At 74.4% G+C, this 56,329-nt stretch carries 56 protein-coding genes and 2 tRNA genes (2 of these 58 only partly in view); 24 read left to right on the top strand and 34 right to left on the bottom strand.

Going from position 1 to position 56,329, the window contains the following annotated elements:
* The 4 genes in view from coaD to QWY28_RS07685 are tightly spaced (at most 28 nt apart) and all read right to left on the bottom strand, a layout consistent with a single transcriptional unit that may run on beyond the window.
* Positions 1–297, bottom strand: partial view of a pantetheine-phosphate adenylyltransferase gene (gene coaD, locus QWY28_RS07700; protein WP_300951742.1) — the 5' portion only. 210 nt of this gene lie to the left of the window's left edge; the window shows 297 of its 507 coding nt (coding positions 1–297); it begins with the start codon at positions 295–297; its stop codon lies beyond the left edge, outside the window.
* Positions 298–310: 13 nt separating this feature from the next.
* A complete protein-coding gene (gene rsmD / locus QWY28_RS07695; protein WP_300951741.1) occupies positions 311–901 on the bottom strand; it encodes a 16S rRNA (guanine(966)-N(2))-methyltransferase RsmD in 591 nt (196 codons plus the stop codon).
* Positions 902–908: 7 nt separating this feature from the next.
* Positions 909–3,179, bottom strand: coding sequence for an ATP-dependent DNA helicase RecG (locus tag QWY28_RS07690; protein ID WP_300951740.1), 2,271 nt, complete (start codon positions 3,177–3,179; stop codon positions 909–911).
* 28 nt (positions 3,180–3,207) lie between these two features.
* Positions 3,208–4,869 carry a DAK2 domain-containing protein gene (locus QWY28_RS07685; RefSeq protein WP_300951738.1) on the bottom strand — a complete coding sequence of 554 codons (1,662 nt, stop codon included), beginning with the start codon at positions 4,867–4,869 and terminating at the stop codon, positions 3,208–3,210.
* 160 nt (positions 4,870–5,029) lie between these two features.
* Here QWY28_RS07685 and rpmB point away from each other — a divergent pair, with 160 nt between their 5' ends.
* On the top strand, positions 5,030–5,215 hold the full coding sequence (gene rpmB / locus QWY28_RS07680; protein WP_011756723.1) for a 50S ribosomal protein L28: 186 nt from the start codon (positions 5,030–5,032) through the stop codon (positions 5,213–5,215).
* 103 nt (positions 5,216–5,318) lie between these two features.
* On the opposite strand, the gene QWY28_RS07675 is transcribed toward rpmB, so the two are convergent.
* Positions 5,319–6,293, bottom strand: a complete 975-nt coding sequence (locus tag QWY28_RS07675) for a thiamine-phosphate kinase (protein WP_300951736.1) — start codon at positions 6,291–6,293, stop codon at positions 5,319–5,321.
* Positions 6,294–6,398: 105 nt separating this feature from the next.
* Here QWY28_RS07675 and QWY28_RS07670 point away from each other — a divergent pair, with 105 nt between their 5' ends.
* The gene (locus tag QWY28_RS07670; RefSeq protein ID WP_166190128.1) at positions 6,399–6,635 is read left to right on the top strand and encodes an Lrp/AsnC family transcriptional regulator; all 237 of its coding nucleotides are present in this window, start codon (positions 6,399–6,401) and stop codon (positions 6,633–6,635) included.
* Between the two features lie 111 nt (positions 6,636–6,746).
* Here QWY28_RS07670 and QWY28_RS07665 read toward each other — a convergent pair whose 3' ends face one another.
* On the bottom strand, positions 6,747–7,865 hold the full coding sequence (locus tag QWY28_RS07665; RefSeq protein ID WP_439117245.1) for a D-alanine--D-alanine ligase family protein: 1,119 nt from the start codon (positions 7,863–7,865) through the stop codon (positions 6,747–6,749).
* Between the two features lie 90 nt (positions 7,866–7,955).
* On the opposite strand from QWY28_RS07665, the gene QWY28_RS07660 reads away from it, so the two are divergent.
* A complete protein-coding gene (locus QWY28_RS07660) occupies positions 7,956–9,011 on the top strand; it encodes a trans-sulfuration enzyme family protein (RefSeq protein WP_300952292.1) in 1,056 nt (351 codons plus the stop codon).
* 6 nt (positions 9,012–9,017) lie between these two features.
* Here the strand turns inward: QWY28_RS07660 and QWY28_RS07655 are convergent, their stop codons facing one another.
* Both QWY28_RS07655 and QWY28_RS07650 read right to left on the bottom strand, forming a co-directional pair.
* Positions 9,018–10,034 (bottom strand): NAD(P)H-dependent glycerol-3-phosphate dehydrogenase, encoded by a 1,017-nt coding sequence (locus tag QWY28_RS07655; RefSeq protein WP_300951732.1) that lies wholly within the window; start codon positions 10,032–10,034, stop codon positions 9,018–9,020.
* Positions 10,031–10,801: a lysophospholipid acyltransferase family protein gene (locus QWY28_RS07650; RefSeq protein ID WP_300951730.1), complete on the bottom strand. Its 771-nt coding sequence runs from the start codon at positions 10,799–10,801 to the stop codon at positions 10,031–10,033. The genes QWY28_RS07655 and QWY28_RS07650 overlap by 4 nt, the downstream gene beginning before the upstream one ends.
* Positions 10,802–10,851: 50 nt before the next feature.
* Between QWY28_RS07650 and cofC the strand changes: the two genes are divergently transcribed.
* On the top strand, positions 10,852–11,520 hold the full coding sequence (gene cofC / locus QWY28_RS07645; RefSeq protein WP_300951729.1) for a 2-phospho-L-lactate guanylyltransferase: 669 nt from the start codon (positions 10,852–10,854) through the stop codon (positions 11,518–11,520).
* A 5-nt stretch (positions 11,521–11,525) separates the two neighbouring features.
* Here the strand turns inward: cofC and QWY28_RS07640 are convergent, their stop codons facing one another.
* The 4 genes from QWY28_RS07640 to leuC form a co-directional block, all read right to left on the bottom strand.
* The gene (locus QWY28_RS07640; RefSeq protein WP_300951728.1) at positions 11,526–12,290 is read right to left on the bottom strand and encodes an HU family DNA-binding protein; all 765 of its coding nucleotides are present in this window, start codon (positions 12,288–12,290) and stop codon (positions 11,526–11,528) included.
* A gap of 123 nt (positions 12,291–12,413) precedes the next feature.
* On the bottom strand, positions 12,414–13,235 hold the full coding sequence (locus QWY28_RS07635) for an alpha/beta fold hydrolase (RefSeq protein WP_300951726.1): 822 nt from the start codon (positions 13,233–13,235) through the stop codon (positions 12,414–12,416).
* 87 nt (positions 13,236–13,322) lie between these two features.
* Complete coding sequence (gene leuD, locus QWY28_RS07630) at positions 13,323–13,928, bottom strand: 3-isopropylmalate dehydratase small subunit (RefSeq protein ID WP_300951724.1); 606 nt, start codon at positions 13,926–13,928, stop codon at positions 13,323–13,325.
* A 14-nt stretch (positions 13,929–13,942) separates the two neighbouring features.
* Positions 13,943–15,367 carry a 3-isopropylmalate dehydratase large subunit gene (leuC, locus tag QWY28_RS07625; protein WP_300951722.1) on the bottom strand — a complete coding sequence of 475 codons (1,425 nt, stop codon included), beginning with the start codon at positions 15,365–15,367 and terminating at the stop codon, positions 13,943–13,945.
* A 96-nt stretch (positions 15,368–15,463) separates the two neighbouring features.
* Here leuC and QWY28_RS07620 point away from each other — a divergent pair, with 96 nt between their 5' ends.
* Positions 15,464–16,186, top strand: coding sequence for an IclR family transcriptional regulator (locus QWY28_RS07620; protein WP_154615004.1), 723 nt, complete (start codon positions 15,464–15,466; stop codon positions 16,184–16,186).
* 59 nt (positions 16,187–16,245) lie between these two features.
* Here QWY28_RS07620 and QWY28_RS07615 read toward each other — a convergent pair whose 3' ends face one another.
* A complete protein-coding gene (locus QWY28_RS07615; protein WP_300951719.1) occupies positions 16,246–16,719 on the bottom strand; it encodes a methylated-DNA--[protein]-cysteine S-methyltransferase in 474 nt (157 codons plus the stop codon).
* Positions 16,720–16,721: 2 nt separating this feature from the next.
* Positions 16,722–18,224 (bottom strand): AlkA N-terminal domain-containing protein, encoded by a 1,503-nt coding sequence (locus QWY28_RS07610; RefSeq protein ID WP_336622410.1) that lies wholly within the window; start codon positions 18,222–18,224, stop codon positions 16,722–16,724.
* A gap of 105 nt (positions 18,225–18,329) precedes the next feature.
* On the opposite strand from QWY28_RS07610, the gene QWY28_RS07605 reads away from it, so the two are divergent.
* Positions 18,330–19,406: an LCP family protein gene (locus QWY28_RS07605; RefSeq protein WP_300951717.1), complete on the top strand. Its 1,077-nt coding sequence runs from the start codon at positions 18,330–18,332 to the stop codon at positions 19,404–19,406.
* 27 nt (positions 19,407–19,433) lie between these two features.
* On the opposite strand, the gene QWY28_RS07600 is transcribed toward QWY28_RS07605, so the two are convergent.
* From QWY28_RS07600 to QWY28_RS07575, 6 genes are all read right to left on the bottom strand, one after another.
* Positions 19,434–20,306: a hypothetical protein gene (locus QWY28_RS07600; protein WP_300951716.1), complete on the bottom strand. Its 873-nt coding sequence runs from the start codon at positions 20,304–20,306 to the stop codon at positions 19,434–19,436.
* A gap of 155 nt (positions 20,307–20,461) precedes the next feature.
* Positions 20,462–20,534: transfer RNA gene (locus QWY28_RS07595), tRNA-Glu, on the bottom strand.
* A gap of 116 nt (positions 20,535–20,650) precedes the next feature.
* Positions 20,651–20,722, bottom strand: a tRNA-Gln gene (locus tag QWY28_RS07590).
* Positions 20,723–20,789: 67 nt separating this feature from the next.
* Positions 20,790–21,758, bottom strand: coding sequence for a CPBP family intramembrane glutamic endopeptidase (locus QWY28_RS07585; RefSeq protein ID WP_300951715.1), 969 nt, complete (start codon positions 21,756–21,758; stop codon positions 20,790–20,792).
* A 4-nt stretch (positions 21,759–21,762) separates the two neighbouring features.
* Entirely contained in the window at positions 21,763–23,202 is a 1,440-nt protein-coding gene (gene gltX / locus QWY28_RS07580; RefSeq protein ID WP_300952290.1) for a glutamate--tRNA ligase, read from the bottom strand.
* Between the two features lie 23 nt (positions 23,203–23,225).
* A complete protein-coding gene (locus QWY28_RS07575) occupies positions 23,226–24,035 on the bottom strand; it encodes a fumarylacetoacetate hydrolase family protein (protein ID WP_300951714.1) in 810 nt (269 codons plus the stop codon).
* A gap of 32 nt (positions 24,036–24,067) precedes the next feature.
* On the opposite strand from QWY28_RS07575, the gene QWY28_RS07570 reads away from it, so the two are divergent.
* From QWY28_RS07570 to QWY28_RS07520, 11 genes are all read left to right on the top strand, one after another.
* Complete coding sequence (locus tag QWY28_RS07570; RefSeq protein WP_300951712.1) at positions 24,068–24,331, top strand: hypothetical protein; 264 nt, start codon at positions 24,068–24,070, stop codon at positions 24,329–24,331.
* Entirely contained in the window at positions 24,316–24,957 is a 642-nt protein-coding gene (locus QWY28_RS07565) for a 3-methyladenine DNA glycosylase (RefSeq protein WP_300951710.1), read from the top strand. The genes QWY28_RS07570 and QWY28_RS07565 overlap by 16 nt, the downstream gene beginning before the upstream one ends.
* A gap of 68 nt (positions 24,958–25,025) precedes the next feature.
* A complete protein-coding gene (locus QWY28_RS07560) occupies positions 25,026–25,844 on the top strand; it encodes an alpha/beta fold hydrolase (protein WP_300951708.1) in 819 nt (272 codons plus the stop codon).
* Positions 25,817–27,103: a PP2C family protein-serine/threonine phosphatase gene (locus tag QWY28_RS07555; protein WP_300951707.1), complete on the top strand. Its 1,287-nt coding sequence runs from the start codon at positions 25,817–25,819 to the stop codon at positions 27,101–27,103. Before QWY28_RS07560 ends, QWY28_RS07555 begins: the two co-directional genes overlap by 28 nt.
* Positions 27,104–27,235: 132 nt before the next feature.
* Positions 27,236–28,696, top strand: a complete 1,461-nt coding sequence (locus tag QWY28_RS07550; RefSeq protein ID WP_300951706.1) for a pyridoxal phosphate-dependent decarboxylase family protein — start codon at positions 27,236–27,238, stop codon at positions 28,694–28,696.
* Positions 28,693–29,991, top strand: a complete 1,299-nt coding sequence (locus tag QWY28_RS07545; protein WP_300951705.1) for a lysine N(6)-hydroxylase/L-ornithine N(5)-oxygenase family protein — start codon at positions 28,693–28,695, stop codon at positions 29,989–29,991. Before QWY28_RS07550 ends, QWY28_RS07545 begins: the two co-directional genes overlap by 4 nt.
* Complete coding sequence (locus QWY28_RS07540) at positions 29,988–32,327, top strand: GNAT family N-acetyltransferase (RefSeq protein ID WP_300951704.1); 2,340 nt, start codon at positions 29,988–29,990, stop codon at positions 32,325–32,327. The genes QWY28_RS07545 and QWY28_RS07540 overlap by 4 nt, the downstream gene beginning before the upstream one ends.
* 22 nt (positions 32,328–32,349) lie before the next feature.
* Complete coding sequence (locus QWY28_RS07535) at positions 32,350–32,772, top strand: VOC family protein (RefSeq protein ID WP_300951703.1); 423 nt, start codon at positions 32,350–32,352, stop codon at positions 32,770–32,772.
* Positions 32,773–32,819: 47 nt separating this feature from the next.
* Positions 32,820–33,341: a 2'-5' RNA ligase family protein gene (locus tag QWY28_RS07530; RefSeq protein ID WP_300951701.1), complete on the top strand. Its 522-nt coding sequence runs from the start codon at positions 32,820–32,822 to the stop codon at positions 33,339–33,341.
* 4 nt (positions 33,342–33,345) lie between these two features.
* Positions 33,346–33,924, top strand: a complete 579-nt coding sequence (locus QWY28_RS07525) for a M23 family metallopeptidase (RefSeq protein ID WP_300951700.1) — start codon at positions 33,346–33,348, stop codon at positions 33,922–33,924.
* Complete coding sequence (locus QWY28_RS07520) at positions 33,921–34,529, top strand: pentapeptide repeat-containing protein (protein WP_300951699.1); 609 nt, start codon at positions 33,921–33,923, stop codon at positions 34,527–34,529. The genes QWY28_RS07525 and QWY28_RS07520 overlap by 4 nt, the downstream gene beginning before the upstream one ends.
* 8 nt (positions 34,530–34,537) lie before the next feature.
* Here the strand turns inward: QWY28_RS07520 and QWY28_RS07515 are convergent, their stop codons facing one another.
* Positions 34,538–34,732 carry a hypothetical protein gene (locus tag QWY28_RS07515; RefSeq protein WP_300951698.1) on the bottom strand — a complete coding sequence of 65 codons (195 nt, stop codon included), beginning with the start codon at positions 34,730–34,732 and terminating at the stop codon, positions 34,538–34,540.
* A 9-nt stretch (positions 34,733–34,741) separates the two neighbouring features.
* On the bottom strand, positions 34,742–35,326 hold the full coding sequence (locus QWY28_RS07510) for a TetR family transcriptional regulator (protein ID WP_300951697.1): 585 nt from the start codon (positions 35,324–35,326) through the stop codon (positions 34,742–34,744).
* A 97-nt stretch (positions 35,327–35,423) separates the two neighbouring features.
* On the opposite strand from QWY28_RS07510, the gene QWY28_RS07505 reads away from it, so the two are divergent.
* The 5 genes from QWY28_RS07505 to QWY28_RS07485 all read left to right on the top strand — a co-directional run bounded on the left by QWY28_RS07505 (position 35,424) and on the right by QWY28_RS07485 (position 41,045).
* Positions 35,424–36,068 carry a biotin transporter BioY gene (locus QWY28_RS07505; RefSeq protein ID WP_300951696.1) on the top strand — a complete coding sequence of 215 codons (645 nt, stop codon included), beginning with the start codon at positions 35,424–35,426 and terminating at the stop codon, positions 36,066–36,068.
* A 7-nt stretch (positions 36,069–36,075) separates the two neighbouring features.
* Positions 36,076–36,768 (top strand): energy-coupling factor ABC transporter ATP-binding protein, encoded by a 693-nt coding sequence (locus QWY28_RS07500; RefSeq protein ID WP_300951695.1) that lies wholly within the window; start codon positions 36,076–36,078, stop codon positions 36,766–36,768.
* Positions 36,765–37,376: a CbiQ family ECF transporter T component gene (locus tag QWY28_RS07495; protein ID WP_300951693.1), complete on the top strand. Its 612-nt coding sequence runs from the start codon at positions 36,765–36,767 to the stop codon at positions 37,374–37,376. Before QWY28_RS07500 ends, QWY28_RS07495 begins: the two co-directional genes overlap by 4 nt.
* A 510-nt stretch (positions 37,377–37,886) precedes the next feature.
* Positions 37,887–39,158 (top strand): HNH endonuclease signature motif containing protein, encoded by a 1,272-nt coding sequence (locus QWY28_RS07490; RefSeq protein ID WP_300951692.1) that lies wholly within the window; start codon positions 37,887–37,889, stop codon positions 39,156–39,158.
* A gap of 963 nt (positions 39,159–40,121) precedes the next feature.
* The gene (locus QWY28_RS07485) at positions 40,122–41,045 is read left to right on the top strand and encodes an NADP-dependent oxidoreductase (RefSeq protein ID WP_300951691.1); all 924 of its coding nucleotides are present in this window, start codon (positions 40,122–40,124) and stop codon (positions 41,043–41,045) included.
* Positions 41,046–41,054: 9 nt separating this feature from the next.
* Here QWY28_RS07485 and QWY28_RS07480 read toward each other — a convergent pair whose 3' ends face one another.
* Genes QWY28_RS07480 through QWY28_RS07470 form a run of 3 tightly spaced genes read right to left on the bottom strand, consistent with a single transcriptional unit; the run spans position 41,055 to position 43,584 of the window.
* Positions 41,055–41,600 (bottom strand): GNAT family N-acetyltransferase, encoded by a 546-nt coding sequence (locus tag QWY28_RS07480; RefSeq protein ID WP_300951690.1) that lies wholly within the window; start codon positions 41,598–41,600, stop codon positions 41,055–41,057.
* A 4-nt stretch (positions 41,601–41,604) separates the two neighbouring features.
* A complete protein-coding gene (locus tag QWY28_RS07475) occupies positions 41,605–42,993 on the bottom strand; it encodes an amidase (protein ID WP_300951689.1) in 1,389 nt (462 codons plus the stop codon).
* 39 nt (positions 42,994–43,032) lie between these two features.
* Positions 43,033–43,584, bottom strand: coding sequence for an NAD(P)H-dependent oxidoreductase (locus QWY28_RS07470; protein WP_300951688.1), 552 nt, complete (start codon positions 43,582–43,584; stop codon positions 43,033–43,035).
* A gap of 104 nt (positions 43,585–43,688) precedes the next feature.
* Here QWY28_RS07470 and QWY28_RS07465 point away from each other — a divergent pair, with 104 nt between their 5' ends.
* Positions 43,689–44,300 carry a TetR/AcrR family transcriptional regulator gene (locus QWY28_RS07465; protein ID WP_300951687.1) on the top strand — a complete coding sequence of 204 codons (612 nt, stop codon included), beginning with the start codon at positions 43,689–43,691 and terminating at the stop codon, positions 44,298–44,300.
* On the opposite strand, the gene QWY28_RS07460 is transcribed toward QWY28_RS07465, so the two are convergent.
* Together QWY28_RS07460 and cimA are read right to left on the bottom strand one after the other, a co-directional pair.
* Positions 44,288–44,944 (bottom strand): SDR family oxidoreductase, encoded by a 657-nt coding sequence (locus QWY28_RS07460; RefSeq protein ID WP_300951686.1) that lies wholly within the window; start codon positions 44,942–44,944, stop codon positions 44,288–44,290. The genes QWY28_RS07465 and QWY28_RS07460 overlap by 13 nt on opposite strands.
* The gene (gene cimA / locus QWY28_RS07455) at positions 44,941–46,533 is read right to left on the bottom strand and encodes a citramalate synthase (RefSeq protein WP_300951685.1); all 1,593 of its coding nucleotides are present in this window, start codon (positions 46,531–46,533) and stop codon (positions 44,941–44,943) included. Before cimA ends, QWY28_RS07460 begins: the two co-directional genes overlap by 4 nt.
* A gap of 210 nt (positions 46,534–46,743) precedes the next feature.
* Between cimA and QWY28_RS07450 the strand changes: the two genes are divergently transcribed.
* A complete protein-coding gene (locus QWY28_RS07450; protein ID WP_300951684.1) occupies positions 46,744–48,939 on the top strand; it encodes a GH92 family glycosyl hydrolase in 2,196 nt (731 codons plus the stop codon).
* 118 nt (positions 48,940–49,057) lie between these two features.
* Here the strand turns inward: QWY28_RS07450 and QWY28_RS07445 are convergent, their stop codons facing one another.
* The 7 genes from QWY28_RS07445 to QWY28_RS07415 form a co-directional block, all read right to left on the bottom strand.
* Positions 49,058–50,677, bottom strand: coding sequence for a serine/threonine-protein kinase (locus QWY28_RS07445; RefSeq protein ID WP_300951683.1), 1,620 nt, complete (start codon positions 50,675–50,677; stop codon positions 49,058–49,060).
* Between the two features lie 108 nt (positions 50,678–50,785).
* Entirely contained in the window at positions 50,786–51,808 is a 1,023-nt protein-coding gene (locus tag QWY28_RS07440; RefSeq protein ID WP_300952289.1) for an iron-siderophore ABC transporter substrate-binding protein, read from the bottom strand.
* A gap of 108 nt (positions 51,809–51,916) precedes the next feature.
* Positions 51,917–52,825, bottom strand: coding sequence for an ABC transporter ATP-binding protein (locus QWY28_RS07435; RefSeq protein WP_336622409.1), 909 nt, complete (start codon positions 52,823–52,825; stop codon positions 51,917–51,919).
* 23 nt (positions 52,826–52,848) lie between these two features.
* Positions 52,849–53,937, bottom strand: coding sequence for a FecCD family ABC transporter permease (locus tag QWY28_RS07430; protein ID WP_300951682.1), 1,089 nt, complete (start codon positions 53,935–53,937; stop codon positions 52,849–52,851).
* On the bottom strand, positions 53,934–55,016 hold the full coding sequence (locus QWY28_RS07425; RefSeq protein WP_300951681.1) for a FecCD family ABC transporter permease: 1,083 nt from the start codon (positions 55,014–55,016) through the stop codon (positions 53,934–53,936). The genes QWY28_RS07430 and QWY28_RS07425 overlap by 4 nt, the downstream gene beginning before the upstream one ends.
* Positions 55,017–55,103: 87 nt before the next feature.
* Positions 55,104–56,189, bottom strand: coding sequence for a branched-chain amino acid aminotransferase (locus QWY28_RS07420; RefSeq protein ID WP_300951680.1), 1,086 nt, complete (start codon positions 56,187–56,189; stop codon positions 55,104–55,106).
* A 95-nt stretch (positions 56,190–56,284) separates the two neighbouring features.
* Positions 56,285–56,329, bottom strand: partial view of a 3-isopropylmalate dehydrogenase gene (locus tag QWY28_RS07415; protein ID WP_300951679.1) — the 3' end only. It continues 1,044 nt past the right edge of the window; 45 of the gene's 1,089 nt are visible here — the last part of the coding sequence; its start codon lies beyond the right edge, outside the window; the stop codon is at positions 56,285–56,287.

The raw sequence follows: 56,329 nt of genomic DNA, 5'->3' as shown, positions 1-56,329 counted from the left end.
CAGCTCGTACTCGAAGTCCCCCGCCCCGCGCAGGCCCTTGACGATCGCGACGACGTCGTTGTCCTGGCAGTAGGTCGTGAGCAGCCCGCGGAAGCCGTCGACGCGGACGTTGTCCCACTCCGCGCAGGCCCGCTCCAGCATCGCGAGGCGCTCGTCGGGCTCGAAGAGCCGGTTCTTGGAGGGGTTGGTCCCGACGGCGACGACGACCTCGTCGAAGAGCCCGGCGGCCCGGCGGACGACGTCGAGGTGGCCGCGGGTGACGGGGTCGAAGGACCCCGGGCAGACGGCTCGGCGCACGTGGGGCTCCGCTCTAGTCCTCGGTGGACTGCTCGTCCGTGGCGTGGGCGGCGCGACCGTACCAGAGCACGGTCTCGCCGTAGCGACGCTCCCGGACCGGCTCGATCCCGTCCGGCCAGCTGGGCTCGGGGCTGCGCGCGGAACGCTCCACGACGACCAGCGCGTCGGGCACCAACCACCCGTGGTCGACCAGCGCGGCGAGGTCGCGGGCGAGTGCCTGCTCGTCGAGGGGGTATGGCGGGTCGCTGAAGACGACGTCGTACGGCGCGGCCGGGTGCCGGTGCAGCGTCGACCCGACCGCGCCGGTCACCACGTCGGCGCGGGCGAAGCCGAGCGAGCGGGCGTTGTCCCGCACGAGCGCCGCCGTCCGCCGGTCCTGCTCGACCAGCGTCACCACGCCGGCCCCGCGGGACCACGCCTCGAGCCCGACCGCGCCGGACCCGGCGTACAGGTCGAGGAAGCGCAGGCCCTGCAGCGACCCGCACCACGACTCGACGGCGGAGAACAGGGCCTCGCGGACCCGGTCGCTGGTGGGGCGGGTGGCCGCACCACGCGGGGTGGCGATCCGCCGGCCGCCGGCCGCGCCGCCGATGATCCTGGTCACGGGGTCCTCACGACTTCTCGATGTACCCGCCGGCGGACAGCTCCATCTCCTGCACCGCGGCGGCCAGCGCGGGCGCCGTGGCGAGGTCGGGGTCGCGGTCCAGCAGCGCCTCGGCGGTCCGTCGGGCGGCGACGATGGTCTTCTCGTCGCGCAGCACGCGCAGGTTCTGCAGGCTCGAGCGGAAGCCGGACTGGCTGGCGCCCAGCACGTCGCCCTCGCGCCGCTGCTCCAGGTCCACCCGGCTCAGCTCGAACCCGTCGGTGGTCGAGGCGACCGCGTCGAGCCGCTGGCGCGCGGGCGTGCCCGCCTCGGCGCGCGAGACGAGCAGGCACAGGCCCGGCAGGCCGCCGCGGCCCACGCGGCCGCGGAGCTGGTGCAGCTGGGAGACCCCGAAGCGGTCCGCGTCGAGGAGCACCATCGCGGTCGCGTTCGCGACGTCGACGCCGACCTCGATGACGGTCGTCGAGACGAGGACGTCGACGTCCCCCGCGGCGAAGGCGCGCATGGTGCGCTCCTTGTCCTCCGCGGGCATCCGGCCGTGCAGGGCGCTGACGCGGAGGCCGGCGAGCGGGCCGTCGGCCAGCTCCGCCACGACCTCCTCGACGGCCGCCAGCGGCGGCCCGCTCCGGGCAGCCCTCTTCTCCCCCGTGCCCTCCGGGTCGTCCGGGGGTGCGTCCTCGCCGCCCTGCTCGAGCTCGTCACCCGCGATGCGGGGGCACACGACGTACGCCTGGTGCCCGGCGGCGACCTCCTCGCGCACGCGCTCCCACACGCGCGAGATCCAGCCCGGGTGCTCGGCGACCGGCACCACCGTGGTCTGGATCGGCGCCCGGCCCGCCGGCAGCTCCGAGAGCGTCGAGGTCTCCAGGTCGCCGAAGACGGTCATCGCGACGGTGCGCGGGATGGGCGTCGCGGTCATCACCAGCACGTGCGGCGGCGTGCCGGCCTTGTCGGTGAGCGCGGCGCGCTGCTCGACGCCGAAGCGGTGCTGCTCGTCGACGACGACCAGGCCGAGGTCGGCGAAGCCGACCTTCTCCTCCAGGAGCGCGTGGGTGCCGATGACGATGCCGGCCTCGCCGGAGGCGATCCGCAGCAGCGGGGCGGTGCGCTGGGTCTTGGTCATCGAGCCGGTCAGCAGCTCCACGGCCGTCGCCTCGGGGGCGCCGCCGAGCATGCCGCCGGCGGCGAGGTCGCCGAGCATGGCGGTGATCGAGCGGTGGTGCTGCTGGGCGAGCACCTCGGTGGGGGCCAGCAGTGCGGCCTGGCCGCCGGAGTCGACCACCCGCAGCATCGCGCGCAGCGCGACCAGCGTCTTGCCCGACCCGACCTCGCCCTGCAGGAGCCGGTTCATCGGGTGCGGCTCGGCGAGGTCGCGCTCGATCTCCTCCCCGACCGACCGCTGGCCCGCGGTGAGCTCGAAGGGCAGCCGCGCGTCGAAGGCGGCCAGCAGCGCGCCGTCGCCCCCGGCGCGTGCCTGGGCGCCCACGGCGCGCAGCGCCCGCCGGCGGCGGGCGAGCACCAGCTGGGTGACCAGCGCCTCCTCGAACCGGTAGCGCTTGAGCGCCGCCCCCACCTGGGTCCGGTCGTCGGGTGCGTGCACCCAGTCCAGCGCGCGGCGCGCGGGGAGCAGCCCGTGCTCCTCGCGCACCTCGGCCGGCAGCACCTCCGGCACCTCGTCGACGACGCTGCGGGCGAAGGTGATCGCGCGCTGGAGGTCCCAGGACTCCACGCCGCTGGTGAGCGGGTAGATCGGGTAGAGCGCCCCGAGCGCGTCGAGCTCGGCCTCCGGGTCCTCGGCACCGCCGGGGCCCCCGGGGCCGGGGCCGCCCTCGGGGCCGGGGCCGAAGAGCACCATCTTGGGGTTGGTCAGCTGCCACTCCCCCCGGAAGGCGTTGACGCCACCGACGAACAGCCCGCGGCGACCGACGGCGAGCCGACGCGCGTTGTAGTCCGCGACGTGGCGGCCCTTGGCGAAGAACGACATCCGCAGGCGCGGGCCGTCGGTGGTCAGCACCACGTCGAGGCGGTACGCCGTGCGGCCGGTGCGGCGGTCGGTGTAGGTGCGCACGTCGGAGGACACGACCTGGCCGACGACGGTCACGACCTCGCCGGGCTCCAGGTCGTCGACCTTGGTGAGCTCCTTGGTCTCGACGTACCGCCGCGGGAAGTGGTGCAGCAGGTCCCCGACGGTGCGGATGCCGAGCTTGTCCTCGATCTTGGCGCGCTTGGTCTTCTGGTCGCCGAGCACGGCGGCGACCGGGCTGTCGACGGTGATCACGCGGTGGCTTCTCCCCTCACCCGTGCGCTCACTCCACCGCGACCAGCAGCGGGTAGCGCTCCTGGCCACCGTCGTACACGAGGACGTCGACAGCCGGGTAGCGCTCCTCCACCCAGCCGGCGCAGCGGGTGGCCAGCGCGCCCTCGGGGTCCTCGGCCCCGGCGACGATCGTCACCATCTCGCCGCCACCGCCCAGGAGCCGTTCCAGCACCTGTGTGGCCACGTCGAGCTGGTCGTCGCCGACCACGACGAAGTCTCCGGCGACGACGCCGAGCACGTCGCCGACCTCGCACGGCCCGGCCATCGTCATCGCGCGCCGGGCCGCGACCGTCACCGCACCCTGGCGGGCGTGCCGGGCGGTCGCGGTCATCTCCAGGACGTCCTGGTCGAAGGAGCGGCCGGGCTCGTGGACGGCCAGCGCCGCGAGGCCCGAGACCTGCGCGGGGGTGGGGATGACCGCCACCCGCAGGCCGCCCTGCGCGTCGCTCTCCGCGGTGCTCGCGGCGACCTGCGCGACGCGGACCGAGTCGTGGTCGTTGGGCAGCACGACGACCTCGGAGGCGCCGCAGGACGTGATCGCCTCCAGCAGCTCGCCGGTGCTGGGCCGGCGCCCCGGGCCGCCCCGGACGACGACCGCGCCGGCCTCCTCGAACAGCCGGGCCAGGCCCGGCCCCGCGGCGACCGCGACGACCCGGCGGCCCGTGCGGACCGGCGCGCGGCGGCGCTTCTCCGCGACCTGCTCGGCGAAGTGGGTGACCCGCACCCGGTGCGGCCGGCCCGCGTCGATGCCGGCCTCGATGGCGGCACCGACGTCGTCGACGTGCACGTGGACGTTCCACAGCCCCTCGCCGCCGACGACGACGAGCGAGTCGCCGAGGTCGGCCAGCGCCTTGCGCAGCGGCGGGATCCGGTCGTCGTCGGCGTCGAGGAGGTACATCACCTCGTACGACGGTCCGTCCGGGGACAGGTCGTGCTGGACCGTCACCGGCTGCGGGATCGCGTGGCTGCCGAGGGGCGCCGTGACGGGCACCGGCCGCCGCCCGGTCAGCACGGTCTCGGCCGCGTCGAGCACGACGCTCAGCCCGCGGCCGCCGGCGTCCACGACGCCGGCGTCGCGCAGCACGGCCAGCTGCTCCGGCGTACGTGCCAGGGCGGCGCGGGCGGCCTCGGCCGCGGCGGCGAACACGTCACGGGCCCGCGCGTCGGGCCGGCCCGCGCGCTCGGTGGCCGCCTCCGCGGCGGCGCGCCCGACGGTGAGCATCGTGCCCTCGACCGGGTCCCCCACGGCGGCGTACGCCGCGTCGCTGGCGTGGCGCAGCGCCTCGGCCATGACGACGGCGTTGCGCTCGCCGGACGACGTCGCCGCGAGCCGGCGGGCGATCGCGCCGAGCATCTCGCTGAAGATCACCCCGGAGTTGCCGCGCGCCCCCAGCAGCGCCCCGCGGGCGAGGGCCCCCAGCGCGGTGCCGAGGTCCGCGGTCGGGTCCCCGCCGCCCGTCGCCTCGCGGACCGCGTCGCGCGCGGCGGAGACGGTGAGCCACATGTTGGTGCCCGTGTCGCCGTCGGGCACGGGGTAGACGTTGAGCGCGTCGACCTCCTCGCGCGCCTCGGCCAGCGCCTCCACCGCGATGTCGACGAAGCGCAGCACCACGGCCAGCGAGATCGCGCCGCGACCCGGCACTTCCTCCATCGGCGTCCTCGGCTCGGTCTGGGCGGCCCCCAGGGGGATGATGAGGGGACAGGGTATTGCCTCGGGTCGCGATTTCCCGGTGGCGCCGGGTGTCGGATATCCTCGTCCGGTTGCCCGCTCGGCGGGCCGCTCACACGCAATCGATCATCAGGAGTTCACGGTGGCTGCCGTCTGCGACATCTGCGCCAAGAAGCCTGGCTTCGGCAACAACCGGCCGTGGTCGCGCAAGATCACGAAGCGTCGTTTCGACCCCAACATCCAGCGGGTTCGTGCGACCGTCAACGGTACGCCCAAGCGGCTCAACGTCTGCACCGGCTGCCTCAAGGCCGGCAAGGTCACTCGCTGACGCGAGTCGATCCACGGAGGCCGTCACCCCTCGGGGGTGGCGGCCTCCTTGCATTGCGCGCCGGTGCTACGCCGGGCTCGGTCGCGCCGGGGTCCCGCCAGGGTCAGAAGTGGGTCCAGCCGGTCGGGCCGTCGTACGGCGCCCCGTCGACGGTGACGGCCGGGGCGGCGCCGTCCGCGGGCTCGAGCACCTCCCCGATCACCGCCCACCCGTCGGGCACGGCGGCGGGGTCGAAGGTGGCCAGCAGGGCGTGGTCGTCGCCCCCGGACAGCACGAACGAGAGCGGATCGGCGCCGAGGGCCGCGCCGACCGCGTGCAGCGGCTCGGGCACCTCGAAGGCACCGCGCCGCACGTCGATCGCCACGCCGGAGGCCGCCGCGAGGTGGCCGGCCTCCGCGAGCAGGCCGTCGGAGACGTCGATCATCGAGGTCGCACCGGCCTCGGCGGCGACCAGCCCGGCGGCGTACGGCGGGGCGGGGCGGCGGTAGGCCTCGACGAGCACGCGCGGGGAGCGGAAGCCACGCCCGAGCACCGCCAGTCCGCCGGCGGCCCAGCCCTGGCGGCCGTGGAGGGCCAGCACCTCGCCGGGGCGGGCGCCGGAGCGGAGCACGGGCGAGACGGTGCACGCGCCGAGCACCGTCACGGCGACGACCACCTGGTCGGCCCGGGTGAGGTCGCCGCCGACGACGCTCGCCCCCACCAGGGCGCACTCGTCGGCGAAGCCGCGGGCGAAGTCCAGGGCCCACTGCGCCTCGAGGTCGGCCGGCGCGGCCAGGCCGATGGTCAGCGACGTGGCGCGACCGCCCATGGCGTTGATGTCGGAGAGGTTCTGCGCGGCCGCGCGGTGCCCGACGTCCTCGGCCGAGGACCACTCCCGGCGGAAGTGCCGGCCCTCGACCATGAGGTCGGTGGAGACCACGACGTGACCGGTGCGCACGCGCAGCACGGCGGCGTCGTCCCCCGGCCCGACCAGGACCTGCTCCCCCTGCTCGAAGTGCCGGGTGAGCGCGCCGATGAGCTCGAACTCGCCGACGTCGGCGAGGGTCGCGCCGGCGGGGAACGGAGCAGTCGCAGCCATGCCCCCATCCCACCAGACGCCCGACCACCGCCGGGCTGTCGGGCCGTCGGGCACAGGGGGTAGGTTGACGCCGAACCTCAGTCCAGCAGCAGGGAGAGCACCACGATGGTCGTCCAGGCGTACATCCTGATCCAGACCGACGTCGGCAAGGCCGCCGAGGTCGCCCGGGAGATCGCGCAGGTCAAGGGTGTCACCCTGGCCGAGGACGTCACGGGCCCCTACGACGTCATCGTGCGCGCGGAGGCCCGCAACGTCGACGAGCTCGGCAAGCTCGTGGTCGCGAAGGTGCAGACCCTCGACGGGATCACCCGGACGCTCACGTGTCCGGTCGTCCACATCTGAGGCAGCCGCCGACGGACGCCGAGCGCCCCTCACCCGGTCCGGGTGAGGGGCGCTCTGCTGTCCGGCGCACGCCGGGGTGACCCGCGACCGCGCCGTACGTCGCGTGGTGGCTCAGCGCAGGCCGGTGTCGCGCGCGAGGGCGAGGCGGATCAGCCGGTCGACGAGGGCGGGGTACTCCAGCCCGCTGGCGGCCCACATCCGCGGGAACATCGACAGCGGCGTGAACCCGGGCATCGTGTTGATCTCGTTGACGACCAGCGAGCCGTCGGGGAAGACGAAGAAGTCCACCCGGGCCAGGCCCTCGCAGCCGACCGCCTCGAACGCGCGGGCCGACAGCTCGCGCAGCCGGTCCTCGACGGCGTCGGGCAGCAGCGCAGGGACGTCGAGCTCGGTGGCCTCCTCGGGGAGGTACTTGGCGTCGAAGTCGTAGAACTCGTGGTCGCCGGTGATCCGGATCTCGGCGGGCACGCTGGTCTCGGCGGTGCCGTCGAGGGCCTGGAGCACGCCGCACTCGACCTCGCGAGCGCCGGTCGCGCAGACCTCGACCAGGACCTTCGGGTCGTGGACGAGCGCCTCCTCGATGGCGGCGTCGAGGCCGGCCGGGTCGTGGACCTTCGAGATGCCGATGCTGGAGCCGCCGCGGGCGGGCTTGACGAAGAGCGGGTAGCCCAGCTCGGCGGACCGGTCGCGGCACTCCTGCGGGTCGGCCGACCACTCGCGCGCGGTCACCACCACGCTGGGCATCACGGGCAGGCCGGCGGCGGTGAGGACGACCTTCATGTAGGCCTTGTCCATCGCGACCGCCGAGGCGAGCACGCCGGCGCCGACGTACCGGACGCCCGCCATCTCGAGCATCCCCTGGATCGTGCCGTCCTCGCCCCACGGGCCGTGCAGGAGCGGGAAGACGACGTCGACCTCGCCGAGCGTGCGGGGCGGCGCCGACGGCTCGGTGACGACCAGGTCGGTGCGGGTCGCGTCGGGGGCGAGCATCACGCTGGCGCGCTCCCCGTCGACGCTGGGCAGCCGGTCGGCGCCGTCGCCGGCCCCGATCCGCAGCCGCTCGGTGTCGCCGGACTCCAGCACCCAGCGGCCGTCGCGGGCGATGCCCACCGGGACGACGTCGTACTGCTCACGGTCGATGGCGGCCAGGACGCTGCCGGCGGTCACGCACGAGATGGCGTGCTCGCTGGAGCGGCCGCCGAACACGACGGCGACGCGGGGCTTGCGGATCACCGTCCGACCCTATCGACCTAGGGTTGGACCATGACCGCGGACGCGCCCGACCACCTGACCGACCACCTGGCCGAGCACCTCGCCTCGATGGGTGCCGGCACCCGGGCGGTGCACCTGGGCCGGCCCCCGCACGAGCCCGACCAGCCGCTCAACGAGCCGATCACCCCGGCCTCCACCTTCGTCGCCGGCGGGGACCGGGAGTACGGCCGCTACGGCAACCCGACGTGGGCGGCGTTCGAGACCGCCCTCGGCGGGCTCGAGGGCGGACGGGCGCTGGCGTTCTCCTCCGGCCTCGCCGCCGTCGCCACCGTGCTGGACCTGGTCGGCCACGGCGCGAAGGTCGTCGCGCCGCGCAACTGCTACAACGGCACGGTCCTGCAGCTGGCCGACCTCGAGGCCCGCGGCCGACTGCGCACCGAGCTCGTCGACGTCACCGACACCGAGGCCGTCGTCAAGGCCTGCGAGGACGCCGCCCTCGTGTGGCTGGAGTCCCCCACGAACCCCGCGCTCGAGGTCGCCGACCTCCCCGTGATCATCGCCGCCGCGCACGAGGCCGGGGCGTACGCCGTCGTGGACAACACCTTCGCGACGCCGCTGCTCCAGCGCCCGCTCGAGCACGGCGCCGACCTCGTCGTGCACTCGGTGACCAAGTACCTCGCCGGCCACAGCGACGTCCTCATGGGCGCCGTCGTGACCGCCGACGACGAGCTGCACGGGGTGCTCAAGGGCCGCCGTGACCTGATCGGCGCGGTGCCCGGCACGTTCGAGACCTACCTCGCGCTGCGCGGCCTGCGCACCCTGCACCTGCGCGTCGAGCGCGCCCAGTCCAACGCCGCCGAGCTGGCGCGCCGCCTGGCCGACCACCCCGCGGTGGGCGAGGTCCGCTACCCGGGCTTCGGCGGCATCGTCGCCATCGTCCTCGCCCAGGGCGCGATGGCCGCCGACCTGCTCACCCACAAGACCCGGCTGTGGGTGCACGCCACGTCGCTCGGCGGGGTCGAGTCGACCTTCGAGCGGCGCCGCCGGTGGAAGTCCGAGCCCGCCACGATCCCCGACGCCCTCGTCCGCCTCTCGGTCGGCATCGAGGACGTCGACGACCTGTGGGAGGACCTCCGCGTCGCCCTGGACGACTCCGTCGGCTGAGCCCTCTCAGTCGGTCTCGGCCTTGGTGTCGCGGGCGATGAACGACTCCATCATCTGCTGGGCGGTCATCCGGCCGGCGACGACGGCGTCGACGTGCTCGGCGATGGGCGCGTCCACGCCGGTCCGCTCGGCGAGCGCCAGCAGCGAGGCGCAGGACTTCGCTCCCTCCGCGACCTGCCGGGTGCTCGCGTAGATCTCCTCCGCGCTCATCCCCTGGCCCAGCCGCTCGCCGAACGTGCGGTTGCGCGAGAGCGGCGAGGAGCACGTCGCCACGAGGTCGCCGAGGCCGGCGAGCCCCATGAGCGTGAGCGGGTTGGCGCCCAGCTTCATCGCGAGGCGGGCGGTCTCGGCCAGCCCACGGGTGATGACCGAGGCGGTGGTGTTGTCACCGAACCCGAGGCCGACCGCCATGCCCACCGAGAGCGCGACGACGTTCTTGTAGGCGCCGCCGAGCTCGCACCCGAGCACGTCGACGCTGGTGTAGGGGCGGAACGCCGCGGTGTGGCAGCGCTGCTGCAGCATCCGGGCGACGTCCTCGTCCTCGCAGGCGACCACCGAGGCGGCGGGCTCGCGGCGGGCGATCTCCTTGGCGAGGTTCGGGCCGCTGACGACGGCGATCCGCTCGGGACCCGCGCCCGTCACCTGGCCGATCACCTCGCTCATCCGGTCGAGCGTGCCGAGCTCGACGCCCTTCATCAGCGAGAGGAAGACCGCGCCGGGCTCGACGTACGGCGCCCAGGCCGTGAGGTTCTCGCGCAGCGACTGGCTCGGGGTGGCCAGCACCACGACGTCCGCGCCGTGCAGCGCCTTCTCGACGTCGTGCGTCGCCGAGACCGCCGGCGGGAGCTCGATGCCGGGCAGGTAGTCGGGGTTCTCGCGTCGCTCGTTGATCGCCTCGGCGACCTCCGGCCGGCGCGCCCACAGCACGACGTCGTTGCCGGCGTCGGCGAGCACGATGGAGAACGCCGTGCCCCAGGAGCCGGCGCTGAAGACCGCGACCTTGCCGCGGGAGGGAGTCGTCATGCCGGGTCCTCCCCGATCTCGTGGCGGTGCGGGTTGCCGGTCTGGCGGACCCCGTGCTTGCGCATGTCGTACCTCTCCGGCGGCGCCGTGCCGCCCCGGACGTCCTCGACGAGGACCGTGATCGCGGCCATGATCCGGTCGGTGGCCTCCTGGACGACCTGCGGGCTGCGCGGCTGGCTGAGCAGGTCCGCGAGGTCCACCGGGTCGCCCACCTTCATCCGGATCAGCTTGCGGGGGAACAGGTCGGGCTTGGTGGAGTACGGCGCCAGCAGCTGCTGCGCGCCCCACTGGCCCACGGGGATCACCGGGCAGCCGGTCTCCAGCGCGATGCGCGCCGCCCCCGACTTGCCCGTCATCGGCCACAGGTCGGGGTCACGGGTGATCGTGCCCTCGGGGTAGACGACCACGCACTCCCCCGCCCGCACGGCCGCGACCGCCGCGTCGTAGGCCCCCACCGCGTTGCGGGTCAGCCGTTCGACGGGGATCTGGCCCGCGGCCTTCATGAAGAAGCCGAGCGCCTTGTTCCGGAACAGCCCGGACTTGGCCAGGTAGCGCGGGATCCGGCCGTGGTCGTAGACGATGTGCGCGGCGGTCAGCGGGTCCACGTGGGAGATGTGGTTCATCACCAGGATGCAGCCGCCGCGCTCCGGGATCCGCTCGCCGCCCTCCCACTCGTGGCGAGTGGTGGCGAGGAGCGTGGGCTTCACGATCGCGACCGCGATGTTCCACGCCCAGCCTCGCTTCTGCTGCAGCTTCCGGACCGTCACGACCGGCAGGCTACTCGCCCGCCCGGGCGGCGCCTGAGAGGATCGGAGGGATGTCTGCGCAGCTCCCCGGGGCCGGCTCGCCCGCCCGCTCCTCCGCCCGCTTCGTCGCGGTCCTGCCCGTGAAGCCACCGGCCTTCGGCAAGTCGCGCCTCGGCGACCTCGGCGACGACCAGCGGCGCCGCCTCGCCGCGGCGTTCGCCCTCGACACCGCCGCCGCCTGCCTGGCCGCGCGCTCGGTGGCCGAGGTGCTGGTGGCCACCGACGACGCCGTCTTCTCCGCGCAGCTGACCGCCCTCGGGTGCGCCGCCGTCCCGGACGGCGACACCAACGACCTGAACTCCGCCCTGCGGCAGGCGGTGAGCGAGGCCCGTCGGCGCTGGCCGGACCTCGAGCCGGTGGCGCTGTGCGCGGACCTGCCGGCGCTGCGCCCCGACGACCTCGACACCGCGCTCGCCGCGCTCGTGCCCGGCGGGCCGTCGTTCGTCGCCGACGCCGACGGCGTGGGCACGACCCTCTACACCGCGGCGTACGACGAGTTCGACCCGCACTTCGGGGGCGGCTCGCGCCAGGCGCACCTGTTCTCCGGCGCCCTGGAGCTGCGGGGCGAGCTGGCGACCCTGCGTCGCGACGTCGACGACCTCGACGACCTGCGGGCCGCCGCCGTCCTCGGGCTGGGCCCGAGGACGGCGCCGCTCGTGCGGGAGCTGGGTCTGGCCTGACCGGCTCAGCTGCCGGCGGACTTCTTGGCCGGGGCCTTCTTCGCGGTCGTCTTCTTCGTGGCCGCCTTCTTCGTGGCCGCCTTCTTCGCCGGGGCCTTCTTCGCCGGGGCCTTCTTCGCGGTCGTCGTGCTGCCCGAGGACTTGCTGGCCGAGGACTTGCTGGCCGACGACTTGCTGGCCGACGACTTGGTGGCGGGCGACTTCTTCGCCGCGGCGCCGGTGGTCGCAGCGGAGCCACCGCTGGCGGACTTCTTCGCCGTCGGAGCGGCGGCGCTGGTCTTCGCCGGCGTCTTCCTGGCGGTCTTCTTCGCCGTCGACTTCGCCGTCGACTTCGCAGCAGAGGTGGACGTCGCCGTAGCCTTCTTCCCCGCCGACTTCTTCGCGGGCGCGTCGGCGGACCTGCCACCGACGCCGGGCGCCGCCTTGAGCGCGGCGCCGGCCGCGGCCCGGGCGGCACCGGCGGAGGCGGCGACGGTCAGGGCGGGCAGCTTCTTCGCACCCGACACCACGTCCTTGAGCTGGGCGCCGGCGCTGAACTTCGGCACGGCCGTCTCCTCGGCCTTGATCCGCTCACCGGTGCGCGGGTTGCGGACCCAGCGGGCGTCGCGGATCCGCTTCTCGAAGGAGCCGAAGCCCGTGATGGCGACCTTGTTCCCCTTGGCGACCTCGCGGGTGATCGTGTCGATGACCGACTCGAGCGCGTGCGCCGCTGCCTTCCTGTTCCCGTCGAACCGCTCGGCGAGCGTGTCGATGAGCTCGGACTTGTTCATCTGCTTCCTTCCGACGAACCCCGGACGCCGAGCTCGTGCTCGACCCTCGAGAGGGCACGCTAGGGACAAGTGGCGTGCGCCACAACGGGCCACGCGCGCGCCCGGGGCTCGCGGAGAGGCCGGTCAGGACCCGAGGAAGTCGATCAGCGCGGCGTTGAACTCCCGCTCGTGGCTGACGTTCAGGCCGTGCGGAGCTCCCTCGACGACCACGAGCGTGGAGTCGGCGATGGCCTCGGCCGACCGCTTGCCGGAGACCTCGAACGGCACGACGCCGTCGCCGTCGCCGTGGATGACCAGGGTCGGCACGGCGATCTGCTCGAGGTCGGCGCGGAAGTCGGTGCGGGCGAAGGAGTCGATGCAGGCGACGAGGGCCTCGTCGCGTGCCGGCTCCTGGAGCGCGAGCGCCTGGCGCCGCTCCTCCTCGGTGACCTTCAGCTCGCCGTCGACGGAGAAGAACCCCGTCGTGAAGTCGTCGAGGAACGCCGCGCGGTCCTCCGCGACCTCGCGCTGCATGTCGGAGACCTCGGCGTCGCTCAGCCCGCCGTCGGGGTTGTCCGGCGTCTGGAGGAGGTACGGCGGCACGGCTGCCGCGAGCACCGCCTGGGCGACCCGCTCGTCGCCGTACGTCGCCAGGTAGCGCGCGACCTCGCCGCCGCCCATCGAGAAGCCGACGAGGGCGACGTCGCGCAGGTCGAGCGCGTCCAGCAGGCCGGCGAGGTCGGCGGCGAGGGTGTCGTAGTCGTAGCCGGACTCCGGCTTGTCCGAGGCGCCGAAGCCACGCCGGTCGTACTCCACCACGCGGTAGCCGGCGCTGGTGAGCGCGGAGACCTGGGGCGCCCAGGAGGCGCCGCTGAGGGGCCAGCCGTGGATGAGGACCACGGGACGGCCCTCACCTCCGGTGTCGCGGTGGTGCAGGGTGATGCCGTTGCTGGTGATGTCGGGCACGGGTGCAGGGCCTTCCGTCGGTGGCATGCGGTCCCGAGTGGTTCGGGACCGCACGCCGACCGGATGGCCGGCACGACAGACGGGCCCTCACGCGTGCTGGGTGACCGGCTTCCAGCGCGGGCGCTCTGCCTCGAAGGAGGCGATGTCGGCGTCGTGACCGAGGGTGATCCCGATGTCGTCGAGGCCCTCGAGCAGGCGCCAGCGGGTGTAGTCGTCGATGTCGAAGGAGTCCTCGATCGCGTCGACGCCCTCGCCGGCCCGCACCGTGCGGGTCTCGAGGTCGACGGTGATCTCGGCGCCCGGGTGCTCCTCGAGGTGGTCCCAGAGCCGCTGGACGACCTTCTCGTCGACCTGCGCGGCGAGCAGGCCCGCCTTGCCGGAGTTGCCGCGGAAGATGTCGGCGAAGCGCGGCGAGATGACGGCCTTGAAGCCGTAGTTCTGCAGCGCCCAGACCGCGTGCTCGCGCGAGGAGCCGGTGCCGAAGTCGGGACCGGCGACGAGCACCGAGCCGGCGGCGTACACCGGGTTGTTGAGGACGAACGACGGGTCGTTGCGCCAGGCGGCGAAGAGGCCGTCCTCGAAGCCGGTGCGCGTCACCCGCTTGAGGTAGACGGCCGGGATGATCTGGTCGGTGTCGACGTTGCTGCGGCGCAGCGGGACGCCGACCCCGGTGTGGGTCGTGAACTTCTCCATGGACGTGCTCCGGTTCAGACGGTCGCCGGGGCGGCGACGGGCTCGAGGTCGGCGGGCGAGGAGAGGGTGCCGCGGACGGCCGTGGCTGCGGCCACCGGGATCGAGACCAGGTGGGTGCGGCCACCCTTGCCCTGACGGCCCTCGAAGTTGCGGTTGGACGTCGAGGCGCTGCGCTCGCCGGGCTCGAGCGTGTCGGGGTTCATGCCCAGGCACATCGAGCAGCCCGCGCCGCGCCACTCGGCGCCCGCCTCCTTGAACACCACGTCGAGGCCCTCCTCCTCCGCCTGCAGGCGGACGCGGACCGAGCCGGGCACCACGAGCAGGCGGGTGTCGGCGGCGACGTGGTGGCCCTTGATGATGTCGGCGGCGAGGCGGAGGTCCTCGATGCGGCCGTTGGTGCAGGAGCCGACGAAGACGGTGTCGACCTTGACCTCGCGCATCGGGGTGCCGGCCTCGAGACCCATGTACTCCAGGGCCTTCTCGGCGGCGACCTGGTCGCTGACGTCCTCGAAGTCCTCGGGGGCGGGGACCGACGCGCCCAGCGGCACACCCTGGCCGGGGTTGGTGCCCCAGGTGACGAACGGCGTCATCGTGCTCGCGTCGAGGACGATCTCCTTGTCGAAGACCGCGTCCTCGTCGGTGCGCAGGCTGCGCCAGTGCTCGACGGCGGCGTCCCAGTCGGCGCCGGTCGGCGCCTCGGGGCGGCCCTCGATGTAGTCGAAGGTCTTCTGGTCCGGCGCGATCATGCCGGCCTTCGCGCCCCACTCGATGCTCATGTTGCACACGGTCATCCGGCCCTCGATCGAGAGCTCCTCGATGGCCTGGCCGCGGTACTCCACGATGTAGCCCTGCCCGCCGCCGGTGCCGGTGTGGGCGATGAGGTTGAGGACCATGTCCTTGGCGGTGACGCCCTCGGGCAGGCTGCCCTCGATGGTCACGGCCATGGTCTTCGGCTTGGCCTGCATCAGCGTCTGCGTGGCGAGCACGTGCTCGACCTCGGAGGTGCCGATGCCGAACGCGATCGCGCCGAACGCGCCGTGCGTGCTGGTGTGGCTGTCGCCGCACACGATGGTCATCCCGGGCTGGGTCAGGCCCAGCTGCGGGCCGACCACGTGCACGATGCCCTGGTCGAGGTCGCCGAGCGGGTGCAGCCGTACGCCGAACTCCTCGGCGTTGCGGCGCAGGGTCTCCACCTGGGTCCGCGAGACCGGGTCGACGATCGGCTTGTCCCAGTCCAGCGTGGGGACGTTGTGGTCCTCGGTGGCGAGGGTCAGGTCGGGGCGGCGTACCGCGCGCCCGGCGAGCCGGAGGCCGTCGAAGGCCTGCGGCGAGGTGACCTCGTGGATGAGGTGGAGGTCGATGTAGAGCAGGTCCGGCTCTCCCGGCGTCGAGCGGACGACGTGCTCGTCCCAGACCTTCTCGGACAGCGTCCGACCCATGGTGTCTCTCCCTCGTGACGTGCTCGTGACGTACTTCTCGGTGCCGGACCATCGTAGACCCTTGCATCCCATGATGCGAGACGGCAGTATTGCCATATGGACACCACCAGCGGAGTGGGCGTGCTCGACAAGGCCGCTCTCGTGCTCACCGCCCTCGAGTCGGGCCCTGCCACCCTGGCCGGCCTCGTCGCCGGCACGGGTCTCGCGCGGCCGACCGCGCACCGCCTCGCCGTGGCACTCGAGCACCACCGGCTGGTCGCCCGCGACATGCAGGGCCGCTTCGTCCTCGGCCCGCGCCTCGCCGAGCTGTCCGCCGCCGCCGGCGAGGACCGCCTGCTCGCCACCGCCGGCCCCGTGCTGGCCCGCCTGCGCGACATCACCGGCGAGTCGGCCCAGCTGTGGCGCCGCCAGGGCGAGCACCGCGTCTGCGTCGCCGCCGCCGAGCGCCCCTCGGGCCTGCGCGACACCATCCCGGTCGGCTCCCAGCTGACCATGCGCGCCGGCTCGGCCGCCCAGGTGCTGCTCGCGTGGGAGGACCCCGAGCGGATGCACCGCGGCTTGCAGAACTCGGCCTTCTCCGCCGCCGCGCTCTCCGGCATCCGCCGCCGCGGGTGGGCGCAGTCCGTGGGCGAGCGCGAGCAGGGCGTCGCCTCGGTCTCGGCGCCGGTCCGCTCGCCGGGCGGCAAGGTGATCGCGGCGGTCTCGGTCTCCGGCCCGCTCGAGCGGCTCTCCCGCCAGCCCGGCCGCATGCACGCCCCTGCGGTGCTCGCCGCCGCCGAGCGGCTCTCGGAGTCGTTGCGCCGCGCCGCCGCGGAGTGACCACCCCCGCCTCGTGATGCCCAGCGTGCGCCCTGGCGCACGCTGGGCATCACGAGGCGTCAGAAGAGCGCGGCCGACTCCAGCCCGAGGAGCAGCTGCTTGCGGGGCAGGCCGCCGGCGTACCCGGTGAGCGTGCCGTTCGCGCCGATCACCCGGTGGCAGGGCACGACGATCGGGATCGGGTTGCGGCCGTTGGCCAGCCCGACGGCGCGCGAGGCCGCCGCGGTCATCCCCAGCCGCGCGGCCACCTGGCCGTACGACGCGGTCTCGCCGTAGCCGATCTCCCGCAGCGCCGCCCACACCCGGTGCTGGAAGTCGCTGCCGACCGGGGCGAGCGGCAGGTCGAAGTCCTGCAGCTCCCGGGCGAAGTACGCCGCGAGCTGGCGGGCGGTCTCCACGAGCAGCGGGTGGGCGTCGTCGCGCTCGCCGCGGAGGTGCTTGTCCTCGAACGGCGCGAACTCGATCGCGGTCAGCGCGCCGTCGTGCTCGACGAGGCGCAGCTCGCCGACGGGGCTGTCGATGACGGTCCACATGGTCAGGTCTCCCGGGTGGCGGTGGGCGGCATGAGGGTGTTCCACAGGTGCATGAGCGCGTAGGAGCGCCACGGGCGCCAGCGGTCCGCGCCGGCCACGGCGCGCGCGACCTCCGCGTCGTGGAGGCCGAGCCCGCGCAGGGCGTTGCGGACCCCGATGTCGGTCGGCAGGAACACGTCGGGGTGCGCCAGCGCCCGCATGGCGACGTAGTCGGCCGTCCAGGGGCCGATGCCCGGCAGCGCGAGCAGCCGCCGGCGTACGTCGTCGCGGTCGGCGCCCCGGTCGAGCGCGACGTCGCCCGCGGCCAGCGCCGCGGCGAGCCCGACCAGCGCCCGACCCCGTGCCCGCGGCATCGGCAGCCCGGCGGGGTCGAGCTCGGCCAGGGTGGCCGCGTCGGGGAACAGGTGGGTGAGTCCGGGGACATCGGTGACCACGGGCCGGCCGTGCTCGGCGACGATCCGGCCGGTCACGGTCCGCGCGCCGGTCACGCTGACCTGCTGGCCGACGACCGTGCGGACCGCCGTCTCGTCGCCGTCGACCTGTCCCGGCACCCGCAGCCCCGGGCAGGTGCGGACCAGCGGTCCGACGAGGGGGTCCGGGCGGAGGTGGTCGTCGACGGCGACCGGGTCGCAGTCCGCGTCGAGCAGCCGGCGGGCGCGCTCGACGGCCGCGGCCGTGTCCCGCAGGTCGTGGAGCGCGAACCGGGCGGTCACGAAGGCGGTGCGGTCGGGGTCGGGCTCGTCGGCCAGGTCGAGCCGGACGGTCCCGGGGCCGTGCGGGAGGTCCAGGGTCCGGGCGTACCAGCCGTCCCCGGCGACCTCCACCCCCGGCACGAGGTGGTAGGCGAGAAAGTCCAGCAGCGCGCGACCCGCGAACGGCGTCCGGACCGCCAGGCGCATGGTCACCGTGCCCGCGCCGGCCCGTCCCCCGCGGCCGCCGCGCAGCTGCGTCGGGGAGGCGGCGTACACCTCGCGCACGGTGTCGTTGAACTGCCGCACGCTGGTGAAGCCCGCGGCGAAGGCGACGTCGGCGTACCCGAGGTCGGTGGTCTCGATGAGGACCCGCGCGGTCTGCGCGCGACGGGCCCGGGCCAGCGCGAGCGGGCCGGCGCCGAGCTCGGCGAGCAGCAGGCGCGAGAGGTGCCGCGGGGTGTAGCCGAGCCGTCGGGCGAGCCCGTCCACGCCCTCGCGGTCGACGACGCCGTCGGCGATGAGCCGCATCGCCCGACCGGCGACCGTGGCGGCGACGTCCCAGTCGGGGCTGCCGGGCGTGGCGTCGGGGCGGCAGCGCTTGCACGCGCGGTAGCCCGCGGCCTGTGCGGCCGCCGCGCTGGGGTGGAAGCTCACGTTGCCGTACGCCGGCGTGCGGGCCGGGCAGGAGGGCCGGCAGTAGATGCCGGTGGTCCGCACGGCCGTCCAGAAGACGCCGTCGAAGCGCCGGTCCCGCGACGTGACGGCGCGGTAGCAGGACTCGGGGTCCATCCGCGGGTCGCGTGTCGTGGTCACGGGTCCATCCTCGCGCACCACGACGACACGGTCTGGCGGGAATCGGACACCGCGGCGAGGACGGATCGCCCGCGCGGGAGCGGCCGCTCTGGGACGATGGGCGCCGTGGTCGACCGCGCGCACCGACGTACCGTCTGGCGGGTCGTCCTCGTCACCCAGCTCTGCCTCGCCCTGGTGACCGGCGTCGCGGTGGCGCTGGCCTACCGCCACGTCGACCGGCGCATCGACGAGGGGCCGCCGATCGACTACGCCGGCCGGGCGGAGCGGCCCGAGCCGCAGCTGCCGACGGGAGCGCTCAACATCCTGGTCCTCGGCACCGACGAGCGGGCGTGCGACGGCTGCGGCATCGACCGCGAGTCCGGCGGCGGGGGTTCGGACGTCACCATGCTGCTGCACGTGGCCGACGGCCGCCGGGCGGCGTACGGCATCTCCGTCCCGCGCGACACGCTCGTCGACCGGCCCGACTGCGAGGTCGACGGCGAGGTGGTGCCGGGCGCGCGGGACGCGACGTGGAACGAGGCCCTCGCGGTCGGCGGCGCGTCGTGCGCGGCGGCGCAGCTCGAGGCGGTGACCGGGATCTACGTCGACCACTACGTGGTCGTGGACTTCGGCGGATTCAAGGAGATCGTCGACGCGGTCGGGGGTGTCGAGGTCTGCCTGCCCGCGGAGGTCGACGACCGCCAGCACGGCATCCACCTCGACGCCGGCACCCAGGTCCTCGGCGGCGAGGACTCCCTGGCCTACATGCGGCAGCGCACGTCGACGCCCAACGCCGACCTGGGCCGGGTACGCCGCCAGCAGGCGTTCATCGCCTCGATGATCGCCAAGGTGCTCTCCGCCCGCACGCTCGCGCGGCCGGACCGGCTGGTGTCGTTCGCGAGCGCCGTGGCGGGCTCGATCCAGGCCGACCCCGAGCTGGCCAGCGTCTCGGAGGTCGTCGACCTGGCCGGGTCGCTCCGCCACGCGCGGCTCGGGAAGATCCGCTTCGTCACCGCGCCGGTCGTCGAGCTCCCCGTCGGGGACCCGAACTGGGGCCGGGTGCGCCTGACCGACGAGGCCGGTGCGCTGTGGCGCCGCGTCGCGGACGACCGGCCGCTCGGCGACCTCGGCCGCGGCGCGATCAGCGGCAGCCGGCCCGGCGGCTCGAAGGCCGACGCCGCGGCCAACGGCCTCTGCGCCTGATCCGCCCGGACCGGGTCACGCGGGAGCTCAGCCGAGCAGCCACTCCGCCTCGAGGCTGACACCGGCCGCGGCGGCGGCCAGGGACAGCGCCCCGACCGCCACGCGCCGGCGCACCGGCGACGCGGCCTCCTGCGCGGCGGCGACGAGCCGGACGTAGCGGTAGCCGACCATCCGCTGGAAGTGCCGCAGGCCCGGACCCTGGGTCCCGGGCGGCTCGGGGTCCAGGACGTGCCGCACGCCCGTGGCCACCAGCGCGGCGGCGAGGTGGGCGCTGGCGAGGTAGCGGGCGTCGCTCTCGGCCTCGCCCCACGACAGCGTGCGGAAGTAGCGCAGCGCCGCCCACTCGCCCGCGACGGGGACCACTGCGAGGTGGAGCGCCCGGCCGTCCGCGTCCTCGGTGACGTACCAGTGCCCGAACGCGAGCAGGTCGCTGTTGTCGGGCGCGCTCACGCGGTAGCGCGGGTCGGGGTGCTCGGCCTCCGCGGCGTGGGCGCGGGCCAGCAGCGCCTCCCGCTCGCCCGGGTCGGTGACCGGCCGGCAGGCCAGCCCGCGACGCTCCGCCGCCCGCACCTTGCGCCGCAGCGTGGCCCGGCTCGACCCGACCAGCACGTCGCCGGGACGCCCGGGCAGCTCGAGCACGGCCGCGCCGGTCGTCCGCAGGCTCAGGCCGTGACGGCGACGGTGCAGCACGTCGCGGAGGTACGCCGCGCCGGCGCCGGCGCCGCGGACGTCGGGCGCGGCCACCTCGGGGAGACGGCGTACGTCGGCGGCCGCGCGCGCGACCACGAGCGGGTGGCCGGCGAGGAACGCCGGCGCGCTGCGCGCCTGACCGGTGTACCGGTCCCAGAAGGCCGCCACCCGCGCCTCGTGCGGCGCGGTGCGGCCGGTGCTGCCCCCCAATGGCCTGCCCGTCTGTCGTCGGTCCTGCGGGAGGCAGTGTCCCCCGCGCGACCGGCACCCAAACCGGGTCGTGCGGCCCGTCACGTCGTCGGAGGCTCCCGGGGATGCGGAACGGCCCCGGAGATCGAGATGATCTCCGGGGCCGTCCTCGTGTGTACCCCGTACGGGATTCGAACCCGTGCTTCCGGCGTGAGAGGCCAGCGTCCTGGGCCGCTAGACGAACGGGGCATGCGTGTATCCAGTTGTTTCCGGCCGTCCGTTCCCGAACCGCCTGCGGAACTCTAGCCGGGGCCGTTGTTGCCGCAAAATCGAGGACTTCTTCTGCGAAGGAGACCTGCGACTCGCTGGGATACTAGGACTCGAACCTAGACTAACTGGACCAGAACCAGTCGTGCTGCCAATTACACCATATCCCACTGACTGACAAGACTAATGTCGGCCATCTCGTGCCCTCCGCCGTGGCGGTGGGCACGGTCGAGAACCTTACACGCGAGTGTTTCGGCGCTCCAAAACGGCCCCGTCGGTCGTGCGCCGCACCCCCATCGCCCGCGCCACGAGCAGGGTCAGCCCGAGGAACGCCAGCGACTGGGTCAGGGTGACCGGCAGGCTCCACCACGTCCCGCCCGACGGGTTGAGCGCGGAGGTCATGTCGCCGAAGGCGAGCGCGATGCCGAAGGCCAGCCAGTTGTTGAGGACGTGCATCGCGATGCCCGCCTCCAGGCCGCCGGTGAGGATGACGAGCGTGCCGGCGACCAGCCCGAAGGCGAACCGGTCGAAGAAGATCGGCAGGTCCTGGCCGACCCCGTGGGCGAGCGCGAACAGGAAGGCCGGCACCACGACGGCCACCCACCGCCACGGCACCAGGCCGCCGAAGGCCTGGGTGAGGTAGCCCCGGAAGGCGTACTCCTCCCCTGCCGCCTGCAGCGGCGTGAGCAGGAGCACGACCAGCGCGAAGTCCCGGGTGGTCCGGGTGAAGTCGTTGAGCTCGGTCGACACCTCGGTCCCGGAGCCCTGCGCCGGCAGCAGCGCCGAGACGACGAGTGTCAGGAACAGCGCGACGAAGGCCACACCGAAGCAGGCCGCGAACCAACGCCAGCGCAGCCGCAGCCCCACCGACGACACCCACCCGGGCCGCAGCCGGTGGAGGGCGAAGCCGACGAGCCAGACGGCGGGGATCGCGAGGGCCCAGCCGACGTTGACGAGCGCGAGGAACGACGGCGTGACGGGATCACCCGTGAGCCGGTCGAGCGCCTCGTCCACGCCCACGCCGCGGACGAGGAGGTAGACCGCGATGACGACCGTCGCGACGGTCTGCAGGACGAGCACGAGGAACACCAGCAGGAGCACGCCCACCAGCGGACGCCACCAGCCGGTGCGTCCGAGCCGGTGCAGCCGCTCGTAGGTCAGGCCCTCGCCGGTGGCGGGCGGGGGCTGCTGCACCGGCACGGTCATCGCGTCAGCCCAGCGCGGAGCGGAGACGGGCGAGGCCGCGGTCGCGGCCGAGCAGCTCCATCGACTCGAACAGCGGCGGGGAGACCCGGCGGCCGGTGATCGCCACCCGGACCGGCCCGAAGGCGTTGCGCGGCTTGAGGCCGAGCTCCTCGACGAGCTTGCCCTGCAGGGCCGCCTGGATGGCGTCGGTGGTCCACTCCCCGAGCGGCTCGACGGCGTCGTACGCCGCCTGGACGACCTCGACGCCCTTCTCGTCCAGCAGCTTGGCGGCGTCGGCCTCGTCGCGGGTGAAGTCCTCCTCGGCGACGAAGAGGAAGCCCAGCATGTCGACGGCCTCGGTGAGCTTGTTGATCCGCTCGGCGACCAGGGGCATCGCCCGCGCGAGCAGCTCGCGATCGGCCTCGGAGCCCTCGTCGACCACGCCGGCCCCGACGAGGAACGGCAGGGCGCGCTCGGTGACCTGCTCGACCGAGAGCAGGCGCATCTGGGCGGCGTTGATCGCCTCGGCCTTCTTGAGGTCGAAGCGCGCCGGGTTGGGGTTGACGTCCCTCAGGTCGAAGGCCCCGACCATCTCCTCGAGCGTGAAGACGTCGCGGTCCGGGGCGATCGACCAGCCGAGCAGCGCGAGGTAGTTGAGCAGGCCCTCGGGGAGGAAGCCCTGCTCGCGGTAGAGCGCCATGTGCGCCTGCGGGTCGCGCTTGGAGAGCTTCTTGTTGCCCTCGCCCATGACGTAGGGCAGGTGGCCGAACGCCGGGGTCTCCTTCGCCACGCCGATCGCCTTGAGGCCCTCGAACAGCGCGACCTGGCGCGGCGTGCTCGAGAGGAGGTCCTCACCGCGCAGGACGTGGGTGATCTCCATCGTGGCGTCGTCGACCGGGGCGGTCAGCGTGTAGAGCGGGTCGCCGTTGGCCCGCGCCAGCGCGAAGTCCGGGACGTGCTCGGTCTGGAAGGTGATCTCGCCGCGGACGAGGTCGTCGAAGGTGATCTCGCCGTCGGGCATCCGGAACCGGACGACCGGCGCGCGGCCCTCGGCCTCGAACGCCGCCCGCTGCTCGGCGGACAGCTCGCGGCAGAACCCGTCGTACCCCAGCACCTTGGAGCCGGACGCCTTGCGACGCGCGTCGACCTCCTCGGTCGTGCAGAAGCAGTCGTAGGTGTAGGACGACTCGCGCAGCCGGGCCAGCACGTCGGCGTACACCTCGGTGCGCTCGGACTGGCGGTAGGGGCCGTACGGGCCGCCGACCACGACCCCCTCGTCCCAGGACAGGCCGAGCCACTGCATCAGGTCGATGAGCGACTCGTAGGACTCCTCGGTGTTGCGCTCCTTGTCGGTGTCCTCGATCCGGAAGACGAAGGTGCCGCCGTGCTTGCGCGCGAACGCCCAGTTGTAGAGCGCGGTGCGGGCGAGACCGACGTGCGGGCTGCCGGTCGGGGACGGGGCCATCCGGACGCGGACGGGGGTGTTGCTCAACGCTGGGCCACCTTGTTCGTGAGAGTGCCGAGGCCGGCGATCGAGACCTCGACCTCGTCGCCCACCTCCATCGGACCGACACCCTCGGGGGTGCCGGTGAGGATGACGTCGCCGGGCAGCAGCGTCATCACGCTCGAGACGTAGGACACGAGCGTCGGGATGTCGAAGATCAGGTCGGCCGTGCTGCCGTCCTGCTTCAGGTCGCCGTTGAGGTGGGTCTGCACCCGGACCCCGTCGGCGAAGTGCTGGGGGTCGAGGTCGGTCTCGATCCACGGCCCGAGCGGGCAGAAGGAGTCGAAGCCCTTGGCCCGGGTGAACTGCACGTCGCCCTTCTGCAGGTCGCGCGCGGTCACGTCGTTGGCGATCGTGTAGCCGTGGATGACGTCGGTCGCCTGCTCCGGCGGCACGTCGCGGCAGATCCGGCCGATGACGACCGCGAGCTCGCCCTCGAAGTGCAGGTTCTGCGTCTGCCGCGGGTAGAAGATCGGGTCGCCCGGGCCCACCACGCTGGTGTTGGGCTTGAGGAACATCAGCGGCTCGGTCGGCACGTCGTTGCCCATCTCGGCGGCGTGCGCGGCGTAGTTGCGGCCGATGCCGACCACCTTGCTGCGCGGCAGGACCGGCGCCAGCAGGCGGACGTCGGCGAGCTTGTGCTCGGTGTCGAGCAGCTTGACGCCGACGTACAGCGGGTCGCCGGCGAGCGCCACGACCACGGCGTCCTCGTCGGGCTGCCCGAACTCGTCCAGGTCGCCCGTCACGACGCCGTACTGGGGATCCTCGCCGGTGGTGAATCTCGCGATGCGCACGGCTCGACACTATCGACCTACCATCGACGCCCGTGGAGGTGCTGGGAACCGCTGAGTGGCAGGCGAGAGCCGCGGCACACGCGGCCCGCGTCGACGCGTTCGTCGCGCCCCACCTGGCCCGGCGCGAGTCGCACGTGAAGCACCCGGTCCACGACTTCCTCTTCACCTACTACTCCCAGCGGCCCGCCCAGCTGCGGCGCTGGCACCCCGGCTTCGGCGTCGGGCTCGCCGTCGGCGACGACGCCGCCCCGAGCACGCCGGACTCAGGGGGTACGCGGTCGTGGACGGGGTCGTGACGGTGGACGCGGCGTACGTCGCCACCCAGCGCCCGCTGCTGGAGTCGCTGCGCGCGCTGCTGACCGCCACGCAGGGCCGCCCGGCGAACTTCGGCTGCTTCGGCATGCACGAGTGGGCGATGGTCTACCGGCTCGGCGAGGACGAGACCCGGCACGCCGACTGGCCGCTGCGGCTCGGGCCGGAGGGCACCGACGCGGTGGTCGAGTCGCACCGGGTCGCCTGCTCCCACTTCGACGCCTACCGGTTCTTCACCGAGCCGGCCCGCCCGCTCAACACGTTGCGCCCGACGAGCGCCGACCGGCCGGCGTTCGAGCAGCCGGCGTGCCTCCACGCGGGGATGGACCTCTACAAGCACGCCTTCCGGCTCACGCCGATGGTCGACTCCGACCTGGTCGCGGACTGCTTCGAGCTGGCGCGCGACATCCGCGAGCTGGACATGCGGGCGGCGCCGTACGACCTGCGCGACCTGGGCTTCGAGCCGGTCCACGTCGAGACCCCCGAGGGCAAGCAGGAGTACGTCGCCGCGCAGCGCTCCTTCGCCGAGCGCGGCGCTCCCCTGCGGGCCCGCCTCGTCGCGGCGTGCGAGCGGCTGCTGGCGGTCGCGCCGGCGGACGTCGTGGGCTGAGCGGACGGCCCGGCTCCCACCCTTCGGGCTCTTGGCCGAGGACGGTCTGGACCACTAGCGTCGCCGACATGTCGACCGCGGACCCCCTGGCGCGCCACGCCGTGACCGTCCAGGGCCCCGCCGACGCCCGCCCCCTCGTGTTCGCCCACGGGTTCGGCTGCGACCAGGGCATGTGGCGCCACGTCGCGCCGGCCTTCGCCGACCGCCACCGGGTGGTGACCTTCGACTTCCCGGGCGCCGGCGGCAGTGACCCGGCGGCGTACGACGAGCTGCGCCACAGCCACCTCGACGGCTACGCCACCGACCTGCTCGAGGTCGTCGGGGCGCTGGACCTGCAGGACGCCGTGCTCGTCGGGCACTCCGTGGCCGCCATGATCGGCGCGCTCGCCACGATCGCGGAGCCCGAGCGCTTCGCGGGGCTGGTGATGGTCGGGCCGTCGCCGCGCTACCTCGACGACGACGGCTACACCGGCGGGTTCGGCCGCGAGGACATCGACGACCTGCTCGGCGCGATCGCCGGCAACTACGTCGGCTGGTCGGCGACGATGGCGCCGGCCATCGTCGGCAACCCGCACCGGCCCGAGCTGGGCGACGAGCTGACCGAGGCCTTCTGCCGGATGGACCCCGAGGTGGCGCGCCGCTTCGCGCAGGCGACGTTCCTCTCCGACAACCGCGCCGACCTGCCGCACGTCCCGGTCCCCGCACTGGTCCTGCAGTGCCGCGAGGACATCATCGCTCCCCTCGAGGTCGGGGCGTACGTCGCGGAGCAGGTGCCCGACGCGACGCTGGTCGTCCTCGACGCCACCGGTCACTGCCCGCAGCTGAGCGCGCCCGAGGAGACCGCCGCGGCCATCCGCGCGTGGCTCGACGAGCGGATGGCCGCCTGAGCCCGGCGACCGGCAGGACCGACGCGGCGGCGAGGACGGCCCGGACGGACCCGGCGCCCGGGGCCGGCCCGGGCGACGGTGCCGCGCGGCTCCTCGACCGAGCCCCCTGCGGGCTGCTGACCACGGACCCGGACGGGCTGGTCCGGCGGGCGAACGCGACGTTCCTGCGGTGGATCGGCCACTCACCGGACGAGGTGGTGGGCCGGCGGCTGGTGCAGCTGCTGACGCCCGGCGGGCGGATCTTCCACGAGACCGTCTACGACCCGATGCTGCGGCTGCGCGGCTCGGTGCACGAGCTGGCCGTCGACCTGCGGTGCGCCGACGGCTCCCGCCTGCCGGTGCTGCTCAACGCCACGCTGGTGCCCGTCGACGAGGACGGTGGCGGCGACGGCGGCGGCGATGCTCCGGCGGAGGTCCACGTCGCGCTCTTCGAGGCCACCGGACGCCGCCGCTACGAGCAGGACCTGCTGCGCGCCCGCGACGAGGCGCGCACCGCCGAGGACCGGGCCCGGTCGCTCGCGCGCACGCTGCAGGAGACCCTCGTGCCACCCGTGCCGCCCCAGGTCGCGGGGCTGACCATCGCGGCGGCGTACCGCCCCGCCGGCGACGGCACCGAGGTCGGCGGCGACTTCTACGACATCTTCCCGACCGCCCCGGACGAGCACGTCGTCGTGCTGGGTGACGTCGCCGGCAAGGGCGCCGAGGCCGCGGTGGTCACCTCGCTGGTGCGCAACACCGTCCGCGCCCTCGCGGTGCTGCACCACCGGCCCTCCGAGCTCCTCGCCGAGCTCAACGAGGTGGTCGGCGCCCACGAGACCGAGCGGTTCTGCACGCTGGTGCTGCTGCGCCTGCGCCGCGAGGAGGACGGCTCGTGGCGGGTCACGGCCGGCGCCGGCGGCCACCCGCCGCCGATCCTGCTGCGCCCGGGCGCCGAGCCGGTCGAGCTCGCCGTCGGCGGCCCGCTGGTCGGCATCCTCGGCGACCAGCAGTACGACGAGGCGGAGCTGCGGCTCGCGCCCGGCGAGGCGCTCGTGGTCTACACCGACGGGGTGACCGAGGCCCGCGGCGCCGACGACTACTTCGGCGAGGAGCGGCTGCACGCCGCCCTGCGCGCGTTCGGCCCGGCGGACGTCCACGCGCTGGCGCGCGGCCTCACCGAGCAGGTCGTGGACTTCCAGGGCGGCGACACCCACGACGACGTCGCGATCGTGGCGCTCTCGCCCTCCCCCGGGTCCGTGCCCACCCCGCCCCGACTGTGACGTGGGTCCCACCGGACGGCCGGGGGGTTGCGCACGCCCACTTCGGTGTCACTAAGGTGAGCCTTACCTAACCGACGGCCGTGGCGCGGCCGCCGGGTCCCCCCAGCCTGACCTGACTCGGAAGGAAGGCTCGTGCTCCCAGCCACGCCCGCGCGGCATGCCCGCGACACCCGCCACCTGTTCCACCCCGACCACCTCGAGGACTTCCTCGCGAGCATGCGGCTGGGTCTGGACCACCTCGCCGACGCGCTCACCGCCCAGGCGGGCCCGGCCACCGGGGTGCTGCCCGAGCAGGCCGCGAAGGTCGTCGCCGACGTCGACCTCGACCGCCCGCTCGGCGACACCCGCGCGGCGCTGGCCGAGATGAGCCGGGTCTGGCTCGACGACGCCGTGTGGTTCCACGACCCGGCGTACGTCGCCCACCTCAACTGCCCGGTCGTCGTGCCCGCCCTGCTGGCCGAGCTCTTCGTCTCCTCGGTGAACTCCTCCCTCGACACCTTCGACCAGAGCGTCGGCGGGACGTTCGTCGAGCGGCACCTGATCGACTGGACCGCCGGGCGGATCGGGTTCGGCGCGACCGCGGACGGGGTCTTCACCAGCGGCGGGACGCAGTCGAACCTGCAGGCGCTGCACCTGGCCCGCGACGCCGCGCTCGCCGCCGGACACGCGACCGCCGACCTGCGGGTCCTGGCCTCGGCCGACGGGCACTTCAGCGTCCAGAAGGCCGCCAAGCTGCTCGGCCTGGCCCCCGACGCCGTCGTCACCGTCGCGGTCGACGACGACCACCGGATGGATCCCCTCGCGCTGAGCCGCGCGCTGGCCGGCGTCCGCGACGCCGGCCACGTGCCGATGGCGGTCGTCGCCACCGCCGGCACGACCGACTTCGGCGCGATCGACCCGCTCCCGGCCGTCGCCGCCCTCGCCGAGGCGCACGGCGCGTGGCTGCACGTCGACGCGGCGTACGGCGGCGGCCTGCTCGCCTCCGCCCGGCTCCGCCCGCGCCTCGCCGGCATCGAGCGGGCCGACTCGGTGACCGTGGACTACCACAAGACGTGGTTCCAGCCGGTCTCCTCCAGCGCCCTCGTCGTCCGCGACAGCCGCCACCTCGGCCACGTGACCTGGCACGCGGACTACCTCAACCCGAAGGACGCCGCACACCCGAACCAGGTCGACAAGAGCCTGCAGACCACGCGTCGCTTCGACGCGCTCAAGCTGTGGCTGACCCTGCGGGTGATGGGCCCCGACACCATCGGCGGGTACGTCGAGGACGTCGTCGACCTCGCCACCGCTGTCGGCGAGCGCCTCGCCGACCACCCCGAGCTCGAGCTGGCCGCGACGCCGCAGCTCTCGACCGTGGTCTTCCGCTACCGCCCCGCCGGGCTGGCCGAGGACACCGCCGACCTACTCGCCGGCCGGATCCGCGCCACCCTCTACGAGCGCGGCGCCGCCATGGTGGCCGCCACCAAGGTCGGGGGCCGGTGCTGGCTCAAGCTGACCCTGCTCAACCCGGTGGCCACCCTCGACGACGTCCTCGCGGTCACCGACGCGGTCGCCGCGCTCGGCCGCGAGCTGACCGCGGAGGCGGCGGCGTGAGCGCACCCGACGACCGCCGGGTCCACGACGTCGTCGGCATCGGCCTGGGCCCGTTCAACCTGGGCCTGGCCTGCCTGGCCGACCCCGTCGAGGACCTCGACTGCGTCTTCCTCGAGGCCCGCGACCACCTCGCCTGGCACCCCGGGATGATGCTCGACGACGCCACGCTGCAGGTGCCGTTCCTGGCCGACCTGGTGACGATGGCCGACCCGACCTCGCGCTGGTCCTTCCTGAGCTACCTCAAGGAGACCGGCCACCTCTACGCCTTCTACATCCGCGAGTCCTTCTACCCCCTGCGCCGCGAGTACGACGAGTACTGCCGGTGGGCCGCCGAGCGGCTCGGCTCGGTGCGCTTCGGGCAGGCGGTGACCTCGGTCGAGCACGACGGCGCCACCTACGTGGTGAGCACCGCGCGCGGCGAGGTGTTCCGCGGCCGTGCGGTCGTGCTGGGCACCGGCACGCAGCCGCGGGTGCTGCCGTGCGTCCGCGAGGCGGGCGGGCCGGCGATCCACTCCGCCGACTACCTCGCCCGCAAGGCCGAGCTTCAGGCGCTGCCGCGGATCACGGTCGTCGGCAGCGGCCAGAGCGCCGCGGAGGTCTACCACGACCTGCTCGCCGAGAGCCCCGACCACGACTACGAGCTGGTCTGGCTGACCCGCAGCCCGCGCTTCTTCCCGATGGAGTACACCAAGCTCACCCTCGAGATGACCTCGCCGGAGTACACCTCGTACTTCCAGGACCTGCCCGCCGGGACCCGCGAGCGGCTGCTGCGCGAGCAGCGCTCGCTCTACAAGGGCATCAGCGGTGACCTGGTCGACGCGATCTTCGACCTGCACTACCGGCTGCGCGTGCAGGGCGCCGGCCCGCGCACGACGCTGCTGACCAACACCGCGGTCGTCGACGCGGCCTGGGACGGCGCGGCGTACACCCTCGGCCTGCACCACGACGAGACCGGCGAGGACTTCTCGGTGCGCACCGAGGGGCTGGTGCTCGCCACCGGCTACGCCGCGCAGGTGCCGGACTTCCTCGACCCGGTGCGCGACCGGCTCCGGCTCGACGAGCGCGGGCGGTACGTCGCGTCGGCGACGTACGCCGTGGACCACGGCGGCGCCGAGGTCTTCGTGCAGAACGCCGAGGAGCACACCCACGGCTTCGTGGCGCCCGACCTCGGGATGGGCGCCTACCGGAACTCGGTGATCATCGCGGCGCTCACCGGCCGCGAGGTCTACCCGGTCGAGAAGCGGATCGCCGTGCAGTCCTTCGGCGTCCCCGACCACCTGCGGAGCGTGCCGTGAGCGCCGTGACGCTGGAGCCGCTCGACCTCGACCGCGACCTCGACCTGCTGCACCGCTGGGTCACCCACCCCCGGTCGGCCTTCTGGTTGATGCAGGGCGCGAGCGTCCACGACGTCGCCACGGAGTACGCCGCCATCGCCGACGACCCCCACCACCACGCCTGGCTGGGGCGGGTCGACGGCGAGCCGGCGTTCCTCGCCGAGACCTACGACCCCGTGCGCTCGACGCACTCGCCGGTCCGCGACCTGCCCGACCTGCGGGCGGGCGACCTGGGGATGCACGTGCTCGTCGCGCCGCCCAGCGGCGACCCGGTGCCGGGGTTCACCCGCCGGGTCTTCGGCGCCGTGCTCGACCACTGCTTCGCCGACCCGGGCGTCCGTCGCGTGGTCGTCGAGCCCGACGCCCGCAACGGCGCGATCCGCGCGATGAACACCGCCTTCGGGTTCCGCGAGCTGCGCACCGTCTCCCTGACCACCCCCGTCGCGAAGGAGGCCGTCCTCTCCGTGCTGGACCGCCCGACCCCGCCAGCCCCTGACCTGCCCGCCGACCTGACGGCGGCGCACCTGACCCCCGACCACCTCGCCCGCGCCCAACGGCACCTGGTGACCAAGGCCCTCTCCGAGCTCTCCCACGAGCGGTTGCTGGCGCCGACGCCGGTCGGCGACCTCGCGGACGAGCGGTGGAAGCTGGTCTCCCCCGACGGCCGGACGCGGTACACCTTCCGCGCGCAGATGCTCGCGCTCGAGCACTGGGCGGTCGAGGAGGCGAGCGTCGAGCGGACGCTCGACGGGGAGCCGGCGCCGCTGGACGTGCAGGAGCTGGTCGTCGAGCTGGCGCCGCTGCTCGGCGTCCCCGACGGCCTGCTGCCGACCTACCTGGAGGAGCTGGCCGCCACGCTGGCCTCGGCCGCGTGGAAGCTGGCGCACTCCACCCGGTCGGTCGAGGAGCTGCTCGAGCTGGACGGGACCGAGGGCTACCAGGCGGTCGAGGCCGCGATGACCGAGGGCCACCCGGGCTTCCTCGCCAACAACGGGCGGATCGGCTTCGGGGTCGACGACCACGCGGCGTACTCCCCCGAGGCCGGCGCCCCCGTGCGCCTGGTCTGGGTGGCCGCGCGGCGCGAGCACACGCGGCTCTCGCTGTCGGCCGACCTGACCGAGGAGGCGCTGTGGGCGACCGAGCTCGACGAGGACACCCGGGTCGGGTTCGAGAAGCGGCTGCGCGACCTCGGGCTGGACCCGGCCGACTACCTCTACCTGCCGCTCCACCCCTGGCAGTGGCGGACCAAGGTCGCGGTCACGTTCGCACCCGACGTCGCGCGGCGCGACCTGGTGCCGCTCGGCGAGGGCCCCGACACCTACCGGGCGCAGCAGTCGATCCGGACGTTCTTCAACACCAGCCGGCCCGAGCGGCACTACGTGAAGACCGCGCTCGCGGTGCAGAACATGGGCTTCCTGCGCGGGCTGTCCCCGGCATACATGGGCCCGACGCCGGCGATCAACGACTGGGTCGCCGACCTCGTCGCGGGCGACGAGGAGCTGCGCGCGTGCGGGTTCTCGGTGCTGCGCGAGCGGGCCGCGATCGGCTACACCGGCGACGCCTACCACCGGCTCGCGGACCGGGCCGGCGTGCGGTCGCCGTACCAGAAGATGATCGCCGCGCTGTGGCGCGAGAGCCCGCTCCCCCTGCTGCGCGAGGGCGAGCGGCTGGCGACGATGGCCGCGCTGCTGCACCGCGACGGCGACGGCCGGGCGTTCGTCACCGCCCTGGTCGAGCGATCCGGGCTGGAGCCGCGGGCGTGGGTGCGCCGCTGGCTCGACGCCTACGTCCGGCCGGTCGCGCACTGCCTGCTGGCCCACGAGCTGGCGTTCATGCCGCACGGGGAGAACCTCGTCCTCGTGCTGCGCGACGGCGTCGTGGACCGCGTGCTGATGAAGGACGTCGGCGAGGAGGTCGCGGTCATGGACGACCAGCCGCTGCCGCCCGACGTCGAGCGGATCCGCGCCGACGTGCCCCAGGACGTGCGGGCGCTCGCGCTGCACACCGACGTCTTCGACGGGGTGCTGCGGCACGTCGCGGCGATCCTGCACCTCGACGGCGTGCTCGACGAGGCGGCCTTCTGGGACGAGGTGCGCGCCTGCCTGGTGCGCCACCGCGACGACCACCCCGAGCTGGCGGAGCGGCACGCGGCGTACGACCTGATGCGCGCCGAGTTCCGTCACAGCTGCCTCAACCGGCTCCAGCTGCGCAACACCCTGCAGATGGTCGACCTCTCCGACCAGGCGGAGTCGCTGATGTACGCCGGCACCCTGGCCAACCCGGTGGCGGCGCCGTGACCGCGGGCGGTTGACTGGCGGCATGACCTCGCGGCTGACCGAGACCGTCGTCGACTGCCACGACCCCGTCCGGCTCGCGGACTTCTGGTGCGCGGCGCTGGGGTGGGTCGTGGTCGGCACCGAGGACGACGGCAGCGTCGAGATCGGCCCCGAGCGCGTCCCGGACGTCCAGCGGCTCGCCGACGTGCGCGCCGGGGCGGTCGTGCCGACGTTGCTCCTCCAGCCCGTGCCGGAGGGGAAGACGGCCAAGAACCGGCTGCACCTGGACCTGTCTCCCGTCGACTGCTCCCAGGCCGACGAGGTCGAGCGGCTGCTGGGCCTGGGCGCGACCCGGGCCGACGTCGGGCAGGACCCGTCGGTCTCGTGGGTGGTGCTCGCCGACCCCGAGGGCAACGAGCTGTGCGTGCTGCGCAGCCTGGCCGTCGGTCAGTTCACCCTGCCGTGAGCGGCGATCCGGGGCAGCCGGGTCACCCGGGACACACCGTGCTGCAGGTGCCGGTGCCGCCGGTCGAGCCCGTGGTGCGGGAGCGGCACGCGCACTACGACCCGGCCTGGGTCTCCGCCGACCCCGCCTTCGTGCACGCGCACGTCACCGCGCTCGGGCCCTGGCTGGTCGACCCCTCGGCCGCGGACCTCGCCACCGTGGCGGAGGTCGCGGCGGGGCTCGGGCCGTTCGACTTCGTCCTCGAGCGGGTGGCGACGTTCGGGAGCGGGATCATCCACCTGGTGCCGGAGCCGGACGGGCCGTTCCGCGAGCTGACGTCCCGGTTGGCGGCCGCGTTCCCCCAGTGCCCGCCGTACGCCGGGGAGTTCGAGCCGGTCCCGCACCTGACGCTCGACCTGACCTCGACGGAGGTCTCGGAGGCCTCGACGCGCGAGCTGGTGGCCGGGCTCGTCCCGGCGCGCTGCCGCGCGGAGTGGCTCGACCTGGCGTGGTACCAGGCCGACGGGTGCCGGCTGCTCCACCGCTGGCCCCTGGGCATCCCGGACCGTCGGAGCGCTGTGCTTGGCTGAGGCCATGCGACCGCACCGGCCCCTCCTGGCCCTCGCCCCGCTGCTGCTCGTGCTCGGCCTGCTCACCGCGGCGCCCACCGCGCCCGCCGTCGCGAAGCCCGACCCGGACTGGGTCTTCTACACCGCCGACACCACCCGCTACACCTCGCCGTGGTTCGCCGGGAAGCACCGGATCATGATCCCGTTCGGCTGCACGCGGGCGCCCTACTACTCCCCCGACCCGCGGTGCGAGGACGAGCGCGGCTTCCACCACGGCATCGACGTCGCGATGGGCTGCGGGACCAAGCTGCGCACCCGCTTCTGGGCCCGGGTCGTCAGCAACGACGCCCTCGGCCCGGCCTACGGCTCGAGCCCGGTCGTGCTGCGCAACCGCAAGCGGGGCTGGGACGTCGTCATCGGGCACACCCGCAAGGTGCTGGTCCGCGAGGGCGACACGCTGACGCCCGGGACGTTCTTCGCCCGGGCCTCCGACGACGCCGCGCCCGACGGCTGTCACCTGCACTTCGAGAAGCGCACCGTCGGCGGAGGCCTCTCCACCGCCACCTGGCCGAGGCCCCTCCTGCGGCTGCAGGCCGCGTCGTGAGCGGCGCCGGCCCGGCCGTGGTCGAGGGCGAGCACCTGCGCGACCTCGACCTCTACGGCGAGGACCTCGGGGCCGCGCGGTACGTCGGGTGCACCTTCACCGACGTCGACCTCAGCGAGGCGCGCACCGCCGGCGCGACCTTCGAGCGCTGCACCTTCCACGGTGGGCGGCTCACGTCCTCCACCCACGTCGCGAGCGCCTTCGTCGCCTGCGACTTCCGGCGGGTGTCGTTCTTCGACGCGACCTTCGACGGCTGCAAGCTGACCGGGTCGGTGTTCAGCGAGTGCACGCTGCGACCGCTGCGGGTGATCGGCGGGGTGTGGCGCGGCGTGACGATCCGCGGCACCCGCCTGACGGGGCTCGACCTCAGCGACCTCGACCTCCGCGAGGCCGACCTGTCGCTGTCCGACCTCACCGGGGCGGTGCTGCGCGACGCGCGGCTGACCGACGCGGTCCTCCGCGAGACGGTCCTCGATGGCGCCGACCTGCGCGGGGCCACCCTCGACGGGGTCGACCTCACGACGACCCGCATGCGGCGTACCAGGCTCGACGTCGCGGGCGCGGTGCTCCTCGCCGAGCAGCACGGCGCGCTCGTCGACGGCTGAGCGCCGGCTCAGGAGCCGGGGCGGTCCTCGAGCTCCCGGTCGCGCCGCCGCCGACGGACGACGACCACGGCGACCAGCACGAGCAGGGCGACGACGGCCAGCAACAGCCCGAGGCTGAGCGCGATCTCGACCGGGTCCGGGAGGAGCGGGTCGAGCTCGTGCTCCTCCTCGGCGCGAAGGACGGACCAGGGATCGTTCGGCACGGCTCGACCCTAGCGAGCCCGCTCGGCGCGGCTCGTGCTGGCGGCGCCGGTACGGCTGCGGATGCCGTCGAGCACCAGCCCGACCCCCACCTCGAGGTCGGAGCGCTCCCGCGGGCCGTCCTCGATCGCGCCCGCGCTGCCGGCCTGGAGGTGGGTCTGCTCGTCGACGGTGTGGCCGAACACGAGGTGCAGCAGCGTGCGGGTGGCGGAGCGGACCAGGTCGGGCGGTGCGCCGGATCCTGCGACCGCCTCGGCCAGCGCGTCCTCGGGGGCGGCCGCGCCGAGCCCGAACGCGTGCACCGTCGCCACGACCTCCGCGCCGTCGCGGTAGGCCAGCATCGCGTCGCGCAGCTCGGTGCAGCGGCCCAGGGCGCGCTGCTCCCACGTGCCCTCGGGGGCGGGGCGGGCGCCACGGGCCAGCAGCTCGTCGGCCACGGCGGCCAGGAGCAGCTGCTTGCTCGGGAAGTGGTGGTAGAGCGCGCTCGGCTGCACGCCCAGCTCCTTGGCCAGCCGCCGCATGGTCAGGTCGGCGAGCCCGTAGGTGTCCAGCACCCGCAACGCCTGGTCGACGACGTCCTCGCGGTGGTTGCGCACGTCACGTCTCCCTCTGCATTGACCCGGACCGGACCCCCAGCCTAACCTGAACGCCGTTCACCTGACCAGCGTTCAGGTCTCTGCCGAAGGAACCGCGATGACGATGACCGACCCCAGCACCGGCCCCAGCACCGGCCCCAGCACCGGCCCCAGCACCACCTCGGCCCCCGCCGGTCGCCGGCCCCGCCTCACCACCACCGACCTCGCGCTCGTCGCGGCGTTCGCGGCCCTCATCGCCGCGTGTGCCCTGGTCGGCGGCGTGCCCGTCGGCGGCGCCGGGGTCGAGATCACCCTGCAGACCTTCGGCATCCTCCTCGCCGGCTGCGTGCTCGGCCCCACCCGCGGGCTCCTCGCCGTCCTGCTCTACCTCGGGCTCGGCGCGATCGGGCTGCCGGTGTTCTCCGGCCGCGAGGGCGGTCTCGGGACCTTCACCGGCCCGACCGCGGGCTACCTGTGGTCCTTCCCGCTCATCGCCGGCCTCGCCGGGCTGCTCGTCGCCCAGGTGGCCGGTCGGGCGCGGAAGACCCGGGCGTTCTGGGTCTTCTGCTGCGCCGTGCCGGCCGTCGTGGTCAACCACCTGCTCGGGATCGTCGGGATGAAGTACTGGTACGACGTCCCGTGGTCGGTCGCGTGGGGCTACGACGCGCCGTTCTGGGCCGGCGACGTGCTCAAGGCCGCCCTCGTCGCGCTGGTCGCGGCCGAGGTGCACCGCGCGTTCCCGCAGCTGCTGCACCGACGGTGATCCGCCGGTGACGATCGAGCTCGACGCCGCCTCGGTCGTCGTCCCCACCGCGGACGGAGACCGCGTCGTGCTCGCGCCGACCACACTCAGCCTCGCCGAGCGCCGGGTCGGCGTGGTCGGGGCGAACGGCTCGGGGAAGTCCACGCTCGCACGTCTGCTCAACGGGCTGGTCACGCCCACCGCCGGGCGGGTGCTGGTCGACGGCCTCGACGTGGCGCGCGAGGGCGCCGCCGTACGCCGCCGGGTGGGCTTCTGCTTCACCGACCCCTCCGCGCAGCTGGTGATGCCGACCTGCGTCGAGGACGTCGAGCTGTCCCTGCGGCGGTCCGAGCGCGATCCCGCACGCCGCCGCGCCCGCGCGCTCGAGGTGCTCGCCGAGCACGGCCTCGCCGGCCACGCCGACACCTCGGTGCACGCCCTGTCCGGCGGGCAGAAGCAGCTGCTCGCGCTCGCCGGGGTGCTGGCGACCGAGCCGGAGGTGCTGGTCGCCGACGAGCCGACCACGCTGCTGGACCTCGCGAACTCCCGCCGGGTCGCCGACCTGCTGTTCTCGCTCCCCCAGCGGCTGGTCCTGGTCACCCACGACCTCGACCTCGCGCGCCGCTGCGACCGGGTGCTGGTGGTGCTCGACGGGGCCGTGGCGTACGACGGCGCGGCGGAGGCCGCCGTGGACCACTACGTCGCCGCGGTGACCGCGTGAGCCAGCCGCTCCTCGTCGGCACCTACCAGCCGGGAAGCACGCTCCTGCACCGGCTGCCCGTCGGCCCGAAGGTGCTCGGGCTCGCCGTCCTCAGCCTGGCGGTGGTGCTCGTGCGCTCGATGCCGGCGTCGTTCGGCTACCTCGCCCTCACCCTGCTGGCCGCCGCCGTCGCCCGGGTCCGGCTCGGCGCCGTCCTTCGGGCGCTGCGCAGCCTCGCGGTGCTCGTCGTCCTCGTGTCGGCCGTGCAGTGGTGGGTGAACGGTCTCCCCCGCGCCGTCGAGACCACCGTCGACCTCGTCGTCCTCGCCCTCGCCGCCCTCGTCCTCACCTCCACCACCCCCGTGAACGCCCTCCTCGACGCGATCGTCCGCTGGCTGCGCCCGCTGCGCCGGATCGGCGTCGATCCCGAACGCGTCGCCCTCGTCTTCTCCCTCGCCATCGCCGCCCTCCCCGCCACCCTCGCCCTCGCCCTCGAGACCCGCGACGCAGCCCGCGCCCGCGGCCTGGGCCGCCACCCCCGCGCCTACCTCACCCCCTTCGTCGTCCGCGTCGTCGCCCGCGCCCACGAGACGGGCGACGCCCTCCAAGCCCGCGGCCTCGGCGACTGACCCCCAGCAACCGCTGGTCGAGCAGGAGGCGCGCCAGCGCCGACGATGTCGAGACCCCGCGAGCGCCGCGCTGGTCGAGCAGAAGGCGCGCCAGCGCCGACGACGTCGAGACCCGGTGAGCCGACCTGCGGCCTGCGGGCCGCGGGATGGTCGGGATGGAGGCAGCTACGGGGAAGGTACGCCGCGACGTGCGCTGCTCGTCCGTCTCCCGGCTGGTCGACGAAAGGCCGCCGGGCCCCCGCTGGTCGAGCAGGAGGCGCGCCAGCGCCGACGATGTCGAGACCCAATGAGCCGACCTGCGGCCTGCGGACCGTGGGTGGTTGCGGTGGAGGCAGCTACAGGATGGGTGGGCGGGGGCTGCGGGCTCGTCCGGCTCCCGGCTGGTCGAGGAGGTCGCGCAGCGACCATCTCGAAACCCGCCGGAGAATCACGCGAACTGGTTGTCCGATACGCGGTCTGACCTGGGGAAACAGCGGTCGGACTGTCGGTGGCGGGTGCTTGAGTGGACCCATGGCCAAGGACTCGAGACACCACGCGCACACCGTGTGCCGTGCTGTCGCGAAGTCCCGACGCAAGGTCCGCTCAGCGGCCACCTCGGACCTGTGGCAGATGTCCGACGACGAGGTCGCGACCACCCTCCTCGAAGCCACCCGACTCCGCGCCCAGGCTGAGGCGCTCGAGCTGCGGTTGGCCGCCGAGGCCGACCGCCGTCACGTCGGGGAACGAGTCGGCGCCACCGACACCGCGTCGTGGTGGGGCCACCAGACCCGGCAGAACCGGCCGGTCGCGAAGTCCCGGATGCGGCTCGCGGAGTCACTCGATCGGCACCACCCGACCGCGGCCGCGCTGACCGAGGGCGCGATCTCGGGCGACCACGCCCGCGTCATCACCGACTGCATCGACCGGCTCCCCGACGACCTCGACGACCCCACGATTCCCGCCCGCGCCGAGCAGCACCTCCTCGCCGAAGCCGTCCACCGCGACCCCAAGGCACTCGCGACCCTCGCCAAGCACGTCCTCACCGTCGTCGCACCCGAGATCGGCGAGGCCCGCGACGCCCGCACCCTCGAACGAGAAGAGCGCGAGACGCGTGCCAACGCGTGGTTCACGATGTGCCCCGACGGGAAGGGCAGCTACCGCGGGAAGTTCTCCATCCCCGAGCTGCACGGAGCGATGCTGCACAAGATGCTGCTCGCGTTCGCCGCACCCAAGCACCAAGCCGCCACCAAGGACGCCGCCGACGCAGGAGAAGAGCCCGAGGTCGAACGGCGGCCCTCCCCAGAACGGATGGGCGACGCCCTCTGCGAGCTCCTCGAACGACTCCCTGCCGACAAGCTGCCCCAGCTCGGCGGACTCAACGCCACCGTCGTCGTCACCATCGACCTCGAGTCACTGATGGGCGGCCTCGCGCCCGGCGTGCTCGACGGCGGTGGAGTCATCTCCGCCGCCACCGCCCGCCGGCTGGCGTGCGAAGCCGGACTCGTCCCCGCCGTGCTCGGCTCGAAGTCCGAGCTGCTCGACCTCGGCCGACGGTCCCGACTGTTCTCCGGTGCGCAACGCCGCGGACTGAACATCACCCAGCCGACCTGCACCGCCGACGGGTGCGACTGGCCCGCCCACCTCTGCCACGCCCACCACGACCAGCCCTGGGCACACGGCGGCACGACAGACCTGAGCAACGCCAGGAACCTCTGCCCACGCCACCACGCACGCATCCACGACCCCGCCTACGAGACCACCCACCTGCCCAACGGGAAGGTCGCCTTCCACATGCGGACATAGACCGCTGGCCGGTTTCGAGACCCGCGCCGGCGCGCGCTCCTCAACCAGCCGGGATCCCTTGAACGAGGCGCGCGATCACGGCTTCTCAGCAAGCCCCCTGCACCGCGCCACCCGGCGCCCGGCCGCCTCACCGGTTCCGATACGCGCGCCAGCGCGCTCCTCAACCAGCCGGAAGCCCAGTCATCTCCCGGGCGTCTCTCGACCACTGTGACCACAGCGGTCGACCCCCGCCTGCCCGCAACCCGACCAGCAACCGCGACCAAGCACCTCGACCACAGCGGCGCGCAACCACGCCTTACTCAAATCTCTTCGCACGGCGCCTCCCGACAGCCGGACGACTACCCCAAGGCCCTGCGCACCCTCACCGGGTCTCGACGACGCTCGCCAAAGCTCCCTGCTCGACCAGCAAGCCAGGCCCCGCGCACCTCACCGGGCCTCGACAACGCTCGCCAAAGCTCCCTGCTCGACCAGCAAGCCAGGCCCCTCGCACCTCACCGGGCCTCGACGACGCTCGCCAAAGCTCCCTGCTCGACCAGCAAGCCAGGCCCCGCGCACCTCACCGGGCCTCGACGACGCTCGCCAAGGCTCGCTGCTCGACCAGCGAGTCAGGCCCTGCGCACCTCACCGGGTCTCGACGACGCTCGCCAAAGCTCCCTGCTCGACCAGCGAGTCAGGCCCTGCGCACCTCACCGGGTCTCGACCACGCTCGCCAAAGCTCCCTGCTCGACCAGCGTGTCAGGCCCTGCGCACCTCACCGGGTCTCGACCACGCTCGCCAAGGCTCGCTGCTCGACCAGCGAGTCAGGCCCTGCGCTGCTCGACCGAGTCTCGACGACGCTCGCCAAGGCTCGCTGCTCGAGCAGCGAATCGGGCGCCGGACCGGTCGGGCGCGGCGTGCATGGCTCCCCCCGGCTCGGGGGCACCGAGGGCGGGACGAGGAACCACGAGGACGAAGGAGAGACGAGTGCGCGCAGCGGTGCACGAACGGTTCGGCGGGGCGGACGTGTTGGAGGTCCGCGAGGTGGACGACCCGCCGGTCGGCCCGGACACGGTGCTCGTCCGGGCGCGGGCGACGAGCGTCAACCCGGTCGACTGGAAGATCCGGGAGGGTTACCTCCAGGGCGCCTACCCCCACCACCTGCCGATCATCCCCGGCTGGGACGTCGCCGGCGTGGTGGAGGCGGTCGGTCCGTCGGTGCGGACCGGGCTGCGGCCGGGCGACGAGGTCTACGGCTACGTGCGCCGCGACGACGTCGCCTTCGGGACCGCCGCGGAACTGGTCCCGGCGCCGGAGCGGACCGTCGCCCGCAAGCCCGCGAGCCTGTCGTTCGAGGAGGCGGCGGCGCTCCCGCTCGCCGGCCTGACGGCGTACCAGCTCGTCGTCGAGGCGCTCGACGTCGGCGCGGGCGACCGGGTGCTCGTGCACGCGGCGGCCGGCGGCGTCGGCCACCTCGCGGTCCAGATCGCCAAGGCGCGGGGTGCGACCGTCGTGGGCACCGCCCGCAGCGACAAGCACGACCACCTGCGCGAGCTCCGGGTCGACGAGGTCATCGACTACACGCAGGGCCCGGTCAGCGAGCAGCTCACCGCGAAGGTCGACGCGGTCGTCGACCTCATCGGCGGCGACGCCCTCGAGGACGCACCCGACCAGGTGCACGACGCCGCCCGGATCGCCTCGGTGGTCGACGCCGACACCGTCCTGGGGCTCGGCGGCCGCTACGTGTTCGTCCGGCCCGTGATCGAGCACCTCGACGCGCTCCGCGACCTCGTCGAGGCGGGGAGGCTGCGTGTCGACCTCGCCGCGACGTACCCGCTCGAGCAGATCGCCGACGCCCACCGCGCCAACGAGGAGGGCCGCACCCGCGGCAAGATCGCCGTCACCATCTGAGCGAACCGCTCACCATACGTCGCCGTCGCGCCAGTCGCAGGCGAGCGGCGCGTCGAGGTCGAGGTCGAGGTCGAGGGGGCGGGCGCCGGGCAGGACGTACGTCGAGCCGTCGTCCTCCGGCGTCCGCTCCGGCCCCGACGGCCCGAGCACCGACGTCGGACCGCGCCACGGGACCCACCCGCGGCCGCGGTAGAGCGCGGCGCCGGCGTCGGAGGCCGACAGCGCCAGCACGTCGTACGCCGGCGCGAGCGCCTCCAGCGCGGCCATGACCGCGGTCGCGTGGCCCCGACGCCGGTGGTCGGGGTGGGTGGCGACCGCCTCGACGTACCCGCACCGCCACGACCGCTGCTCCTCCCCCGCGCCGACGAGCAGCCGGCGCTGCACCAGCGAGCCGTGCGCGACCAGGGCGCCCCCGACCCGGACCAGCGCGTGCATCCCGCCGAGCGCGTGCGACCAGTCGGCGTCGGAGAAGTCGTCGAAGGCGAGGTCCATCAACGCGCGGGCATCCGCGAGGTCCGGGCCCCCCAGGTGCGCGGTGTGGACGGGCGTCAGCACCGGCTCACCACCCCGGCGGACGACGGTGCGCCCAGGGCGCCGCCTCCTCAACCTGGGCGGCGACGGCGAGCAGCAGCTCCTCCTCGGCCGGCCGCGCCGCGAGCATCACGCCCACCGGCAGGCCGTCGTCGGTCCAGTGCAGCGGCAGCGAGACGGCCGGCATCCCGGTGACGTTCCACGCCGACGTCCACGGCGTGAACCGCTTCTGCGCCTCGAAGTCCGCCGCCGGGTCCTCGTCGTCCCGGATCGCCCCGACCGGCAGCGGCGGCGCGGCCAGCGTCGGCGTCAGGACCAGGTCGTACGCCGCGAGGTCGGCCAGTGCCTGGGCCGCGAACCGCCGCATCGCGCCGATCGCCAGCCCGAGCTCCGGACCGCTGACCGCGTGGCCGATCCCACCCAGCCAGCGGGTGAGCGGACGCAGGAGGTGCTCGCGCCCCTCGGGCGCGGCCGACATCGCGGTCAGCACCGCCCAGCAGGTCTCGAAGACCGGCACGGCCTCGCGCGGCAGCGGCACGGCGACGTCCTCGACCTCGTGGCCGAGCGACTCCAGCAGCCGCGAGGCGTCCTCCCAGGCTTGCACGACCGCCGGGTCGACCTCGACGTCGGCGATGACGGGCTCGATGAACCGGGCGACCCGCAGCCGCCCCGGCGGCCGGTCGCACGCGGCGAGGAAGGTCCCGCCCGGCTCCGGCGCCCACGACGGGTCGCCCGCCCGGCGGCCGGCGAGCACGTCGAGCAGCGCGGCCGCGTCACGGACGGTGCGGGCGATGGGCCCGGCGGTCGCCAGGCCGACCGGGTCGCCGTACATCGGGAAGCCGGAGATCCGCCCCCGGGACGGCTTGAGGCCGACCAGCCCGCAGCACGACGCGGGGATCCGGATCGAGCCGCCGCCGTCGGAGCCCTGCGCGACCGGCACCAGCCCCGCGGCCACCGCCGCGGCGGCACCGCCGGAGGACCCGCCGGCCATCCGGGTCCGGTCCCACGGGGTCACCGCCGGCGGGAGACCGTCGGGCTCGGTGTAGCAGGGCGAGCCGAACTCGGGCGTGGTCGTCTTCCCGATGCTCACCAGGCCGGCGTCCTCCAGCGACAGCACGACCCCGTCGGAGACCTCCGGAACGAAGTCGTCGAACGCCGCCGAGCCGAAGGTGGTGCGTACGCCGGCGGCGAGGTTGAGGTCCTTGACCGCGGTGGGCACCCCGGCGAGCGGACCGGGCGCCGCGGCGTCCGCGGCCCGCGCCCGGGCCTGCTCGGGGGTGAGCGTGACGAACGCGCCGACCGTGTCGAGACGGTCGGCGCGTTCGAGGTAGTGGTCGACGAGCTCGCGGCTCGAGACCTCCCCACGCCGGACGAGCGCTCCCTGCTCCAGGGCGGTCAGGTCGTGGAGGTCGGCCATGCGCCCGACGCTAGTACGCCGGGCGCACGGCCGAGAGGGTCAGGCGGCGGACGAGGGCGCGGCCTCGTAGGCCACGAGCGCCTCGAGGGCCCCGCGCAGCTTGGCCAGCACCTCGTCGTCGTTGAGGACGTCGACCTCGACGCCCGGCTGCGAGACGGTCAGGTCCTCCAGGACGACCGCGCCGGCGATGTTGGCCGAGCGGGCGGCGTCCGCGTGCGCCCACCGGCCGCCGTACGGCGTCGGGGTCGTGCCGATGACCGCGAACGGCTTGGCGACCAGCGCGCCGGCGCCGTACGGGCGGGAGAGCCAGTCGATGGCGTTGTTGAGCACGGCGGGCATCGTGCCGTTGTACTCCGGCGTCACGACGAGGACGCGGTCCGCCGCGGCGACCTGGTGGCGCACGTGGGTCGCGGCCTCGGGCGGGGTGGAGCCGTCGATCTCCTCGTTGTAGAACGGGAGGTTCTCGAGGCCGTCGACGATGTCGACGACGACGCCCTCCGGCGCCTCGGCGGCGAGCAGCTCGGCGATCTTGCGGTTGAGCGAGTCGGTGCGGAGGCTGCCGACGAGGACGGCGACACGGGTCTGGGACATGGGAGCTCCTGGGTCGGGGACGAACGGTTGCAGCCCCAAACGGACTTTGGTCCGTTTCTATTCCCGGCCTTCGGTGAGCATCTGGTCCCTACAGTGGCCGCGTCATGTCCGAGCCCCGCCTGCTGCCCCTCCTGGGGGACCCGCCGCCCGAGCGGCGCGACGCCGCGCGCAACCGCGAGGCGCTGCTCGTCGCCGCCCAGTCGCTCATCGACGAGTGCGGGGTCGAGCACATGACGATGGAGGCGGTCGCCGCTCGAGCGGGCGTCGGCAAGGGCACGGTCTTCCGTCGCTTCGAGTCCCGCGAGGGACTGATGGCAGCGCTGCTGAACCACTCCGAGTCGGCCTGGCAGGCCGCCGTCATGTCCGGTCCCCCGCCGCTCGGCCCCGGCGCGGAGCCGATGGAGCGGCTGCTGGCGTTCGGCCGGTCACGGCTCGAGTCGACGCTGCGCCACCACGAGCTCGTCCGCGCCGCGGGCCGCGCCGGATCCCGGTCGTACGCCGTGTGGTCCTTCACCGCGATGCACGTGCGGTACCTGCTCGGCGAGCTCGGCGTCGAGGGCGACCTGCCCCTGCTGGCCACCGCCCTGCTCGCGCCGCTGGAGCTGCCGATCCTCGAGCAGCAGCTCTCCGTCGAGAAGTTCCCGCTCGATCGCGTCGTCGACGGGTGGGTCGACCTGGTCCACCGGGTGGTGCGGACCCCCGATCAGCCGGCGTAGGGGACCTCGCTCGCCCACGCGGCCTCGTCCTGGTGCGCCGCCGCCCAGATCGCCTCCGCGACCCGGTCGGGGGTGAACGCCCCCTCGCGGGCGAGGACGCCGCGGACGGTCACCGACACCGCGCGGATGCCGTCGGCGGCCAGCGTGCGGTCGAGGCTGTGCACGAGGTTGCGCACGCCAGCCTTCTGCACCCCCAGCGACGCCGCGGCGGGCGACGGCTCGTCCGCGGCCATGCTGCCGGTGACGGTGACCCGTCCGCCGGCCGACAGGAAGGGGCGCGCGGCCTGGACGGCGGTCAGGAGCGCGCCGACGCCGAGCGCGACGTCCTCGAGCAGCTCGGGCACGGTCAGCGTCAGCGGGTCCGCGGGTCGGTAGGCGCTGGGGTTGAAGTGGAGCACGTCGATCCGGCCGGCACGCCGCCCGCACCGCTCCACTGCCGCGGTCGTGGCGGCGGTGTCGGTGACGTCGACGACCGCGCGCTCCACCGCGGCGCCGAGCGCCTCGAGCTCGCCGGCGAGGCGGTCGAGCTGCTCCTCGTCGGTGCCGAGCAGCCCGACGTCGTAGCCCTCGCGCGCGAAGCGGCGGGCCACCGAGCCGCTCACCCCGGGGCCGGCCCCCACCACGACGATCACCGGGCCGCTCACAGGCCCTGCCTCCGCAGGCCGAAGGTCAGCCCGTCGACGAGCGCGCCCCACGACGCCTCGATGACGTTCGCGCCGACGCCGACCGTGACCCACGACGAGACGCCGTCGGTGGTCTCGATGAGCACCCGCGTGATCGCGTCGGTGCCGTGGCCCTGGTCGAGGATGCGCACCTTGTAGTCGATCAGCTCGAACTTCGCGACCTCCGGGAACGCCTGCCCGATCGCCGCGCGCAGCGCCTGGTCGAGCGCGTTGACCGGGCCGTTGCCCTCGCCGGTGACGACGTAGCGCACGCCCGCCGCGCGGAGCTTGACCGTCGCCTCCGACAGCGCCTCCTCCGCCGGCTTGGAGTCGGTGATGACGCGCCAGGACTCGACCTCGAAGTACGACGGGCGCGCGCCCTCGACCTCCTCGAGCAGGAGCAGCTCGAAGGAGGCGTCGGCCGCCTCGAAGGTGTAGCCGCGGGACTCCAGCACCTTGACCCGGTCGGTGATCCGGGTGACCAGGTCCTTGCCCTCGGGCGTCCCGGCGTCGAGGTCGAAGCCCAGCTCGCGGCCCTTGAGCTCGATCGACGCCCGGCCGGCCATGTCGGAGACGAGCAGCCGCATGTCGTTGCCGACGCCCACCGGGTCCATGTGCTGGTAGAGGTTCGGGTCGACCTTGATCGCGCTGGCGTGCAGGCCGGCCTTGTGCGCGAACGCCGACGTGCCGACGTACGGCTGGCGGGAGGCGGGCGGCACGTTGGTCACCTCGGCGACCGCGTGGGCGATGCGGGTCGCGTCCCGCAGCAGGCCGGCGGGCAGCACCTGGCGGTCCAGCTTGAGCTCGAGGTTGGCGACCACGGTGACGAGGTCGGCGTTGCCGGTCCGCTCGCCGTAGCCGTTGATGCAGCCCTGCACGTGGGTCGCGCCCGCCTCCACCGCGGCGAGGGTGTTGGCGACCGCGCACCCGGTGTCGTTGTGGCAGTGGATGCCCACCCGCACGCCGGTCGTCTCGACGACGTCGTGCACCACGTCGGAGACCCAGCCCGGGAGCATCCCGCCGTTGGTGTCGCACAGCGCGACCACCTCGGCGCCCGCGTCGTACGCCGTCCGCAGCACCTCCAGCGCGTAGTCGCGGTTCGCGCGGTAGCCGTCGAAGAAGTGCTCCGCGTCGAGGAACACCTGCTGGCCCTCCGCCCGCAGGTGGCTGACGGTGTCGCGGACCATCGCGAGGTTCTCCTCCAGCGTGGTCCGCAGCGCCAGCTCGACGTGCCGGTCGTGCGACTTGGCCACGAGCGTCACGACGCCGGCCCCGCTATCGCGCAGCGCGGCCACCATCGGGTCGTCGGCCGCCCGGACCCCGGCGCGCCGGGTCGCGCCGAACGCCGCCAGCCTCGCGTGCCGCAGGTCCAGCTCCTGGGCCGCGCGGCGGAAGAACTCGGTGTCCTTGGGGTTCGCCCCGGGCCAGCCACCCTCGATGTAGCCCACGCCGAGACCGTCGAGCTGCTGGGCGATCGAGAGCTTGTCGGCGACGGAGAGGTTGAGCCCCTCCTGCTGGGCGCCGTCGCGCAGGGTCGTGTCGTAGACGTGGAACGAGCCGTGGAGGTCCATCGGTCTGTCTCTGCTTCCGGTGCGGGGCTGGTGCTGGTGTGCGGGCACAAAAAAACCTCTCGGGGTGCGAGAGGTCGGCGCGTCGAGGGGCTCGACGCGCTAGCGAATGATGATCCGTCCGTGCTGCACGGGGTCATCGTGCCACGGCCGTCCGCTGCGTGGGACGCGGATCTCAGCACGCGGGCCGGCGGCGGACCGTACGCTCGCCCGGTGAGGTGGCGGCGTACGAAGGTCCTGGCCGCGCTGGCCCTCGGCGCGGCCCTCACCGCGCCCGTCGCGCCCGGCTCCGCCGCCGCTCCGGACAGCACCGGTCCCGACCTGATGACCGGGACCGGGGGCGCCCCGCCGTGGTCCAGCGGCGGCACCACACCGGCCGCGGCCCGACCCTTCGGCATGGTCCAGCTCGGGCCCGACACCACCGCCGACCCCATGTCCGCCACCGGCGGCGGGACGCCGTCCGCGACCGCGTCGGGGTACGCCGCCGACGACCCCCACCTCCGCGGCTTCTCCCCCACGCACCTCTCCGGCGCGGGCTGCCGGGCCTTCGGCGACGTTCCCGTGCTGCCGTGGACCGGCCCCCTGCCGGCGCACCCGTCGACCGCGACCGTGCCGCTGGACCGGACCGGCGAGCGCGCCGGTCCGGGGTGGCACCGGACCCGCCTCGGCAACGGCGTCACCGCCACCCTCGCGGCCGACGACCGGTCCGGGCTGGCCGCGTACCGGTTCCCCCGAGGCGCCTCGCCGTGGCTGCTGGTCAAGGCCGACGGCAGCCTCGCCGGCACCCGGTCGACCCGCGTCCGGCTGCCGAGCCGCCGCGACGTGGTGGTGCGGGCGACCAGCGGCGGGTTCTGCGGCTCGTCCACGACGTACGACGTCCATGTGCGACTGCGCCTCGACCAGCCGGCGGCCGCGGTGCGGCGGTGGCCCGGCGGGGTCGCGCTGCGGTTCGACGCCTCGCGGGGCCGGACGGTCCGCGCGCAGGTCGCGGTGTCGTTCGTCGACGCCGCCGGCGCGCGGCGCAACCTCGAGTCCGACGACCCTGGCTGGTCGGTCGAGCGGCTGCGGGCGGAGGCGACGCGCGCATGGACGACCGAGCTGGAGCGGGTCACCGCGACCGGCAGCACGGCCGAGCAGCGCACGACGCTGCGGTCCGCGCTCTACCACGTGCTGCTGCACCCGACGACGGTCAGCGACGCCGACGGCCGCTACCCCGGCTTCGACGGCCGGGTCCACCGCGTCGCCGCCGGTCACCGCCGCTACACCGCGGCGACCGCCTGGGACGCCTACCGCACGCACACCCCGCTGCTGGCCTGGCTCCGGCCCGACGTCGCCTCCGACCTCGTCGCGAGCCTGCTCGCGGCCGCGCGCGAGGGCGGGTGGATGCCGCGGTGGCCGCTGGTCGCCCAGGACACGCTGGTGATGTCCGGCGACTCGGCGGCGCCGCTGGCCGCGGCCGCCCACGCCTTCGGCGCCCGGTCGTACGACGTCGGCGCGGTCGCCGCGCAGCTGGTGCGCCAGGCGCGGGTCGCGACCCCGGCGCGCCCCGACCTGGCGACGTACCTCGACCTCGGCTGGGTGCCCGGCGACGCCTCGACCAGCCTGGAACACGCGGTCGACGACTTCGCGGTCTCCCGCCTCGCGGCCGCCGTCGGACGGGACCGGGACGCCGCCGACCTCCGCGCGCGCAGCGGCTGGTGGCGCCACCTGCTCGACCCGGACCGACGCGTGCTGGCGCCGCGGGCGGCCGACGGCGCCTTCCCGGGTCCGGGGTGGGACCCCGCCGCGTGCTGCGCCGGCTTCCAGGAGGGCACCGCCGCGCAGTACACCTGGTCGGTCCCCCACGACATGGGCGGCCTGCTCGCCGCGCTCGGGACCCGCGCGGAGGTCCTGGGCCGCCTCGACGACCTGCACGCCGAGCTGAACGCCGGCGCCGGCGCGCACGCGTGGCTCGGCAACCAGCCGAGCCTGCTGACCCCGTGGGCCCACCTCTGGCTCGGCGAGCCGGCGCGCAGCCAGGACGTCGTCGCCCGCGCGCTCGACGAGCTGTGGCGGCCGGGCCCCCGGGGCCTCCCGGGGAACGACGACCTCGGCGGCCTGTCGGCGTGGTACGTCTGGGCGGCCCTGGGCCTCCAGCCGCTCGTGCCCGGCACGGACGTGACGGCACTGGGCCGACCGCTCTTCACCGAGGTGGTCGTCCGTCCGCGCAGCGGTGCCCCCACCCGACTGGTGCGCGTCGGCGACGCCCGGCACGTCGCCGGCGTCACCGTCGACGGCCGGGCGCACGGCTCCTCCTGGCTGCGGATGGGTCCCACCCGGCCGCGCACGGTCGTCGTCACCACCACCGACGACGGGCGTCCTGCCTGGGCCACCGGGCCCGGTGACGTACCGCCGTCGTACGGTGGCTAGCGCGCGGCGTTCGTGGCCGGCGGCTCGGGCGCGACACAACCGCGCAATTGAACGGTTCTGACCGGTTCTGGGCCCGAGAACCCGACACAACCGCACAATTGAACGATCCCGGGCGGGCTCAACGGCTGCCGAGGATCCCGCCGTCGGGCACGGAGACGTCACGGAACGGCTGCCCCTGGTCGGGGGTCCACGACGTGCCGGACGCCTGGACGAGGGCGCCGAGACCGCAGCCGACGACGGCGAGCGCGACCAGCCCGGCCACCCACCCGCGGACGCTCCGAGCGGTGGGGTCGGCGACCCGCGAGACCGGCCCGCGGACGCGGGAGCCGCCCGGTCCGAGCCAGAGCGCGCCGGCCAGCAGCGTGCCGCAGACGAACAGGGTGGCCGGCACGGACGCCGCGACCGCGTAGCAGAGCAGGGCCCCCGCGATCGCCAGCCCGAGGCTCCACAGCAGCAGCACGACGGTCCCCGGGATCGAGCGCACGAGGTCCCACGGCGCACCGAGGAGCACCTGCACGCCGTCGTACCACTTGCGGCCGCGCAGCCGCCGCCGGTCGCCGGCCTTGCTCGCGGCCAGGGAGCCGCTGCGCATCAGCCAGACCGAGACGAGGGTGAGCGCCGTCGCGACCCAGGGGTACGCCGCGAAGCCGGCCCCGGTCGCGAGCGCGGCGGCGAGGAGCAGGGTCGCCCGCCGGAACCTCTGACCGACGGACGGCCGCGGCACGACGTACTCCGCCACATCCCAGTCGTGGACCGTCAGCTCGGCGTCCTCGTCGCGGGCGGCAGGGTCGAGCAGCGTCTCGAAGGGTCGGGTGTGGGTGCTGTCGGCGTCGGGCCGGTCCAGCATGACCGGCAGCGTCTCGATCACCGGCTCGAGCACGGGCGCGATGACCGGCGCGGCCTCGGTCTCCGGCTCGGGAACCGGCGGCGGGACCCGGCGGCCGCGACCCACCTGCGGCCGCAGCCAGGCCAGCAGCTGGTCGAGGGTGGGCCGGCGTGCGGGCTCGGGGTCGAGCGCGGCCTCGACGACCGCGGCGAGGTCGTCGGGCAGGCCGGAGACGTCGTGCTCGCCGCGGCGGACGCGGTCCATGATCGCCATCGACGGGCCCCGGCCGAACGGCGGTCGGCCGGTCCCGGCGTAGACCACGGTCGCCGCCCAGGAGTGGACGTCGGAGGCGGTCGTCGCGTCGTCGCCGTACAGGATCTCCGGCGCGAGGTAGCCGGGCGTGCCGAGCAGCCACCCGGTGTGGGTGAGCTTGGGGTCGTCGGCGACGCGGGCCAGCCCGAAGTCGATGAGGATGGGCGTGCGGCCCTCCATCAGCACGTTCGAGGGCTTGACGTCGCGGTGCAGCACGCCGGCGGCGTGCACGGAGGCGAGCCCCTCCGCGAGCGAGGCGGCGAACCAGGTGAGGTCGGCGCCGGTGATCGGCCCCTCCTCGACGACGTGGTCGTGCAGCGAGAGCCCGGGGACGTAGCGGGTGGCGACGAACGGCACCACGGCCCACGGGTCGGCGTCGACGACCTCGGCGACCCAGCGGGACCGGACCCGCTCCAGGGAGCTGACCTCCCGGGCCAGCCGGTGCCGCGCCTCCTCGTCGCCGACGATGTGCGGGCGGAGCACCTTGAGCGCGACGCGGTCACCGCGCGGTCCGCGGGCGAGGTGGACGACTCCCATCCCGCCCTCGCCGATCTTGGCGAGCAGGGTGTAGGCCCCCACCACCGCCTGCTGCGTCGTCACCCGCGCAATCTACTCGGCGGGGGGTCCCCGAACGCGCCGACCGCGCCCGGGAAGCACCCGGACGCGGTCGGCGGTGGATCAGGGGTGGAACGAGGTGGAGCCGGGCGGTCAACCCTGGGCGTCGGCCGCCTCGACGGCCGGGACCAGCGCCGCGACGAAGTCCTCGAGGCCCCAGGTCAGCGAGAGCGCGGTCGGCGGCGAGACCGACGACACGAGCGACTCGCCGACGACGCGCGCGACGGTGTCGTCCTGGAACTGCTGCATCGCCTTGGCGGCGGGACCCTCGTCGACCTCGGCGGCGGCCTCCTCCGTCGGGGAGTAGGAGACGAGCACGTCGGAGGTCAGCTTGTCGACCTCCTCGGTGGAGAGCGTGTAGTAGAAGGTCGTCTCCTCGGTGTCGAGCTCGTCGACGCTCGGGGCGAGCGTGAAGCCGAGGTCCTCGAGGAACTCCACGCGCGGGTCGGCACCGCGGTAGACGTAGAACGCCGAGGGGTCGACGGCCACGGCCGCGATCGTCTTGCCCTCGAACTCCGGGTGCTCCTCGGCCGCGGCGGCGACCTCGGCGTCGATGTCCTCGAGGACCTGCTCGGCCTCGGCGGACCTGCCGAGCGCGTCACCGACGGTGGTGATCACCTCGCGCCACGGGGTGGCCCAGGGCTGGTCGGGGTAGGCCACGGTCGGGGCGATCTTCGAGAGCTTCTCGTAGTCGGCCTCGGTGATCCCGGAGTAGTTGGCCAGGATCAGGTCGGGCGTCGCGGCGGCGATCTCCTCGATCGGCGGCTCCGCGGTCTCGCTGAGCAGGGTGGGCTCCTCGCCGCCGAGCTCCTCGATCGCCTCGGTCTGCCACGGCATGCGGCCGTTCTCGTCGGCGCCGTAGGAGTACTCCGGCATCGCGACCGGCACGACCCCGAGCGCGAGCGCGGCGTCGCCGCTGCCCCAGCCCCAGGTGGCGATCCGCTCGGGCTCCTCCTCGATCTCGGTGGAGCCGAAGGCGTGCTCGATGGTGACCGGCTCGAAGGCCTCGGCCGCCGGGCTGGCGCCGCCGTCCTCGGCGCTCTCGTCGGAGTCGGACTCCGAGCCGCAGGCGGCCAGCGGGAACGCCAGCAGCAGGGCGCCGGCGGGCAGCAGCATCCGGGACACGCGAGCGCGTCGCGTCAGGGGACGAAGGGACGTCACGTCCACTCCTCGTGGTGCGGGACCGGCCGAGCCCGGTCGAGGCGAATTTAGGTGAGGCTCACCTTACATGGACGCAGCCTCGTCGTCTGCGACGTCCACCACACGCGCCCCGCGACGTCCGACCGGCACCACGAGCGGCGACCCGGTGACCGGGTCGGGCACGACCCGGGCGGTGAGTCCGAACGCCTCCTGGACGCAGTCGGCGTCGAGCACCTCGCCCGGCGCGCCCTCGCGCAGCACGCGGCCCTCGCACATGACCACGAGGTGGTCGGCGTACCGCGCCGCGAGGTTCAGCTCGTGCAGCACCATGACGACGGTCGTCCCCCGCTCCTCGTTGAGCTCGGCGAGGAGGTCGAGCACGTCGACCTGGTGCGCGATGTCGAGGTACGTCGTCGGCTCGTCGAGCAGCATGATGCTCGGGTCCTGGGCGAGCATCATCGCGACCCAGACGCGCTGGCGTTGGCCGCCCGAGAGCTCCTCGACCCGGCGGCCGGCGAGCTCGTGGGTGTCCGTCAGCGCCAGGGCGACCGCCACGGCGTCGGCGTCGGCGGCGCTCCAGCGGCGGAACGCCCCCTGGTGCGGGTGCCGGCCGCGGCCGACGAGGTCGGCGACGGTGATGCCCTCCGGGGCGACCGGCTGCTGCGGCAGCAGCCCGAGCACGGAGGCGACGTCCCGGGGCCGCATCCGCTGGAGGTCCTGCCCGCCGAGCTCGACCGAGCCGGCCGTCGGCTTGAGGATCCGGCCCAGCCCGCGCAGGAGCGTGGACTTGCCGCACCCGTTGGCCCCGACGATGACCGTCACCGCGCCGGCGGGGACGGCGAGGTCCACCCCGTGCACGACGGTCCGCTGGTCGTAGGCCAGGTGGACGCCCCGCGCGACGAGGCTCACCGGCTCGTGGTGCTGCAGCGCCTCCGCGGGCAGCCGGTCGGTGATGGTTCGCAGGTCGGTGGGTCGTTCGGCGACGAGGCTCACGGGATCTCCTTCGGTCGGCGCCATCAGGCGGTCCGGGCGCGGCCACTGGCCATCAGCCAGATGAGGTAGGGGCCGCCCACCGCGCCGGTGACGACCCCGACGGGGACGGCGAGGTCGGCGGGCAGCAGGTGCTGGGCGACGACGTCGGCGCCGACGACGAGCACGACGCCGACCAGCGCGGACTGCACCAGCGCGAGCGTGCCGTCGCCGAGCAGCCGGCGGGCGACGGGCGCAGCGGTCAGGGCGACGAACGCGACCGGCCCGGCGGCCGCGGTCGCCACGCAGGCCAGGGCCACGCCGAGCGCCACGACGCACGCCCGGGTCACCTCCGGCCGCAGCCCGAGGCTGCCGGCCTGCTCGTCACCGAGCATCAGCAGGGACAGGCCCCGGGCGACGCACGCGACGAGCGGCACGAGCACCGCGACGGCGACCGCGAGCGTGCGGACGAGCGCCCAGTCGGCCTGGCCGAGGCTGCCGGTCATCCACAGCAGGGCGACCTGCGCCTCCTTCACGTCGTTGCGGGTCAGGAGGTAGCCGATGACGCTCGTGCAGACGTAGGCGACGCCGATGCCGGCCAGCACGAAGCGGTGACCGGTCATCCCGCCGCGCCACGCCACGGCGTACAGCAGCAGCCCGACGAGGGCGCCGCCGGCCAGCGCGGAGAGGGGTACGACGTACCCGCTGGTCGCGCCGACGGCGAGCAGCGCGACGACCGCGCCGGTGCTGGCGCCCTGGGAGATGCCGATGACGTCGGGGCTGGCCAGCGGGTTGCGCAGCACCGACTGGAACAGCGCCCCCGCCAGCCCGAACGCGACGCCCACGAGCACGCCGAGCACGAGCCGCGGCAGCCGCAGCTCCACCACGATGAACCGGGCCGCGCCCTGGTCGGCCCCGGCGAGCGTGCGGAGGACCTCGCCGGCGGAGAGCCGGAAGTCGCCCAGCATCAGGGCGGTGACGCACAGCGCCGCGGCGAGCACGACCAGGACGACCGTGACCAGGAGGCGGCGGCGGTGCCGGCGGCGGCGCGTCGTGCGCAGGCCCTCGCCGGCGACCGCCTGGCGGGCCTCGCGCGCCGCCCGGTCGGCCTCGGGCGCGAGCGTCGGCGCGCTCACGCGGCGACCGCCCGGGAGCGGCGCACGAGCGCGATGAGGACCGGCGCACCGAGGACGGCCACGACCAGGCCCGCCTCGAGCTCGGAGGGCCGGGCGACCAGGCGGCCGGCGACGTCGGCGGCGAGCAGCAGGACCGGCCCGAGCAGCATCGACAGCGCGACGATCCACCGGTAGTCGGGGCCGACCACCGCGCGGGCGACGTGCGGGACGACCAGGCCGATGAAGGCGATCGGGCCGACGAGGGAGACCGCCGACCCGCAGAGGAGCACGACCGCGGCGACGACGAGGAGCCGGCCGCGGGTGACGTCCTGGCCGAGGCCCCGCGCCACGTCGTCACCGAGCGCGAGCGCGTTGAGCACCCGGCCGGCGGCGAGCGCCAGCGCCAGGCCGACGACCACGAACGGCAGCACGGTCCCGAGCACGTCGAGGGGGCGGTTGGCGAGCGAGCCGACCTGCCAGAAGCGGTACTCCCCCAGCGTCCGGGTGTCGGTGAGCAGGACGACCGTGATCACCGAGGTGCAGGTGGCGGTGAAGGCCGCGCCGACCAGGGCGAGCTTGACCGGCGTGACGCCCTCCCAGCCCAGCGACGCCGCGCCGTACACCACCACGGCGGCGACGGCCGCCCCGGCGAAGGCGAACCACAGGTAGCCGGCGGTCGAGGTGACGCCCAGCCCGGCGATCGCCACGATGACCGCGAGCGAGGCGCCGGAGTTGATGCCGAGCAGCCCGGGATCGGCGATCGGGTTGCGCGTCACGCCCTGCATCAGCGCGCCCGCGGCGCCGAGCGCGGCGCCGCCGACCAGGCCGATGAGCGTCCGCGGCACGCGCAGGTCGCGCACGACGAGGTGGTCGTTGTCGCCGGTGACCGGCGAGACGAGCGCGTCCCAGACCGCACCGGGCGCCACGTCGCGGGCGCCCCACATCAGGCTGGCCAGCGACACCGCGAGCAGGCCCACCACGAGGAGCGCCAGGGCGAGCAGGCCGCGCAGCGCGGCCGGTGCGCCCGGGCGGACCCGGCCGACGGGGCCGCCGGGTGCCGCGGGTCCGGCCGCGGTGTCGGTGTCCAGCACGGCGCTCACGCGCGGCCCCCTCACCCGATCGGTCGCGCCCGGTGCGCGACGTACTTAGGTAAGGGTAACCTCCCTTGCCCGATGCGGGCAGGGGTCTCAGAGGATGCGGTGCATCCAGCCGAAGGTGTCCTCGGCGCGGCCGAGCTGGATGTCGACCAGCTCCTGGCGCAGCTTCATGGTCAGCTCGGTCTCCGGCGGGGCCGGCACCTCGCCGCCCTCCCACTTGAGGCTGCCGACCGGGGTGACGACCGCGGCGGTGCCGCAGGCGAAGACCTCTCGGATCGCCCCGCTGGTGACGCCGTCGCGCCACTCGTCGATGGAGAAGCGGCGCTCCTCGACCGTGTGGCCGAGCTTGCCGGCCAGCTCGATGATGCTGGCGCGGGTGATCCCCTCGAGGATCGTCCCGGTCGCGGGGGTGACGATGTGGCCGTCGTCGTGGACGAAGTACATGTTCATGCCGCCGAGCTCCTCGACGTACCGCCCCTCCTGGGCGTCGAGGAAGACGACCTGGTCGCAGCCCTGGGCGATGGCCTCCTGCTGGGCGACCAGGGAGCTGGCGTAGTTGCCGCCCGTCTTGGCCGCGCCCATGCCGCCGCGGCCGGCGCGGGTGTACTCCTCGGTGAGCCACAGCGTGACCGGCTTGACCCCGCCCTTGAAGTAGGAGCCGGCCGGGCTGGCGATCACCATGAACGTCACGTGCTGGGAGGGCCGCACGCCGAGGAACTTCTCCGACGCGAACATGAACGGCCGCAGGTACAGGCTCTTCTCCCCCGCGCCCGGGTCGGTGGTGGTGGGCACCCAGCGCTCGTCGACGCGGACGAGCTCGTCGACGGCCTGGAGGAAGTCCTCGACCTCGAGCACCGGCAGGGCGAGCCGGTGGCTGGAGCGCACCATCCGGCGGGCGTTCTCCTCGGGCCGGAACGACCACACCGACCCGTCGGCGTGCCGGTAGGCCTTCATCCCCTCGAAGGTCTCCTGCGCGTAGTGCAGGACCGCGGTCGCCGGGTCGAGGCTGAGCGGTCCGTACGGCTCGATCCGCGCGTCGTGCCAGCCCGCGTCGGGCGTCCACTCGACCGTGAGCATGTGGTCGGTGAAGTGGTTCCCGAAGCCCGGGTCGGCCAGGATCTGGGCCAGCCGGTCCTCGGCGACGGGGTTCTCGTTGCGGGTCGTGCGGATCTGCATGGGGCTCACGGTAGTCCTCGGGTTGCTCGGGCCGGTGGGGCCGGGTCGGGTACGTCGGGACCGCCGGCCCGAGCTCGGTGCGCTCGGCCGGGCGGTCAGCCGGCTACTCGCGCGGCGACCGCGTCGCCGACCTCCGAGGT

Source organism: Nocardioides oceani (assembly GCF_030412965.1).
Taxonomy (GTDB): Bacteria; Actinomycetota; Actinomycetes; order Propionibacteriales; family Nocardioidaceae; genus Nocardioides; species Nocardioides oceani.
The sequence above is the reverse complement of the archived record's forward strand: the minus strand, read 5'-3'. Positions and strand labels throughout refer to the sequence as shown.

Excerpts from the sequence above, each read along its gene's own strand:
- QWY28_RS07685 (WP_300951738.1), bottom strand. The coding sequence starts at position 4,869 with ATGGAGGAAGTGCCGGGTCGCGGCGCGATCTCGCTGGCCGTGGTGCTG.
- QWY28_RS07675 (WP_300951736.1), bottom strand. The coding sequence starts at position 6,293 with ATGGCTGCGACTGCTCCGTTCCCCGCCGGCGCGACCCTCGCCGACGTC.
- QWY28_RS07670 (WP_166190128.1), top strand. The coding sequence starts at position 6,399 with ATGGTCGTCCAGGCGTACATCCTGATCCAGACCGACGTCGGCAAGGCC.
- QWY28_RS07660 (WP_300952292.1), top strand. The coding sequence starts at position 7,956 with ATGGGTGCCGGCACCCGGGCGGTGCACCTGGGCCGGCCCCCGCACGAG.
- QWY28_RS07655 (WP_300951732.1), bottom strand. The coding sequence starts at position 10,034 with ATGACGACTCCCTCCCGCGGCAAGGTCGCGGTCTTCAGCGCCGGCTCC.
- cofC (WP_300951729.1), top strand. The coding sequence starts at position 10,852 with ATGTCTGCGCAGCTCCCCGGGGCCGGCTCGCCCGCCCGCTCCTCCGCC.
- QWY28_RS07640 (WP_300951728.1), bottom strand. The coding sequence starts at position 12,290 with ATGAACAAGTCCGAGCTCATCGACACGCTCGCCGAGCGGTTCGACGGG.
- leuD (WP_300951724.1), bottom strand. The coding sequence starts at position 13,928 with ATGGAGAAGTTCACGACCCACACCGGGGTCGGCGTCCCGCTGCGCCGC.
- leuC (WP_300951722.1), bottom strand. The coding sequence starts at position 15,367 with ATGGGTCGGACGCTGTCCGAGAAGGTCTGGGACGAGCACGTCGTCCGC.
- QWY28_RS07620 (WP_154615004.1), top strand. The coding sequence starts at position 15,464 with ATGGACACCACCAGCGGAGTGGGCGTGCTCGACAAGGCCGCTCTCGTG.
- QWY28_RS07615 (WP_300951719.1), bottom strand. The coding sequence starts at position 16,719 with ATGTGGACCGTCATCGACAGCCCCGTCGGCGAGCTGCGCCTCGTCGAG.
- QWY28_RS07585 (WP_300951715.1), bottom strand. The coding sequence starts at position 21,758 with ATGACCGTGCCGGTGCAGCAGCCCCCGCCCGCCACCGGCGAGGGCCTG.
- gltX (WP_300952290.1), bottom strand. The coding sequence starts at position 23,202 with ATGGCCCCGTCCCCGACCGGCAGCCCGCACGTCGGTCTCGCCCGCACC.
- QWY28_RS07560 (WP_300951708.1), top strand. The coding sequence starts at position 25,026 with ATGTCGACCGCGGACCCCCTGGCGCGCCACGCCGTGACCGTCCAGGGC.
- QWY28_RS07535 (WP_300951703.1), top strand. The coding sequence starts at position 32,350 with ATGACCTCGCGGCTGACCGAGACCGTCGTCGACTGCCACGACCCCGTC.
- QWY28_RS07525 (WP_300951700.1), top strand. The coding sequence starts at position 33,346 with ATGCGACCGCACCGGCCCCTCCTGGCCCTCGCCCCGCTGCTGCTCGTG.
- QWY28_RS07505 (WP_300951696.1), top strand. The coding sequence starts at position 35,424 with ATGACGATGACCGACCCCAGCACCGGCCCCAGCACCGGCCCCAGCACC.
- QWY28_RS07490 (WP_300951692.1), top strand. The coding sequence starts at position 37,887 with ATGGCCAAGGACTCGAGACACCACGCGCACACCGTGTGCCGTGCTGTC.
- QWY28_RS07475 (WP_300951689.1), bottom strand. The coding sequence starts at position 42,993 with ATGGCCGACCTCCACGACCTGACCGCCCTGGAGCAGGGAGCGCTCGTC.
- QWY28_RS07470 (WP_300951688.1), bottom strand. The coding sequence starts at position 43,584 with ATGTCCCAGACCCGTGTCGCCGTCCTCGTCGGCAGCCTCCGCACCGAC.
- QWY28_RS07465 (WP_300951687.1), top strand. The coding sequence starts at position 43,689 with ATGTCCGAGCCCCGCCTGCTGCCCCTCCTGGGGGACCCGCCGCCCGAG.
- cimA (WP_300951685.1), bottom strand. The coding sequence starts at position 46,533 with ATGGACCTCCACGGCTCGTTCCACGTCTACGACACGACCCTGCGCGAC.
- QWY28_RS07440 (WP_300952289.1), bottom strand. The coding sequence starts at position 51,808 with ATGCTGCTGCCCGCCGGCGCCCTGCTGCTGGCGTTCCCGCTGGCCGCC.
- QWY28_RS07420 (WP_300951680.1), bottom strand. The coding sequence starts at position 56,189 with ATGCAGATCCGCACGACCCGCAACGAGAACCCCGTCGCCGAGGACCGG.